The following is a 46,965-nucleotide window of genomic DNA, read 5'->3' as shown; positions in this document are numbered from 1 at the left end:
CCGCTCACACGCGGTGGCCCGGGCCTTCGCGGTGCCGGGCGCGGCGTCCCCGCCCCGGCTTCCGGTGTCCTCGCCGGCGTCCTCGTCAGCGGAGGGGGCGTGAGGCGTGCTGCGCCGCGAGCCGCACCGGGGCGTTCACCGCTCCGTAGCCGCGGTAGCCGTCGTCACGCTGGACGAGTTCGAAGAAGACGCGGCCGACGGTCTCGGTGTAGCAGTGGCGGAATTCCCCCTCCGCGTCGCGGTCGTAGAGGATGCCGAGTTCGCGGTACGCCGCCAGCTCGGCGTCCGGGAACGCGTACCGGGCCGCCAGGTCGTCGTAGTAGTTCGCCGGGATCGGCAGCAGGCGCCCGCCCGCGGCACGGAAGCGGCGGGCGGCGGCCACCACGTCCGCCGTGGCCAGCGCGATGTGCTGGGAGCGGGCGCCGTCGTCGGCGGGGCCGGGGCCCACTCCGAGGGCGATCCGGACACTGCCGTCGGCGTCGGCGACGGCGCGGCTGCGGTGCAGGCCGTAGGGGTCCGCCACGTCGACGCTCTCCTGCGCGGCGAGCCCGAGCACGCTGCGGTGGAAGAGGGCGGCCTCGTCGAACTGGTGCCAGGGCTGGGTGAGCGCCAGGTGGTCGATGCGTTGGACGGGTCCCGGCACGGACTGCTGGGGAGCACTGGACGCCCTGGGCGCACCGGTCGCGCCGAGAGCCCCTGGCCCACCGGTCGCACCGAGAAGGTCCGGCTGCTCGTCCGTACGTGCGAAGTCCTGGGTCCAGCTGGGGAGTTCGGGGCGGTCCGTGGCGCAGAAGAAGAGTTCGGTGCCGTCGGGAGCGGACACGGCGTCGAGCGGCGCGTCCCCGGGGGCGCGGCGGCGGGGCAGCACGGGTGCGAGGAGGGCCTCGGCGCGACGGGCGGCTCCCGCCGGGTCGGGTGACTCCAGGCCGACGGCGGCGAGAGCGGTGCCGTCGCGGCGGACGTGCGGTCCCGTGTTGACCAGGACACGGGCCTCGCCCTGCTCCCAGAGGTCGACAGGCTTGCTGCGATGCCGGGCGGTGCGGGTGAAGCCGAGGGCGCCCAGGACGGCGGAGACGGGTTCGGCGTCGGGGGTGACGAGTTCGGCGAAGGCGACGCCGGTGGGCACGGCGGGGGCCGGCGGCGCGGCGAGACCGGCGGCCTCCTGGAGGACGAGCAGGGAGCGCTGGGCGTCGACGGCGGTCGGTCCGGCCTCCGCCTGGCGGAAGACGTCGTTGAACACCTCCAGGGAGAGCGGACCCCGGTACCCGGCGCGCATCACGTGGCCCAGCAGTCCGGCGAGGTCGAAGCCGCCCTGGCCGGGGAAGCAGCGGTAGTGGCGGCTCCACTGCAGGACGTCCATGGCCATCAGCGGGGCGTCGGCCAGCTGGAGGAAGAAGATCTTCTCGCCGGGGATGTCCTCGATGCCCTTCGGGTCGGACCCGCGGGCGAGGATGTGGAAGCTGTCCAGGCAGGTGCCGAGGGCGGGGTGGCCGGCCGTCTCGACGATGCGCCAGGCGTGGTCGTAGGTGTGCACGTGCCGCCCCCAGGCGAGTGCCTCGTAGGCGACGCGGATGCCGAACTCCCGCGCCACGTCGGCGAGAGCGCTCAGCTGTCCGGCGGCGAGCGCGTCGTCGTCGACGGCCAGCGGGGAGACGCTGGAGCACACCAGGACGGTGTCGGCGCCCAGCCGTTCCATGAGCGCGAACTTGTGCCGGGCCCGGCGCAGATTGCGTTCGAACTCGTCCGCCGGGACCGCCTCGATGTCGCGCATCGGCTGGTAGAGGTCGATGCTCAGACCGAGGTCGGCCGTGCGGGCGCGGATCTCCTCGGGGGTCAGCGGGCTCGCGAGCAGGTCGTTCTCGAAGATCTCCACGCCGTCGAAGCCCGCCCGGGCCGCGGCCGTGAGCTTCTCGGTCAGGGATCCGCTGAGCGAGACGGTGGCGATGGACGTACGCACGGGCTGCTCCTTCGGGGCGGGTGATGCGGTCCGGCGGCAGGGGGCCGGGGCGGTTGCGGGGTTAGGCGGTAATAGGGGCCGGGGCGGAGGTGCGATGCGGCGGTAGGGGCCGGAGCGGGGAAGTGCGATGCGGCGGTCCGGCCGGGGCGTGGGGCGGGCGGTTCACGGCTCGCCGAGCTGTCAGGGCGGTGCGGCATCGGCGAAGCCGTCGCCCTGAGCGGGGGCCAGCCCGGCAGGGGGCCGGGGCGGTGCTTGCGGTGCGGCGGAAGGGGGCCGGGGCGTGGTGCGGTGCGGGCCGGTTCACAGGCCGCCGCGGGGTCACGGCGGTGCCGCATCGGCGAAGCCGTCGCCCTGAGCGGGGGGCCAGCCCGCCAGGCCCCCGGGCGGTGGTGCGGACCCGCGGCAGGGGCCCTGCCCGGGGTCGCCGCCGGGGCGACGGCACCGGGCCCCGCCCGTGAGGTCAGCGCCGCGCCCCCGCCGCGTCCGCCAGTTCGGCGATGTCGGCCAGCATGCGGACGGTGTCGGGTTCTCGTCCGGTGAACAGCCGGAACGCGTCCGCCGCCTGGAAGACGGCCATGCCACCGCCGTCGAGGGTCGCGCAGCCGAGGGCGCGGGCGGCGCGCAGCAGTTCGGTGTCCAGAGGGCGGTAGACCACTTCGGCGACCCACAGTTCGGGACGGAGCAGCTCGGCCGGCAGGGGAAGGCCCGGGTGTGCGGCCATCCCGGTGGGGGTGGCGTGCACGACCCCGTCGGCCCGGGAGAGCAGTGCGGGCAGCGCGTCCGGCGTGGCGGCGCCCGCGCGTCCGGCGCCGAAGTGGCCGTCGAGCCCGGCGGCGAGCCCGGCGGCACGGTCGGGGAGCGCGTCGACGACGCTCACGTGCCCCGCGCCCAGGGTGAGCAGGGCGTGGGCGACGGCCGCGCCCGCGCCTCCGGCCCCGAGCTGCACGACGTGTTCCAGCGGGGCGTCGGGCAGTCCGCGGGCGAACGAGGCGGCGAATCCGGTCACGTCCGTGTTGTGCCCGACCGCGCGGCCGTCCTCGAAGACGACGGTGTTCACCGCGCCGAGCGCCTCGGCCTGCGGGGACAGCGCGTCGAGGTGGGGGATGACGAGCTGCTTGCAGGGATGGGTGATGTTGAGCCCGTCGAAGCCGAGGGCGCGGGCGCCTCGCACGAGGTCGCCCACCGCCTCCGGTCCCCCGTCGAGCCGGTCGATGTCGATGAGCCGGTACAGGTACCGCAGCCCCTGCCGGTCGGCCTCCCTCTCGTGCAGCCCGGGACTGAGGGAGGGTCCGACGCCGGAACCGACGAGGCCGACGAGATACGAGTCCTTGGTCACGGCGACCTCCTGAGCGATGCCACAGCCTAATGTACGAACTAGTACGTTAGTCATAGCAGGATCTCCTGGTCGCCGGAACCCCCCGCCCGCCTCCGTGTGCGGCGCCGGACCCCGACGGCGGGCACGCCCGGGGCACCGGTCGGCGCCCCCCTCGCGGCCCGGCCCCTCGCGAGACCGGCACTTCCGGGGCGGGGGCCTGCTTCTACAATCGCGAGCACTGGCCCCCGCCCGAAGGAACCCGATGACCAGCGTCGAAGAACCGGCACGACCCAACGGCCGCATTCGCGACGCCGCGCGCACCAGGGCCGAGATCCTCGACGTGGCCACCCAGGAGTTCGCGCGCGCCGGCTACACGGGCGCCCGCGTGGACGAGATCGCCGCCCGCACCCGCACCACGAAGCGGATGATCTACTACTACTTCGGTGGCAAGGAGCAGCTCTTCACGGCCGTTCTGGAGCGGGCGTACTCGGTGATCCGCCAGGCCGAACAGGAGCTGGACGTCGAGCACTTGGACCCGGTCGCGGCGATCCGCCGCCTCGCCGAGGTCACGTTCGACCACCACGAGAGGCACCCCGACTTCATCCGCCTGGTGAGCATCGAGAACATCCACGGCGCGGAGCACATCGCCTCGTCCGAGGAACTGGGCAGAATCGGCTCGCCCGCTCTGGACGTGATCCGCCGCATCCTGGAGGCGGGCCGCAGTTCGGGCCTGTTCACGGCCGACGTCGACGCCGTGGACCTGCACGCGATGATCAGCGCCTTCTGCTTCTTCCGGGTCGCCAACCGGCACACCTTCGGCGCCCTGTTCGGCCGCGACCTGGTGGCTGCCGACCGGCGGGAGCACTACCGCACGATGCTCGGCGACATGGTCATCGCGTATCTGACGGCCGACCGTTCCGCGGACTGAGCACACCGGAATCCGGCCACCCACCGCTACCGACAGGGCGCCTGACCTGCGCTTTCACCCCGGGGCGCCCAGGGGAACGCAATCCGCGCGGCGGCAGCGGACGGCCGGCAGACGGCCGGAGATCCCTCGACGCGACCTCTTGACAGGACGGAAACGCGGGCGCAACATCCGTAGCCAATCCGCTACTAACTATCCAGTGGGTTAATTAGCCGGACGCGCATCCGGCACAGCCGACCCGCACACCCCAGGGATCCGGCTCCTCCCCCTCCGCCACTCCCGTCCCCGGAGTTCCCTCGAAGGAGCACGCCGTGTCTGCCCCACCCACACCGCTCGACGCCCCTCCCGGCCAGCCCCGTAAGGCCGCCATGGCCGCCTGGATCGGCAGCGCCCTGGAGTACTACGACTTCTTCATCTACGGCAGCGCCGCCGCGCTGATCTTCCCCAAGGTCTTCTTCGACGAGTCGGACCCCGCCACCGCGACGCTGCTCTCGCTGGCCACGTTCGGCGTCGCCTACGCCGCGCGGCCGGTCGGCGCGCTCTTCCTCGGGCACTTCGGCGACCGCGTCGGCCGCAAGCGCATCATGGTCTTCACGCTGATGCTGATGGGACTGTCCACGTTCCTCATCGGCTGTCTGCCGACCCGGGACCAGGTCGGCGACCTCGCGCCCGTCCTGCTCGTGCTGTGCCGGGTGCTCCAGGGCATCTCCGCGGCCGGCGAGCAGGCCAGCGCCAACTCCATGTCCCTGGAACACGCGCCGGCGGACCGGCGCGGCTTCTTCACCAGCTTCACGCTCAGCGGCACCCAGGGCGGGCAGCTCCTGGCGACCCTGGTCTTCCTGCCGATCGCCGCGCTCCCCGAGGACCAGCTCCTGTCGTGGGGCTGGCGCGTCCCGTTCTGGCTGAGCGTGGCGGTCGCCATCGCCGGCTTCGTCATCCGCCGCACGCTCCAGGAGACCCCGGCCTTCACCCAGCAGGCCGCCACCGAGGGCGTGGTGCGGCTGCCGCTGGCCGTGCTGCTGCGCGACCACCGCGCGGACGTGCTCCGGGTCGTCGCGGGCGCCGTCATCGCCTCCGTCAGCACGATCTTCACGGTGTGGGCGCTGGCGTACGCGACCAGCGACGCGGTCGGCATGTCCCGCTCCGGGATGCTGTGGGTGGGCGCGCTCGCCAACGTCGTCGCTCTCGGCGCCATCCCCCTGTGGGCCAGGCTCTCCGACCGTATCGGCCGGCGTCCGGTCTTCCTCGTCGGGGCCGTCGGCAGCGCGGTCGCCATGTTCGGCTACCTGTGGGCGATCTCGACGGGCTCGTACCCTCTGGTGCTCGTGCTGGGCATCGTCGCCTTCGGCGTCGTCTACAGCGCGGCGAACGGCGTCTGGCCCGCCTTCTACGGCGAGATGTTCTCCACCCGGGTGCGGCTGTCCGGCATGGCCATCGGCACCCAGATCGGCTTCGCCGTGGCCGGGTTCGCCGTCACGTTCGCCGCGCGGATCGCCGGCCCGGACGGCGACGGCTGGTTCGCCGTGGCCCTGTTCACGGCGGCCCTGTGCGTCCCGCCGGTCATCGCCGCCGTCACCGCCCGCGAGACGCACCGGGTGCCGACCGAGGACCTCGGCGTGCGGACGCCCCGCGCGGCCTCGCGGCACGACTCCGTCCCCGCCTGACCGTCCCCGGGGCCACCACGCCGTACGCGGCCAACCGCCCCTTCTCCCCCGGGATGTCTCCAGGCCCTCAACGGCATACGGCAGTCGGGGGCTCGGGCACCAACGGCGTACGGCAGTTGGGGTCTCCGGCACCAACGGCATACGGCGGTCGAGGGCTCGGGCACAACGCTCGTCCTCAACTCCCGCTCTGAGTAAGGTGGTTGAGATCACCCGGCTCCTTTGGCGCCCCCGGTCCTCGTCCGCGTCGCCCGGCGCGAGCCCGCGCCGGGCCGGTCCCGCGGGCCCCGGATCCGTCACACCGGAGCGATCAAGGCACCGTTACGGGCGGACACCGCGCGCCCGGCGACGTAGAGTTCGACCTCGCGCACACCGGCCGGATTCAGGGACGGCCGGTGTGCGCGGAGCGCGCTCGGGCCGGGCAGCCTCGCCGTGACGGCGGGGGCCGGCGCTCGTCACCATGGCGTCCCGGGCCCGACCGGGTAAGGCATCACGGCGCCGCCCGGCCAACCTCACTGCTACGGAAGCCACTTGACAGGGCTCACGCCCCGCGGTCGACACTCGCGTCCAGCAAGGGGCCCAGCTCACGGGTCACGGTCGTGAGGGCGCGTACGTCCTGTTCGGCCCTGGCGATCAGCAACGCGCCCTCCAGCGCGCTGATCATGAGCGTCGCTAGGGGCTCGGCCCGGTCGGCCGGTACACCCAGGTCCGTCAACGCCCCCGCCACCGGCCCGGTCCAGGACGCGAACGCGGCGGCAACGGCAGTGCGGGTGGACTCGGTGGAGTCCGCGCAGTCCGCCGTCGCGGCGGCCACCGGGCAGCCGGACGCGAAACCGAGCGAGCCGTACTCGTCGGTCCACTGCCGCACCATCGCGGCGAACAGCCCGCTCGGCCTCGGTTCGTCCAGTTCCGCGAGGAACCGGGCGACGCGCCGGCCGGCGTAGCGGCCCGCCCAGCCCACCGCCTCGTTGACCAGCTGCTCCTTGCCGCCGGGGAAGTAGTGCTGGAGTGAACCGCGCGGCGCGCCCGCGTGTTCGGCGACCTCCCGCATGCCGGTCGCGGTGACGCCCTGGCGGCGGATGAGCTGGGCCGCGCTGAACACCATCCGCTCGCGCGGCCCCCGCCCGGAATCCTTCATGTCCGACCTCCCGTCGCCCCGCGTCACCCTCGCCCGGCCGGACCGGGCACCCGTGGACACCCTCGGCGCGGGCCGCCGGGCAACCCCGCCATGAACGTCCGCACCCACTATGACAGCTGTCATGAAGCTGGCTACTATGACAGCTGTCATAGCCAGCGAGCGGTGGGCCACGGGGCCGGCCAGAGACGGCGGTGCCTCGTGCGGGTGGGATTCCTCGGCCTCGGGGTCATGGGTCAGCCGATGGCCCTGAATCTGGCCCGGACCGGCACGCCCCTGATCGTGTGGAACCGCACCGCCGCCAGGGCGGAGCCCCTGCGCGCCGCCGGTGCCGAGGTCGCCGACACTCCCGCCGAGGTCCTCGCCCGCGCGGAGGTGACGTTCCTGATGCTGGCCGACGAGACGGCCACCGACGAGGTCCTCGGCCGCGGCACCTCTGCCTTCGCGGCGGGCGTCGAGGGGCGCACCCTCGTGCACATGGGCACGACGTCGCCGGAGTACTCGCGGGAGCTCGGAGCCGAGGTGCGGGCGGCGGGCGGCCGTTACGCGGAGGCGCCCGTGTCGGGCTCCCGGGTGCCTGCCCAGGAAGGGCGGCTCGTGGCGATGCTGGCCGGGGACGACGCGACCGCGGCGGCCGTACGCCCGCTCCTCGCCCCGATGTGCCACGAGACGTTCGACTGCGGTCCCGTGCCGAACGCGCTGCTGATGAAACTGTCGGTGAACCTGTTCCTGATCACGCTCGTGACCGGTCTCGGGGAGGCGTTCCACTTCGCCGAACGGCAGGGCCTGGACCGGCAGTTGTTCCTCGACGTGCTCGACGCCGGTCCGATGGCGAGCGGGGTCTCGCGGATGAAGGCGCCCAAGCTGCTGACCGGGGACTTCACGGTCCAGGCGGCCGTCCAGGACGTCCTGAAGAACAACCGGCTGATCGCCGGGGCCGCCCGCCGGGCAGGGCTCGCCTCGCCCCTCCTCGACGTCTGCCACGCCCTGTTCGGCGAGGCCGTGGCGCTCGGGCACGGGGGCGCGGACATGGTCGCCGTCCTGCGCGCGATCGAGGCCCGGACCGACACCGGCGGGCGTTCCGCCGAGGGCCCGGACGCCTCGTCCGGCTCCGGGTCAGCGGCCCCGCGGGATGCCGTACGCGCGCTGCACGCGCAGCCGTAGGACGAGGCGGCGGTCGCGGACCATGGCGGCGCGGTAGTCGTCCCAGTCCGGGTGCTCGCCGCGGACGTCCCGGTAGAGCCGGATCAGTTCCTCGACGGTCTCGTCGTGCGGGTCCCGCGCCACAGGCGTGAGGTCCGCCGTGCCCTCGGCCACCGTGTACGCCCACCGGTCGTCGCTGGTGACGTGGTACGAGGCCCGCGGGTCCCTGCGCAGGTTGCGGGTCTTGGCACGGTCGTCGGTGAGCGAGACCCGGACGGTCCGCTCCCGCGGATCGTAGGCGTGGTTCACGTTGGACAGCTGGGGCCGGCCGTCGCGCTTGAGGGTGACCAGCACGCCTCCGTCGTGCTCGCCGAGGAGAGCGAGCAGGGCGTCCTGCGCGTCGTCGGGCCGCTCGCCCGCCTCGGCCCGGCCCGTGCTCGTCACGTCGTTCGCGTCGTCGTGCGCTTCGTGGGTCATACCCGGTCAACGCCGCACCGCGGGCGGGGCATTCCGTGCGGGCGGGGGCCGGTCCGGCGGGGCGCCACTCCAGGCGGTTCGGCACCGTACGGCGTCCGCCGACCGGTCACGGGGCGGCCCCCACTGTGACCGACCCGAATGAGTAGACAGTGTCCACTGAATTCGACCGCAGGCGTAGACACTGTCTACTCACCCTGGTAGACAGTGTCCATGCATGAGCCGGAACCGGGGCTGCGGGCCCGTCTGATCCAGGTCGGGGTCGACCTGGTCACCACCGAGGGGGCGCAGGCCCTGTCCCTGCGGGAGATCGCCCGGCGCGCGGGCGTCTCGCACGGCGCCCCGCGGCGCCACTTCCCGACGCACCTCGCCCTCCTGTCGGCGATCGCGCGCCGCGGCTTCGAGGACCTCGGCGCCCGCGCGGCCCAGGCACTCGGCGACGGCGGGACGGATCCGCGCCCCCGCCTGATGGCACTCGGACGCGTCTACCTGGACTTCGCCTTCGCCAACCCGGGCATGTACGAGCTGATGTTCCGTCACGACATCCTGCGGAGCGACTCGTTGGGGCTGCGCGAGACGAGTCTGCCGCTGTTCGGCGTGTGGGCGGACCTGGTCGGGGAGGCGTGCCCGGAGGCCGACGCACCGCTCGTGGCGGGCGCGTTGTGGGCCAACCTGCACGGCATCGCCCAGCTGTGGAGCTGGGGCAGTCTCCAACTTGCCACCGGCGGCGACGACTTCACCCCGCTGCTGCGGGCCGCACTGGACGCGCATCTCGGGACGGGGACCCGGTGACGCCGCACCGCCTGCTCGTCCTCACGAGCAGTGTCGCCGGCGCGGCGATCGTCGCCCTGGACGGCACCGTGCTGACCATCGCGCAGCCCACGCTCCGCCGGGACCTCGGCGCCTCCTTCGCCCAGGTCCAGTGGACCAGCACCGGCTATCTCATCGCGGTGGCCGCGCTGCTGGTGTTCTCCGGACGGCTCGGCGACCGCTACGGCCACCAGCGGGTCTTCGCCACCGGCGTGCTGGGCTTCGGCGCGACATCGGCCGGGATCGGTCTCTCGTCGGGCATCGGCTGGGTGATCGGGCTCCGCGTGGCCCAGGGCGTCTTCGGCGCGCTGCTCCAGCCGGCCACGCTCGGGATGCTGCGGGCGGCGTTCCCGCCGGACCGGCTCGGCATGCCCGTGGCGCTGCGCACCAGCGCCATCGGCGTGGCCGCGGCGGCAGGCCCCCTCGTCGGCGGGGTGCTGGTCACCCACCTGGGCTGGCGGGCGGTCTTCTTCCTCAACGTCGCGCCGGCCCTCGTACTCGGCGTGCTGGCCCTCGTCGTGCGTGACCCCGCCCGGACGCGGGCCCTTTCCGCCCCCGGGGCCACGGAAGACGGCGCCCCTGGCACGGGGACGGACCCCACTCCGCTCGACGTGCCCGGTGCCTGCCTGCTCGCCGCCGCGCTCGCCCTCCTCGTGCACACCCTGGTCGGCGCGTCGACGGGGAGCGGCGCGACGGGCACCGCCCTCGGCCTGCTCGCGGTCCTGGTCCTGGCAGCCGTGTTCGTCCGCCACGAACGGCGCACCGAAGGCCCGCTGCTGCCGGCCGAGATCGTCGGTTCGGCGACCATCGGCGCGGCGCTCGGCATCCTGGTCACCGCGTCGGCGGCGATGGTCGGGGCCCTCTTCGCCGGGACGTACTTCCTCCAGGACGTCCTCGGGCTCGACCCGCTGCAGAGCAGCCTGCGGGCCCTTCCCGGGCCCGTGATGATGATCCTTGGCGCACCCGCCGCCGCGGTCCTGATGCGGCGTGTCGGGGCCCGGCGGACATGCGTCGCCGGGACGGCGCTCCTCACCGCCGGGGTCTTCGCGCTGTCCCGGCTCGGGCCGGGTGCGGCGGCCCCGGAGATCGGCTTCGGCTTCCTGCTGCTCGGCGCCGGCTTCGGAACGGTGATGGTCACGGCGACGGCCGTCGTCGTGCGCCAGGCGTCCGCGGCGTCGGCGGGGGTCGCGGGCGGGCTCCAGCAGACGGCGATGAACGTCGGACCCACGGTCGGGGTGGCCGTGGCGACCACGCTGATGACGCACGCCGGCGTCGAGATGGGCCTCGCGCTGACCGTCCTCGCCGCGGTCTCCGCCCTGGGACTCCCGCTCGCCCGCGCCCTGCCGGGACGGCCCGCCGCGACCCCCGCGACAGCGCCGCCGGCCGCCCCGGAGGCCCGACCGGAACCACAGGCGGGGAAAGGCCCGTAGGACCCGGTGATCTCTGGGTACAGGACCATCAAGGTGAGTCAGTCCACGAGCCGCAGCCCGGAGGAGTGCCATGGGAGCCCTGCAGCAGGAGGTCGAGCCCGGCGAGGCCGGACTCGATCCCAAGGCGCTCGTCCGGCTGGACGAGCACTTCGCCCACCTCGTCGACACGGGCCGGCTGCCCGGGTACCTGGTCTCCGTGTCCCGGCACGGCCGCGTCGCGCACCTGACGGCGTACGGCCACCGCGACGTCGCGGCGGGCCTGCCGGTCACCACCGACACGCTGTGGCGGATCTACTCGATGACCAAGCCCGTCACCTCGGTGGCCGCGCTGATGCTGCTGGAGGAGGGACGCATAGGTCTGGACGACCCGGTCGGCCGCCACCTCCCCGCCTTCGCCGACCCGCGGGTCCACGTGGCGGGCGAGGGCGCCGAGGTCAGGACCCGTCCGGCCGCCCGGCCCCCGCTGGTCCGGCATCTCATGACGCACACCGCCGGGCTGACCTTCGGCTTCTACCGCACGCACCCCGTCGACGCGCTCTACCGGGCGGCCGGAGTGCAGACGTCGGTGGTCGAGGGCACGGACCTCGCCGCGACCTGCGACGTCTACGCGAGCCTGCCGCTGCAGTTCGAGCCGGGCACCCGGTGGAACTACTCCGTCGCGACGAACGTCCTCGGCCACCTGGTCGAGGTGGTCTCGGGGCAGCCCCTCGACGTGTTCCTCGCCGAGCGGGTCTTCGGCCCGCTCGGGATGACCGACACCGGGTTCCACGTGGACAAGGAGCAGTCCGGACGGCTCGCCGAGCTGTACGGGGAGGACGGCGAGGGCGGCATCACGCCGATCCCGGGGCTGCCCGTGCACGGCCGGCCGCGGCTGCTGTCCGGCAGCGGCGGCCTGGTGGCCACCGCTCACGACTACCACCGCTTCATGGAGTTCCTGCGCCGGCGCGGCGAACTCGACGGCGTCCGGCTGCTGACTCCGGCGACCGTGGACCTGATGACCTCCAACCACCTCCCGGGCGGCGTCGACATCCGCACCCACGGCAGCCCCGGCCACGACGAGCCCGGCAACGCGGGCCTCGGCTTCGGCCTCGGTGTCTCGGTCGTCATCGACCCCGCCGTCACCGCGGCCCCCGCGGGCCCGGGCACGTACGGCTGGAACGGCGTGGCCAGTACGACGTTCCTGGTCGACCCGGGCCGAGACCTGACCGCGCAGTTCATGACCCAGCTGCGTCCCTCCGGGTCGCACACGGTCTTCCCAGACGTCAGGCGCCTGGTGCACGAGGCGGTCGTCGACTGAGGACGCCCTCCCCGTCCGGGACACGAAGCCGGGGTGCGGGACGCGGTACGGGTCGGGGTGCGGGACCCGTACGGGGCGGTGCGGGGCGCCCGCCGTCACTCCTCGGCGGCGCCCGCCTTCGCCGAACCGCAGAAGACGGCCTCCTGCCGGGCACCGTCGAGATGGGGCAGGTAGTGGTCGAGGCGCTCGCGCTTGGTGAGCAGGTAGGCGAGGTTCTCCTCACAGGGCGGGATCAGCAGCGGGACCTGCTCGGTGACCTTGATGCCGTGCCGCAGCAGGGCCTCGCGCTTGCGCGGGTTGTTCGACAGCAGCCGCACCGACCGCACACCCAGGTCGTGCAGCATGTCCGCCGCCACCCGGTAGTCGCGGGCGTCCACCGGAAGGCCGAGGGCGAGATTGGCCTCGACGGTGTCCAGCCCCTCCGCCTGGAGCTTCATCGCCCGCAGCTTGCCGAGCAGACCTATCCCCCGGCCCTCGTGGCCCCGCAGGTAGACGAGGACCCCGCGGCCCTCCGCGACGATCTCCCGCAGCGCCGTGACGAGTTGGGGACCGCATTCGCAGTGGGTGGAGCCGAACGCGTCCCCGGTGAGGCACTCGGAATGCAGCCGGGTGAGGACCTGCTCCTCCCCGATGTCCCCGTACACCAGGACCATCTGTTCCTCGCCGCGGTGGTGGTCCAGATAACCGACCGCCTGGAAATCCCCGTACACCGTGGGCAAGGGCGCGGTCACGACTCGGGTGACACCCGTGGAGTGGGCATTTCCGCCGAGCACGCCGACGTTCTCTGTCATGATCTGTTTCCTATCTGCCGAGCGCGAGCGCGGGCGGTACGAGACGAAAGGCCGGGACAACATGAGCACTTCGGGCATCGAGCCGACGGAGGCCGGGACGGTACCGACGGGCATTTCCGCGCCGCCCGCCGGGAATCAGTCTTTCCCGGGTCGGGATATTCCGGAACCCGCGCCCAACTCCTTGTTCACGTCGGACACTTCGGAAGACGTACGCATTCGCCGGGACGGTGTGCGCCGGCAGGTCGCCGTCCTGCCGGTCGGGAGCTTCGAGCAGCACGGCGCCCATCTGCCGCTCGCGACCGACACGTTGGTGGCCTGCGCGATCGCCCGTGAGATAGCCGCCGCCCATCCCGTCCATCTCCTCCCTCCGGTGACCATCTCCTGCTCCCACGAGCACGCCGGCTGGCCGGGGACCGTCAGCATCTCCTCCGTCACCCTGCACGCGGTGGTACGGGACATCGCCCAATCCCTGCGCCGGTCCGGGGTCGACGTCCTGGTCCTGGTCAACGGCCACGGCGGAAATTACGTGCTGGGCAACGTCGTTCAGGAATCCGTGGGCAGCGGGACGCGTATGGCGCTTTTCCCCGCCGCCGAGGACTGGGAGGCGGCGCGCGTCGCGGCCGGTGTCCGGACCTCCCTGCTCAGCGATATGCACGCCGGGGAAATAGAGACCTCCATCCTTCTGCACACTCATCCCGAGTCGGTACGGCCCGGTTACGAGACCACCGATTTCCTCGCCGACGACCGGCGGCATCTCCTCACCGTCGGGATGTCGGCCTATACCGAGTCCGGTGTCGTCGGGCGGCCCTCACTGGCGTCCGCCGAAAAGGGAAAGGCGCTGCTGGCGGAGCTGGCCGCTTCCTTCGACGCGTATTTCTCCCTGCTCACCTCGGACGCGGTGCTCCCCGGGGACGCGGCCGACGGCCGTCGCCGGCCGTGACGCGCCGCCGGCTTCGGCCGGGCGGGAGGTGAGCGGGGGAAGGGCGCGGGAGACACGGGGTGGCTGCGGAGCTGCCCGGCACCGGGCGCGGCCACCGGGGCGGCGGCGCGGACGGCGGTGCCGGGGGCGGCCACCGGCGTACGCGGTGGGAGGGGCCCCTCGTACGCCGGGACGGGCCGCGCCGGTCCGGTGACCGGGACGGGGCGGACCGCCGTCCCACCGGGCCCCACGTCCCCGACGCCGGGCGGGACAGCGCTCGCGAGGCGCCACGGGCCGGATTCCCGGACGGCGCGCGCCCCGGCGGTGACCGGCTCACCCACCGGGTGGGCGCTCATCCCGGCGAGCGGCGGAGCCGACTCCGGGCCGGTGCTCGTCCCGTTGACCGCCGGGGACGGACGCGGCACAAAGGCGGACGGCTCCGCGAGCGGCCCGGCGGGGACCTCGGCGACCGTCCGCGTGGGGGCGGAGTGCCCGTCGGTGCGCCGGACCCCGGCGTACCAGCGGACGACCAGCACGAGGACGCCCGGCAGGGCCGCCACGAAACTCAGCACGCCGTACACGACGGCGACGGTCAGTCCGGTGCTCGCCCCCAGTCCCGCCGCGCCGAAGGCCCAGGCGGTGACGCCCTCCCTGGGACCCCAGCCGCCGATGTTCAGCGGCAGGCCCATGGCGAGCAGCGCCAGCAGCGCGAGGGGCAGCAACTCGGCGGCCGACGCGGCCGATCCGGCGACCCGGGCGGCGAGCAGGAACATGGCGAGATGGCCGGCCAGCACCACCGCCGAGGACACCAGGACGCCGAGCCGGCTGCCGCGGCCGAGGAGTGCCTGCCGTGCCTCGGCGAGGGCGGCGCGTACCGCGCGACGCCGGGGCGAGGAGCCGGGGGGCCGGCCCATCCGGACGGCGGCCAGCACCGCCACGGCGCCGAGCGCGGCCGGCACGAGCAGCCCGGTGACGTGCCGGGCCTGCTCCAGCACCGGCGAGGGCCGGGTGAGCAGGACCGCCGCGCCGAAGACGACCAGGACCGCCTGGCCCGCCGTCCGTTCGAGGACCACCGCGCGGACGCCGCGGCCGACGTCGCCGGCGCTCTGCCCGTGCCGTACCGCGCGGTGGACGTCGCCGAGGACGCCGCCGGGCAGTGCCGCGTTCAGGAACAGAGCCCGGTAGTAGTCCGCGACGGCCGCGCCGAGCGGAAGCCCGATGCCCAGGCCGCGGGCGACCAGGCGCCAGCGCCAGGCGCTGAACACCGTGGTGAGCAGGCCGAGTCCGAGCCCCAGGAGGAGCGCCGGCCCGTCGACGCGCCGCAGGCCGTCCAGGAAGACTCCGGTGCCGAGCCGCCACAGCAGCACGGCGAGGATGGCGGTTCCGGCGACCGTGCCGAGGTGGGCCCGCAGGACCCGGAGACCGACCCGCGGGCGGCCGGCCGGCGCACCGGTCCGGCCCCGCGGCGCCCGCGCGTCCGGACCGGCCCCGGCGTCGGGCACGCCCGCACCTGCCGAGCGGTCCTGTCGCCGCGCCCTCACGAGCCGGCCGACCGCGGGCCGATGCCCGGCCCCGGTCGAAGGGGCGTCGGAGTCCACCGGACCGAGCGAGCAGGCAGCACCCGCCGACGACCGGAATGTCGCGTCCGTGTCCGGCCGACCGACCGAGCCAGGCGCGTCCGTCGGTGGCCGGAGCGTCGCGGCCGCATCCACCACGCCGACGGAGCCGGACGCGCCCGCCGACGGCCGGAGCGCCGACGCCTCATCCGCCACGCCGACGGAGCCAGCCGCGTCCGCCGACGGCCGCAGCGCCGACGCCGTGCCCGGCGCCCCCGTGCCCGCTTCCGTCCGTGCCCCCCGGGCGTTCATGAGTGGCCGCCCGCCGGTTCCGGCAGGGCCAGGAGGTCGGTGTGCTGGACCTCCACGCGCAGCTCGCCGGCCTCGCAGGCGGCGAGACGGCGGCGCAGAAACTCTTCGGCGGCGTCGGCCAGCCCGGGCCGCTGTTCGACGGCCGCCGCCACCCAGCCGCGCAGCCACTCGGCGGTCAGCGCGGCGTGCGCGGCGCCGAGCCGCCAGGGGCTCGGTTGCACGCGCACCGTCGCCCCGTGCCGGGTGAAGATCTCGCGGGCCGCGGTGACGGCGTCGGGTCCGAGGAGTCCGCCGCGCCGCTGGTGTTCGTTGAAGGCGTCCGCGATCTCGTCGTCCAGCGGGTCGGCCGGGGTGAGCCGGACACGGCCGGCGACGGAGAGCGTGAGCAGCGCCGGGCAGCCCGCGTCGGCGCAGGCCGCGGCGAGCACCTCGACCTCGTCACGGGTGAGCACGTCCAGCAGGGCGGACGCCGTCACCAGCGAGGCGCCGGCCAGCCCGTCCGCGGTCAGCCGTCCGATGTCCCCGCGCTGCGTGGTCACGGTGACCGGGCCGCCGTCGGCGGAGGCGCGGGGCGCCCGCACGCCGGCGAAGTGCAGGAGGTAGGGGTCGCGGTCGTAGAGGACCCAGTGCTGGGGACCGTCGAGCAGCGGCGCGAGCCAGCGGCCCATGGAGCCGGTTCCGCAGCCGAGGTCGTGGACGACCAGGCCGTTGCCTCGGGGCGGCAGGCCGGCGAGGTGTGTCCGCAGGGGTTCGAGCAGGGCGTGCGCCCGGGCGTTGGCGTCGGCGCCCTCGCGCAACTCCAGCCAGCGAGGGGCGAATCGGGGCACCTCGACGGCTTCCTCGCTCGCGGGGCCGGTGGCGTCGGCCGCCCGTGTCCGTTCCGGTGACCCTGACGGGCTCGTCACGTTCATGCGGCCCTCCGGGGTTCCTGCCCGAGGTGTCCGAGGACGCCCGCGAGGCTCCGTGCGGTCGCCGCCCAGCCGCCGAGGGCGGCCCGGCGTCCCCGTGCGGCCGACTTCAGCCGGCGGCGCACGTCGGCCTCGCCGAACCAGCCGCGCAGTTCGGCGGCCAGGGCGGCGGGGTCCTCGGGCGGTACGAGGATGCCGGGCACCCCGCCGTCCGGGGCGCGGCCCACCGCTTCCGGGACTCCGCCGACGTCCGTCGCCAGCACGGGGATTCCGCGGGCGAGGGCCTCGGTCACCGCCATGCCGTAGGTCTCGGCGTAGGAGGTGAGGACCATGAGGTCGGCGGCGGCGTAGCTCGCGTCGAGTTCCGCGCCGGCCTGGGGTCCCGCGAGGCGCAGCCGGTCCTCCAGTCCGAACCCGGCGATGAGGGCGCGGAGCCGGGTGACGTACTCCGGGTCGTGGCCGAGGGGGCCGACGCAGACGCAGTTCCAGGGCAGGTCGGTGACGGTCGCGAGGGCCTCGACCAGCCGGTGCTGGCCCTTGCGGGGGGTCACCGCGGCGACGCACAGCAGTTGGGAGACGCCGTCGGTGCCCGCGGCGAGGGGGGCGATGTCGGCACCGGGGACGGCGGCGTGGACGCGCTCGGGGGCGAGTCCGTGGTGGGCGACGAGCCGGCGGACGGCCCAGTCGCTGGTGGCCACGACCGCGGACACGGCGCGCAGGGTGGTGCGTTCCAGCGCGTCCAGCTCCGCGGCGACGGCGGGGGCGAGGCCCCGTTCGTCGCCGAGCGGCAGATGCACGAGGACCGCCAGCCGCAGTCGGGCGGCCTCGGGCACGACCACCTCGGGGACGCCGCAGGCGACGAGGCCGTCCAGCAGGACGACGGAGCCGTCGGGCAACTCCGCGAGGGTGCGGGCCAGTTCGGCACGGGCCGCGGGTTCCGGCCGGGGCCAGGCGCCCGCGACGGCGTGCCGGCGGACCTGCCAGCCGAAGCCGGGCAGGTCGAGACAGACCCGCCGGTCGTAGGCGTTGCCGCCGCTCGGCGCGGTGGGGTCGTCGACGCCGCCGGGCATGACGAAGTGCACGAGGCTGAGGGACATGGGGATGATCTCGGCGTTCTTGAGGGCCGCGTGCTGCACGGGCACGTAGTCCAGGCGGCCTTCGGCGGCCTGTTCCAGGGTCACGTCGGTCACAGGCCACGCTCGTAACTCGCCCAGGCGATGTGCGACTCGTGCAGCGTGACGGTGATGCCGGCGAGGCCGCGGGCGCCTTCGCCGAGCGCTCCGGCGTGCACGCGGTCGGCGAGGCGGTCGGCGATCACCTTGGCCAGGAACTCCGTCGAGGTGTTGGTGCCGGCGAAGACGGGCTCGTTGTCGAGGTTGCGGTAGTTCAGCTCGCTCACCACGGCGCCGAGCTCCTGTGTGGCCAGTCCGATGTCGACGACGATGTTGTCGTCGTCCAGCTCGGCACGCCGGAAGGTGGCGTCCACGAGGAACGTCGCACCGTGCAGGCGCTGGGCGGGTCCGAAGACCTCGCCCTGGAAGCTGTGGGCGATCATGAGGTGATCGCGGACGGTGATACTGAACAACGGACGACCCTCCAGGTGCGGTGCGTCTGATCCCCTGCCGGGGGCCATGCCGTGTAGTACGGCTGACCCGTTCGCGTTGTTCAGCCGCCCGTTCTCCTTCTTTCCGGGGCCCTCGCGGGGTTTCCCCTGAGGTCAGGCGGCCGTGCGGGGAATCAGCCGGCTGGGTAGCGGACTCGGTGGCACAGCCCCGGGATCTCGCCGGAGGCGAGCCGGGGCAGGACGTCGGGCAGCTCCTCGAAGGCGCACTCGCCGGTGATCAGCGCGTCGAAGGCGGGATCGGCCAGGAGTTCGAGGGCGAGGGCGAGCCGGTCGGCGTAACCGCGGCTGCCGCGCCGGGCCGGGGAGACGGACCCCACCTGGCTGCTGCGCAGGACGAGCCGGCGGGAGTGGAATGCCTCGCCGAGCGGCACGGCGACGCGGCGGTCGCCGTACCAGCTCAGTTCGAGCACGGTGCCCTCGGTGGCGGCGAGTTCGAGCGACCGGGCCAGGCCGGCGTCGGTGGCGCTGGCGTGGACGACGAGGTCGAGGTCGCCCGCCGCGTCCTCGGGCAGGGCGAAGTCGGCCCCGATCGCGCGGGCGACCTCCGCGCGCGCCGGGTTCGCGTCGACGAGCTGGAGGCGTACACCGGGGAACCGCGCGAGCAGCGCCGCGACGGAGGAGCCGACCATGCCGGCGCCGACCACGGCGACGCGGTCGCCGATGAGCGGCGCCGCGTCCCAGAGGGCGTTCACGGCGGTCTCGACGGTCCCGGCCAGGATCGCCCTGCCGGGCGGGACGTCGTCCGGGACGACGGTGACGGAGCTCGCGGGGACGACGTAGCGGGTCTGGTGTGGGGCGAGGCAGAAGACGGTCCTGCCGAGCAGACCGGCCGGACCCTCCTCCACCTCTCCGACACTCAGGTAGCCGTATTTCACGGGGCCGGGGAAGTCGCCTTCCTGGAACGGCGCCCGCATGGCGCCGTACTGGCTCTCCGGCACCCCGCCGCGGAAGACGAGGGTCTCCGTGCCCCGGCTGACGCCGGAGTACAGCGACCGCACGAGGACCTCCTCGCCGGTGGGCGCGGACAGGGCCGACTCCCTGATCTCGCCGTGTCCCGGGGACCTGAGCCAGAAGGCGCGGGCCGTGGGTTGCATGGGCGTCCTCCTGAACGATCGGCCGACTCCCCACGTACGCAGCTATGAGAAGTCGCGGACAACGTACGCGGCGTTGATCGAATCTGTCACTCGGCCGGAGGGTGAGCGGTGGCCCTGAACAACACGTACGACGCAAGGCTCGCGCAGCAGGAGACGGCGGTGGGAGCGGGCGCGCAGCTGCTGCTCCTCGCGCTCCTGGGGGCGGCGATCGGGCTGGGGCCCGCGGGCTGGCTCACGGGGCTGGCCTTCGGGATCGCCACCTGGGCCGTCCTGAACCGGGCCCTGCGCCGTTCGCAGCCCCTGCCCTTCGGGCCGGCGAACCGTGTCACCCTCGGCCGGGCGATCCTGGTCGGTGGTGTCACCGCGCTGGTCGCCGACTCCTTCGAGAGTTCGCCGCCGCTGACGCTGTTCGTCGGTCTGACGGCGGTGGCGCTGATCCTGGACGGCGTGGACGGCAAGGTGGCCCGCCGCACGGGCACCTCGTCCGCGCTGGGCGCGCGCTTCGACATGGAGGTCGACGCGTTCCTGATCCTGGTGCTGAGCGTGTACGTCGCCATGTCGCTGGGGCCGTGGGTGCTGCTGATCGGCACGATGCGGTACGTGTTCGTGGCGGCGGCCCGGGTGCTGCCGTGGCTGAACGGGGCGCTGCCGCCGAGCATGGCGCGCAAGACGGTGGCGGCGCTCCAGGGTGTCGTGCTGCTGGTCGCGGCGGCGGGTGTGCTGGGCCGCTCGCTGACGTTCGCACTGGTTCTGCTGGCGCTGGCCCTGCTGAGCTGGTCCTTCGGGCGGGACGTCGCGTGGCTGTGGCGGACGGCGGCGGGCCGGGCCCGCGGTGCCGCGTACGGCGCCCCGATGCCGTCTCCGGTCCGTGCGGCCGAGGTCAGCGCTGCCGGGCGAGGAAGGTCTTGACCCGCTTCCACACGTCCGGCTGCTGGGTGAGGATGCCGTTCCCGTGGGCGGCCCCCGACACCAGCCGGAGTTCCCCGCCCCGGGACTTCTTCGCCAGCCCGTGCAGCTCCTCGGCGTCCTCGGCGAACTGCCCGTCGCCGCGCGCCGCCACCAGGTAGAGGGGCATGGTCAGCCGGGGCACCGCCTCGGTCGCGTCGAGAGCGTGGTAGAAGCCGGGTCCGGAGAGGGAGACGACCGCGGCGACCTCGGGCTTGATCTCCGCGGCGGCGACGAGCGAGGCGGTGCCGCCCTTGGAGGCGCCCATCAGGATGATCTTCTTCGCCCCCTCGTGCCGCAGCCGGGCGGCGGCGGCCACCAGTTCGGGCACCTCGGACCCGCTGCTGTCGACGGCGAGCACCCGGTACCCGTCCCCGGCCAGCTCGTCCGCGGCCGGGACCCAGGAGCAGACGTTGTCGTCCGACTGGTGGGAGAGGACGACTCCGGTGGCACCGCCGCCCGCGGCGTAGCCGCCGACCTCGTTGCCCTCGGTGTCCTCGAAGGTCACCGATCTCTTGAGCTGTTTGCCCGTCAGGCACCCGAAGTCGTCGGCCGCGTCCTTGCCCGTGGTCGCCGTCGCCGTCGCCGGTTTCCGGTCGGCGCGGTCGTCGGTGCCCCCTTCGCCGTCGTCGCAGCCCGACAGCGCGAGCGCCGTGGCGCAGAGCGCCGTGACGGCGGCCAGGACCGGTCGCTTCATGTCTCTCCCCCCGCAGGAAACTCGCCGCAAGCTAACTGCCGGGCCGGGCCGCGTCAACGGAGCGGACGGACCCGCCCACGCGAAACGGGCGGCTCTTTCATGTGAGGGGTGCGCCCGGAGGGGGACTCGATGCCCATGAGTGACGCACGTTCGAATCCAGATCCCGATCCGCGCACCACCACAGGTCTCGGACCCGGCGGCGACGTGCCACCGGGCGAGACGCCGCCCGCCGAGAGCAGCATGCCGGGAGCGGGTCCGCGGGAGACGCACAATCCGACCACCGGCTGGGCGAAGGCGCCGCTGGCCGTCATCCTGATCCTCGCCGTGCTGTGCGCCGCCTTCTTCCTGGCGTACGCCAGCCTCCTGTAGCTCGCCATCCGCTCACCCGGCGGCGGCAGGGCGCACGGCCGGCCGTGGGGCCGGTCACGTCCGTCACTGATCCCTCACTGGTCGCGTACTTGTCTCAGGTCACATACATCCCTTTTGTGGGTCGGGGTACTCCGGTGCCACTCACACGTGCCGCTCCGTAGCGGCCGACCCACAGGGAGGCAACCAGTGAAGACCCTCGTGGATCCCACGCCGGCGACGCTGCGGACGGTGCGGCGGGAGCGCCGGGTCCGCGTCGCGTCCGTACCGGCCGGGCACGTGTACGTGGCGCACCTCCTGTCGCCCGACGGGAACGGTGTGGTGGATCTGCTGACGGACCCGCGCCCCAACGGCGCCCCGAGCACCTCCCAGCGCTGGTGGCCGCCCGTCATGCTCGACCCGGCCTGGGCCGAGGCGCACCACGAGGACTTCGACGTCTACCACCTGCACTTCGGCTTCGACGCGCAGTCGCCGGACCGGTTGCGGGCGCTGGTGGCGGCGCTGCGCCGGCACGGCAAGCCGTTCGTGCAGACGGTGCACGACCTGCGCAACCCGCACCAGCCCGACCCGCGTCCGCACCGGGCCGCGCTGGACGTCCTGATCCCGGCGGCCGACCGGCTGATCACGCTCACCCAGGGCGCCGCCGACCAGATCGAACGGCACTGGGGGCGCACCGCCCGGGTGATCCCCCACCCCCACGTGGTCGAGGAGCCGGAACTGTCGGCGCCTCGCCCCTCGCACCCCGGCTTCGTGATCGGCGTGCACGCCAAGAGCATCCGCCCGAACATGCGCCCGCTGCCAGTGATCCGCGCGCTCGCCGACCTGCTGCCGGACCTGCCCGGGGCGAGACTGCGGGTCGACATCCACACGGAGACCGCCGACCCCGGCGCCCACGCCTACGCGCCCGAGACCCTGGCCGCCCTGCGTTCCCTGGCCGACGCGGGCCGCGTCGACCTGCACGTCCACGACTACTTCGACGACGCGGAGCTGTACCGCTATCTGCGCTCGCTTGACCTGTCGGTGCTGCCCTACGCGTTCGGCACGCACTCGGGATGGCTGGAAGCCTGCCACGACCTGGGGACGGCCGTCGCGGTCTCCGACTGCGGCCACTACGCGGAGCAGCGCCCGTGCCACACGTACCGCATGACGGACGAGGGGCCCGACGCCGCCTCCCTGCGCGCCGCGGTGGAGGCCGCGTACCGCGGGCGTCCCGCTCCCCGGGCCGATCCCGCCGCCCGCCGGGCGGAACGGCGTGCCGTGGCCGCCGCGCACCGGGCGCTCTACGAGGACCTGCTGCGATGAGCGCGCGCCTGAAGGTCGCGCTGATCGCCTCCGCGCGCTACCCCATCCGCGAGCCGTTCGCCGGCGGTCTGGAGGCCCACACGTGGGCGCTGGCCCGGGAGCTCGGCCGGCGCGGGCACCATGTCACCCTGTTCGCCGGAGCGGGCTCGGACCCGGCCCTCGGCGTCCACGAACTGCCGGTCCACCGCGCCGTGTTCAGCGACGCCGCGCGGGCGGACCTGTCCATGACGGACCCCTCGTCGCTCGCCGAGCACCACGCCTATCTGCGGCTGATGGTCGATCTGTGCCAGGACGGCGGCTCCCCCTACGACGTCATCCACAACAACAGCCTCCACTACCTGCCCGTGGCCATGGCGCCGGCGCTGCGCACCCCGGTGGTGACCACGCTGCACACCCCGCCCACGCCGTGGCTGGAGTCGGCCGTCCAGACGAGCCCCGGGTACCGCGGGCACTTCACGGCGGTGAGCGACCACACGGCACGGTCCTGGGCGCCCCTCGTCCCGTCCGCGCACGTCATCCACAACGGCGTCGACACCGAGCGCTGGCGTCCGGGGCCCGGCGGCACGGACCTGGTGTGGTTCGGGCGGCTGGTGCCCGAGAAGGGCCCGCACCTGGCGATCGAGGCGGCGCGCGAGGCCGGGCTGCCGCTGCGGCTGGCCGGCCCGACGCCGGACCGCGACTACTTCGACCGCCGTATCGCCCCCCGTCTGGGCGACGGCGTCTCCTACGAGGGGCACCTCACGCGGGACGAGCTGGCGGCCTTGGTCGGCCGGGCCGGGGCGGTCCTGGCCACGCCCTGCTGGGACGAGCCGTACGGACTGGTGGTGGCGGAGGCCCTGGCCTGCGGCACCCCGGTGTGCGGTTTCGACCGGGGCGCGCTGAAGGAGATCCTGACCCCCGACTGCGGCCGGCTCGTGCCCTGGCCCGACACGTCGGCGCTGGCCGGGGCGATCGGGGAGACTCTGGCGCTCGACCGGGCGGCCTGCCGGGAACGCGCCGTGCGGCACTGCTCGCTGGAGGCCATGACCGACCGGTACGAGCAGCTGTACGAGGAGCTGAGGGCGGCATGATCGGCTACTACGTCCACCACCAGGGGCGCGGTCATCTGCACCGGGCCGTCTGCGTCGCCCGGCACACCGCGCAGCCGGTGACGGGGCTGTCCAGCCTGCCCCGTCCGGCGGACTGGCGGGGGCCCTGGGTGCGGTTGCCGCTCGACACCGGCGGCACGCTGCGTGACGTCGAGGCCAACGGCCGGCTGCACTGGGCGCCCGTGGGCCACGACGGCTACCGCCGCCGGATGGGCCTGGTCGCCGAATGGATCACCCGCGAGCGGCCCTCGCTGCTGGTCAGCGACGTGTCCGTGGAGATCGCCGGGCTCGGCAGGCTCATGGGCGTGCCCGTCGTCGTCGCGGCGATGCGCGGCGAGCGCCTGGACCCCGCCCACCGGCTCGCGTACGACCTGGCCCGCGGACTGCTCGCCCCCTGGCCGGCCGAGCTCCCCGAACCGGGCTGGCCCGGGCACTGGTACGCCAAGACCCTGTACGCCGGGGCCTTCTCCCGCGAGGACGGCCGGCCCCGGCTCACCGGGGCGCCCCGCTCCGACGGGCGGCGCCGGGTGCTGGTCATGCTGGGCGCCGGCGGCGACGACGTCGACCAGGCCCGGCTGGCGGAGGCCCGGCGCTCGACACCGGGCTGGGAGTGGACCGTCCTCGGCGGAAGCGCCGGCTGGTCCGCGGACCCCTGGCCCCTGCTCTGCGCGGCGGACGTCGTCGTCACCCACGCCGGCCAGAACGCGCTGGCCGAGTGCGCGGCGGCGCGCCGGCCGGCCGTGGTGATCCCGCAGGACCGGCCCTTCGGCGAGCAGCGGGCCTCCGGCCGCGCGCTGGCCGAGGGCGGTGTCGCGCTCGTCCGGCCGGACTGGCCCGCCGGCCCGCAGTGGCCGGGCGTCCTGTCCGAGGCGGTCCGGCTCGGCGGCGACGGCTGGGCCCGCTGGTCGTACGGGGACGGCGCCCGGCGCGCCGCCTCCTTCCTGGACCGGCTGGCCGGTCCGGTCCTGGAGGAGGCGTCGTGGGTCGCGTAGCCGTGATCACCCCGGTGTCCGGGCGGCACGAGCACCTGCTGCTCCAGCAGCGGGCGCTGGCCGCCGGCAGCCGGCGCCCGGACCACTACGTCGTGGTCACCATGGACGACCCCGCCGCGGGACGGCTGGTGGCCCGCGGGGAACCGCCCGGTGACCCCGTCGCGGTGGAGCGGCCGCCGGGCGCGCGGGGGCTGCCGCTCGCCGCGGCTCGCAACGCCGGCGCCCGGCGGGCGCTGGAGCGGGGCGCCGACTGCCTCGTCTTCCTCGACGTGGACTGCGTGCCCGGCCCGGAGACCGTCGCCCGCTACGCCGAGGCCGCCCGCGACGGCAGCATCCTGTGCGGCACCGTCAGCTACCTCCCCCCGCCGCCGCCCGGCGGCTACCGGCTCGGCGACCTGCACTCCCTGGCCGAGCCGCACCCCGCCCGCCCGGTGCCCGGCCCGGACGAGGTCGTCCACGAGGCGGACCCGGCCCTCTTCTGGTCGCTCTCCTTCGCCGTGACGGCGACGGCCTGGGAGCGCATCGGCGGCTTCTGCGAGGAGTACACCGGGTACGGCGGCGAGGACACGGACTTCGCGCTGCTGGCCGCCGAGGCGGGCGTCGGCATCGCGTGGCTCGGCGGCGCCCCGGCCTACCACCAGCACCACGCGGTGAGCCGTCCTCCCGTCGAGCACCTGGACGACATCCTGCGCAACGGCGCCCTGTTCAACCGGCGCTGGGGCCACTGGCCGATGCGGGGGTGGCTGGAGGAATTCGCCCGGCTGGGTCTCGTGCGGCACGACCCGCGCAGCGACGGCTGGGTCAGGACGGCGGAGGCGCCGCGGCGGTCCGACCCGGTGGCCGGACGGTGACCCCGTGCGCGCGGTACGGGGGCGCCCGGGGCCCGCGGGAGGCCGCCGTGTCGAAACGGACGAGCCGGGTACCGGGAGGGGTACCCAAGTGTCCGAACCGGTCCCGGGACACGGAAACGGAGCAGCAATGACGCGGAACGCGGACGACGCCGCTCTCGACCAGCGGCAGATCTCTCCTGAACTGCGACTGGCGGCGGTGCGCCCCGAGGAGGCCGGCCGGCTGCTCGACCCGCACGAACTGGACCTGCCCCGCGACCGCAACCAGGCGATTCTGGAGGCGGCCAAGCAGGTCGGCGCGATCCTGAAGCGGAACGAGTACGAGTTCGCCCTGGCCGGCAGTGTCGCCGTGTACGCGCACGGCGGTACGGGCAATCTCCAGCACGACGCGGACTTCTGCATCAGGCCCGAGGACGCCGGGCCGGTCGCGGACACGCTGCGCGCGTCCGGTCTGGAGGTCTACGCGCCCCCGGAGGACTGGCTGCTGAAGGCCAAGTGCCTCGGGCAGGACATCGACCTGATCTTCGAGCTGGCGCACCAGCCGGTGGACAGCGATCTGCTGGGCCGGGCCGACATGCTGTCGGTCGACTCGGTGCAGATGCCGGTACTGGCACCGACCGACCTGATGCGGAGTCTGCTGGCCGCCTTCTCCGAGCACCACTGCAACTTCGGCGCGGTGCTGCCCATCGCGCGGGCGCTGCGCGAGAAGGTCGACTGGGAGCAGGTGCGCGAGACCTGCGGGAGCGCGCCGATGCCGGACGCCTTCCTCTATCTGCTGGAACGCATGGAAGTCATCGCACCGCAGAAGGAGGGACGATGAGCGAGCACACAGCGGACCCCGCGGCGCCGGGCGGCGCCGCCGGGCAGAACGTCGAGTACCGGGTCGCGCACCTGCGCGACCGGCTGGCGGCCGACGACCTGGGTGAACTGGGCGTACGGGCCGAGGTGCGCTCCGGGGCGGTCATGCTCACGGGCACCGTCCCCTCGGCGCACTGCCGGGGCGAGATCCTGCGGATCGCCCAGGACGAGCTGGCGGGTCTGACGGTGCACTGCGACATCGTGGTGGCCGAGACCACCGCCCCCGACCACACGGAGGAACTGGCATGATCCGGGTCGCAGCCGTCGGGGACATCCACATGGGGCCCGACAGTCGGGGCCTGCTCCGGCCGGCCTTCGACACCCTGCCCGAGTGCGCGGACATCCTGCTGCTCGCCGGTGACCTCACCCGGCACGGCACACCCGACGAGGCGCGGGTGGTGGCCGACGAGGTCCGGGGTCTCGGCGTGCCCGTGGTGGCCGTCCTCGGCAACCACGACCACCACGACGAGCGGCCGGACGAGGTCACCGCGATTCTCAAGGACGCGGGCGTCCAGGTTCTGGAGGGCGACGCGAGCGTCGTGGACACCGCCTCCGGGCGCGTCGGCGTCGCCGGTACCAAGGGGTTCGGCGGCGGCTTCGTCGGCCGCAACGCCGGGGAGTTCGGCGAGCCGCTGATGAAGGAGTTCGTCCGGTACACCCGCCGCTGCGCGGACGGCCTGCGGACCTCGCTGGAGTCGCTGGCCCGGGAGGACTGCGACGTGCGGATCGCGCTGACGCACTTCTCCCCCGTGCCGGACACGCTGGCGGGCGAGCCGCTGGAGATCTACCCCTTCCTCGGCAGCTACCTGCTGGCCGAGGCCGTCGACACGGCCGGCGCGGACCTCGCCGTGCACGGGCACGCGCACGCCGGCACCGAGCACGGGATGACCACCGGCGGGGTCCGGGTGCGCAACGTGGCGCAGCCGGTCATCCGGCGCGCCTTCAGCGTGTACGAACTGCACGCCCACAGCCGGGCCGGGGAGGGTGTCCCGACCGGGACGTCCGTCTGAGCTCGGCTCCCGCACGTACCACGGCGTCCGCCGCCGGGACCCCCGAGAGGGTTTCGGCGGCGGACGCCGTCGTGCGGGGCGCCTGGTCAGCCGCGCACGGCCGGTGCCGGGGCCGCCCCGGTGGCCGCCGGGGCGTCGCCCCGGGGCGTGCCGGTGACGCGGCGGGCGCGCCGGGCCGGGACGAGCAGCGCGGCGAGGGCCGCGGCGAGGCAGAGCAGGGCGAGCAGGGCGAACGCGTGCGTGTAGCCGGAGGCGTAGGGAAGGCCCGAGGGCTGGAGCCGGCCGGTCACCAGCACGCTGGTGACGGCGGCGCCGATCGATCCGCCGATGGTCCTGATGTTGGCGTTCATGCCGGTCGCGGCGCCGGTCTGGGCGGCCGGGACGCTGCCGACGACGAGGTTGGCCATGGAGGCGAAGGCCAGTCCGATGCCGAGGCCGAACACGCCCGCGGCGAACGCGGCCTGCCACGGCCGGTCGTGCCACAGGGCGAGGAAGGCGCAGGCCACCGCGCCGAGCGCGGCCCCGGCGACCAGCAGTTTCTTCGCCCCGAGCACGGGCTCCAGGCGTCCGCTGAGCACGCCGGAGCAGAACATGGCGACCAGCATCGGCAGCATGAGCAGTCCGGCCGTGGTGACGCTCGCACCGAAGCCGTAGCCCGCGGAGCGGGGGGTCTGCACGAAGGCGGGCAGGAAGGACCAGATCGCGTACATGCCCGCGCCGAACAGCAGGGCGGCGGTGTTGGTGGTCCACACGGCCGGCAGCCGCATGACGCGCAGGTCGATCAGCGGGCTGCGCGAGCGGGCCTCGGCGAGGAGCCACAGGGCGAAGAGCAGGACGGCGGCGGCGAGGAGACCGACGACGCGGGCCGATCCCCAGCCCCAGCGGGTCGCCTGGCTGAGCGGCAGCAGCAGGGCGACCAGCCATCCGGACAGCAGGGCGGCGCCGAGCCAGTTGACGCGTCCCTCGGCCCGGCCGGGCGACTCGGGGACGTAGCGCAGGGCGATCAGGGTGGTGACCGCGACGACGCCGACGGGCAGCCAGAACAGCCAGCGGTAGTCGAGCGCGGTGACGATGGGGCCCGCGGCCACGATGCCCACGCCGCCGCCCGCGGCGATCACGGCCGACAGGTTGCTGATGGCGGGGCTCACCTCGGCGGCGGCGAACTCGTCCCGGATGATGCCGAAGGACAGCGGGAACAGCGCGCCCCCGATGCCCTGGACGACGCGGGCGACGATCAGGACGCCGATGGTCGGGGCGAGGGCGGCCAGCAGACAGCCGGCGGTGACGGTCACGAGGACGGCGACGAGGGTGCGTTTGCGGCCGACGAGGTCGCCGACGCGGCCGAGGATCGGGGTGAAGACCGAGGCGGACAGCAGATAGGCCGTCATCACCCAGGTCGCGGTGGACTGCGAGGTGTGCAGGGCGTGCTGGACGGTCGGCAGGGCCGGCGCGATCAGCGACTGGAGCATGGAGAAGACGCCCGCACCGGTCGCGAGGACGGCGAAGGTGAGGCGGGTGGACTTGCGGGGCATGAAGGAGCCTCTCCGAACAGGGTGCGGCCGGGAAACAAGCGGCCGCGGTCGTACGGACGGGACGGGCTGCGGGCAGCCCGGAGAGCGGCGCCGGGGACCGCGAGGGGCGGTCGCACGGGGCGCCGGGGGTGCGGCCACGCCGCGTTACGGGAGGTGCGGCCGCGGGGTCGCGCGGGAGTCGGGAAGCGGGGCGGTGCGCCCGGTACGCGGCTGTCGACGGGCCGTCGTACGAGCGGGGCCGGCGGTGCGTACGGCCGTACGCAGCGACGGGGAACCCACCCCGGCTGTTAAAGTGGAGGTACGCCTCCACTGTAGCGGAGGCACCCCTCCGCTTCAACCTCGTCCCGGCCTGGAGGCAGCAGTGACGGCACAGCGGTTCCCGGTCGGCGAGATCGTCGCGTCGCAGCGTCCACACCGCAAGGACGCCGCCCGCAACTACGACGCCCTGCTGGCCGCCGCACGCGAGGCGTTCGCCGAGAACGGCGCGGAGGCCTCGCTGGAGGACATCGCCCGCCGCGCGGGCGTCGGCATCGGCACGCTGTACCGGAACTTCCCGACCCGCCGCCACCTCTTCGAAAGTGTCTACGCCGACGAGGTGAACGAGCTGTGCCGGACGGCACTGGAGGTCGCCGCGCTGGAGCCCTGGGAGGCGCTGGCCGCCTGGCTGCGCCGCTTCGTGGACTACACCGTGACCAAGCGGGCCGTCCGCGAGGCCCTCAGCAGCGAGTCGGACGTCTCCCTCGCCTGCCGCGACTCCATGTACCAGGCGGGCGGCCCGCTCTTCACCCGCGCCCAGCAGGCCGGCGAGGCCCGCACGGACATCGACTTCGACGACCTGCTGCGGATGGTCGCCGGGATCACCGCGACCAACTTCCTCGACGACGCCCAGCGCGACCGCGTCCTCGCCGTCGCCCTCGACGGCGTCCGCACCCCTCGCTGATCCGCCGGGGTCGCGCGGTTCGGAGGGGGCGGACGAGACCGGCCCACGGGCGCCGGAGCCGCCGGGGGCCGCCCGCGCCCCGAGCACCCCGGTCACCGCAACGGCCGCACACCGCCCGGCAGTTGCGCGACCGGCGCCGGACGCCGGTGACCCGGCCGGGCCGCCGGTCGCGCGCCCCCGCCCCCGCACCGGGTGCGCGGCCCCGCGAACAGCACGTTGACCACTTTCCGTTGCGGCTCATGTACGTTGCGTATATGAGTGCCCCAACTACACCGTCTCCCCCCGGTCCTGGCGCCGCCGCGGTCCTGACCGGCGTGGGCTCCTGGCTGCCGCCCCGCCGGGTCACCAACGAGGAGCTGTGCACGCGGCTGGACAGCAGCGACGAGTGGATCCGGGAGCGGATCGGCATCCACGAGCGCCGTCGCGCGGACGAGGCCGTGTCCACCGGCGACCTGGCGGTGGAGGCCGGGCGCCGGGCGATGCGGTCGGCCGGGGCGGACACCGTCGACGCCGTGGTCCTCGCCACCACCACCCCCGACCACCACTGCCCGGCCACCGCGCCCGCCGTGGCGCACCGGCTGGGGCTGTCCGGCGCGGTCGCCTTCGACATCACCGCCGGCTGCGCCGGGTTCGTGCACGCCGCGGCCGTCGCCTCCGGGCTGATCGCGGCCGGCACCGCCCGCCGGGTCCTCGTCGTCGGCGCCGAGACGATGTCGGCCATCATCGACCCCGAGGACCGCGCCACCGCGCCCCTGTTCGGCGACGGGGCGGGAGCCGTGGTCCTGGAGGCCGGCACCCCCGGCGGCGAAGGCGCCCTCGGAACGTTCGTCTGGGGCAGCGACGGTTCGCTCGGCGACGCCATCGTGATCCCGGCCGGCGGCGCCCGCGAGCGGCACCGGCGTCACTCCGCCGCCCCGGCCGACTTCTTCGTTCACATGCGCGGGAACGAGGTCTTCCGGCACGCCGTGCGCCGGATGAGCCAGGCCGCCCGGGACGCGGTGGCGGCGGCCGGCTGGACCCTCGACGAGGTGGACCGGCTCATCGTCCACCAGGCCAACGGACGCATCAGCGCCTGCGTCGCCGACGCGCTCGGCATCCCCGCCGAGCGCACCCCGTCCAACATCGACCGGGTCGGCAACACCGCGGCCGCCTCGGTGCCGCTGCTGCTCGCCCACGCCGCGGACGAGGGACAGCTGAAGCCGGGGCACCGCGTGCTCCTGGTCGCCTTCGGCAGCGGTCTGGCCTGGGCCGCCACGACGCTGGTCTGGCCCGCGGGGATCACCGCGGAGCTGTGAAGGTCCGTCCGCTCGGTACACAAGGAGACGCACACGTTGCTGGAAGAACTCAAGAGCATCCTGACCACGCAGGCGGGTCTGCCCGCCGCCCCGATCACCCCGGACGCGACGCTGGCCGGCGCGGGCATCGACTCCATGGCGGTCACCGTGCTGTCCATGCATCTGGAGGACCGGATGGGTCTGGTCATCCCGGAGAAGGAACTCGCCCGGGTCCCCACCGTCGGCGCCCTGGCGGACCTCATCTCGGGGCGGGTCGCGGAGAATTCGTGATGCCCTCCACCACCACCGCCCCCTGGACCGCACCGCCGTGGATCCCCCCGGAACACACGCGCGAGGAGGTCGTACGGCTGGACTGGCGCGGCCTGCGCTACACCTGCCGCGTCGTCACCTCCGACACGGCGCCGGTCACCGAGCCCCTGGTGCTGCTCGGCGGCGCGCTCCAGGACATGTACGCCTGGCCGCGGCTGGAGCGCAGGCTCACCGGGCACACCTCGCTGGTGCTGGTCGACCTGCCCGGCACCGGCACGGCGGACGACCTGCCCGCCGACGAGGGCTTCGACGTCCTCGCCGACGCCGCGCTGCACCTCGCGGACCGCCTCGGCCACGACCGGGTCAACCTCCTCGGCGCCTCCTACGGCGCGCCCATCGCCTACCGCGCGGCGCTCCGCGCGCCCGACCGCGTCGCACGCCTGGTGCTGGTCGGCGCGGCGCGCGGGATGAACCCCCGGCTGCGGGCGCTGTGCGAGGACATGCGGGGCGTCGGGGCCGTCCTGGGACGGGACGACGCCGAGGCGGAGGCCGCGGCGGACCGGGCGGTCGCGGGGCTGCTCAACCCGGCCCGCGCCGACCGGGTGGCGCAGGCGCCGGCCGTGGCGCGGCTCCTGCGGCGCCAGTTCGCGGCGATCACCCCCGCCGAGGCGCGGCGTCACGCCGTCTGCCACGAGCGGCTCGTCGCGGCGGACCCCATCCCGAGCGAGCGCATCGACTCGGTACCGGCCCTGGTGTTCACCGGCGAGCACGACCACACCAGCACACCCGAGGAGAACCGCGCCGTGGCCGCCTCGATCACCGGCTCGACCTTCCTCCTCGTGCGGGACGCCGACCACATGGTGCACCTCGAACGGGAGGCGGAGTACGCCGACTTGCTGCTCCGGTTCCTGACGGACCGTCCCCTCGACGGCCTGCCCTACGGCACGGCGCCGGAACACCCGGGAGCGCCGGACCCCGCGGGCTGAGGCGTCCCTCCCCCTGTCTAGGTCCCCTCCGCACACCTTCCCCGTACGCCAGAAGACTGTATTCTGTATACGACCTCAGTCCGGAGAGCCCCTGCGCGGAGGAACCATGGAAGAGCTGAGTCCCGAGGTGGTGCTGGGCATGGCGGCCCACGCACCCGACGGCATAGTGATCATCGACCATGAAGGACTGATCCGGTACTGGAACCGGGGCGCGGAGCGCATCTTCGGCTTCCCCGCGGCCGACGTCGCGGGCCGCAGCCTGGACGTCATCATCCCCGAGCGGCACCGGCGGCGGCACTGGGACGGCTTCCACACGGCGATGGCGAACGGCGCCACCAGGTACGGCGAGAGCGACCTGCTGTCGGTGCCCGCCGTGGACGCGGACGGCGCGACCCTGTCCATCGAGTTCAGCGTGGTGCTGCTGGCCGATCCCGGCGGCGGCCCCGGCCACGTGGGCGCCGTGATCCGGGACGTCACCGCGCGGCGCGCCCGCGAGCGGGAGGCGACGCGCCGGCGCCAGGAGCGGGCGGCGGACAGCGCCCCGGTCTGAGGGCGCGGACCCGGACCGACGGCCGGCGTACTCCTCACGGGAGACGCCGGCCGGGTCGTGTGCGCCCACCGGCGGTTGCGCGCACGCCGGTGCCCCGCGCGCACGGCCTACGCGCGGGGCACCCGGAGCGGTACGGGTCAGGCGACGACCCGGCTGTCGTGCAGCTTGCGGATGTCGTCCGCGTCGTAGCCGAGGTCCGCCAGCACCTCGTCGGTGTGCTCGCCGAGGAGCGGCGCCCCGAGGATCTCCGGTGTGAAGTCGGAGAACTTGATCGGGCTGCCCACCGTCAGGTAGGTGCCGCGCTCCTTCTGCTCGACCTCGACGATCGTGCCGCTCTTGCGCATGTCGGGGTCCTCGGCGAGCTCCTTCATGCTGAGCACGGGGGCGCAGGGCACCTCGAACGTACGCAGGATGTCGACCGCCTCGTACTTGGTCTTGTCGGCCAGCCACTTCTCGATCTCGGCGAAGATGTCCATGATGTGCGGCTGGCGCGCCAGGGCGGTGCTGTACTCCGGGTCCTGCGCCCACTCGGGCCTGCCGACGGCCTCGCAGGTGCGCGCCCAGTTCTGCTCCTGGACCGTGAAGTAGATGTAGGCGTTGGGATCGGTCTCCCAGCCCTTGCACTTGAGGATCCAGCCCGGCTGACCGCCGCCGCCGGCGTTGCCGCCGCGCGGCACCGCGTCGCCGAACTCGCCGTTCGGGTACTGCGGGTACTCCTCCAGGTGGCCGACCTTCTCCAGGCGCTGCTGGTCGCGCAGCTTGACCCGGGTCAGGTTGAGGACGGCGTCCTGCATGGACACGGAGACCTTCTGGCCGAGGCCCGTCGCGTTGCGCTGGATGATCGCGGTCAGCAGCCCGATCATCAGGTGCATACCGCTGTTGCTGTCACCGAGGGCCGAGCCGCTGATGGTGGGCGGCCCGTCCCAGAAGCCGGTGGTGGACGCGGCGCCGCCGGCGGCCTGGGCGACGTTCTCGTAGACCTTGAGGTCGTTCCACTTCGAGTCGTCGTTGAAGCCCTTGACGGAGCCGAAGACGAGCCGCGGGTTCAGCTCGTGGATGCGGTCCCAGCCGAGCCCCATGCGGTCCATGGCGCCCGGCGCGAAGTTCTCCACCAGGACGTCCGCCTCGCGGATCAGCTTCTCCATGACCTCCTTGCCCTCGGGGGACTTGGTGTTGATGGCCAGCGAGCGCTTGTTGCTGTTCAGCATCGTGAAGTAGAGGGCGTCCAGGTCGGGGATGTCGCGCAGCTGACGGCGCGTCACATCGCCGCCGTCGATGCGTTCGACCTTGATGACGTCGGCGCCGAACCAGGCGAGCATCTGGGTGCATGCGGGACCGGCCTGGACCCCGGTGAAGTCGATCACCTTGATTCCGGCGAGCGGCTTTTCACTCATCGTGGCTTCCTTCTCGTGGAGGTCTCGTGCGAGGGCGTGCGGTGCGGGAAGGGCTGCGAGGGGTCCTGGGCGCTCACTTCTTCGGCGGCATGATGGTGCCGACGGTGATGCCCTTCGGGTTGAGGTGCGAGATGTGTCCGCTCTCGGTGCCGGCCGAGGGGTCGATGACGCAGTCGATGAGGGCCGGGCCGCCCGAGGCCAGCGCCTCGGTGAGGGCCGCGGTGACCTCGGCGGGCGTGGTGGCGCGGTACCCCTTGCCGCCGAACGCCTCGATCATCAGGTCGTGGCGTGCGGCGGCCATCAGGGTCGTGGGCGAGGGGGCGTCGCCGCGGGGGTTCACGTCGTCGCCGCGGTAGACGCCGCCGTTGTTCATGACGACCGTCACGACCGGCAGTCCGTAGCGGCAGACGGTCTCCAGCTCCATGCCGCTGAAGCCGAAGGCGCTGTCGCCCTCCACGGCGACGACCGGCGCGCCGCTCTCGACGGCGGCGGCGATCGCGTAGCCCATGCCGATGCCCATGACGCCCCAGGTGCCGCTGTCGAGGCGGTGGCGCGGTACGTGCATGTCGATGACGTTGCGCGCGATGTCCAGCGCGTTGGCGCCCTCGTTGACGAGGTAGGTCTCCGGCCGCTCGTGGAGGACGTCGCGGACCGCCTTCAGCGCGCCCATGAACTGCATCGGGCTGGGGTCGGCCGCCAGGCGCTTCGCCATCTTGGCGACGTTCTGCGCCGAGCGGGCCGCCAGCTCCTCCCGCCAGGCCGCCGGGGCCGCGATCCGGCCGGGCTTGGTGCGTTCGGCGAGCGCGTCGAAGACCGACTCGATGTCGCCGACGAGCGGGGCGGCGATGGGCTGGTTGCTGTCCATCTCCCGGGGTTCGATGTCCACCTGGATGAACCGGGCGTCCGGGTTCCACTGCGGTGCCTCGCCGTGGGCGAGCAGCCAGTTGAGGCGGGCGCCGACGAGCATCACGACGTCGGCCTTCTTCAGCGCCAGCGAACGGGCGGTGGCCGCCGACTGCGGGTGGTCGTCGGGCAGCAGTCCCTTGGCCATCGACATCGGCACGTAGGGCACGCCCGTGGACTCGACGAACTCGCGGATCCGGTCGTCCGCCCGGGCGTACGCGGCGCCCTTGCCGAGCACGATCAGCGGCCGCTCGGCGCCGGCCAGCAGCTCGATCGCGCGGTCCACCGCCTCGGGCGCGGGCAGTTGGCGGGGGGCGGGGTCGACGAGCCGGCTCAGCGTTTTCGCGCCCGCCTCCGCGTCCATGACGGAACCCAGCACCGCGGCCGGGATGTCCAGGTAGACGCCGCCGGGGCGGCCCGATATCGCGGTGCGCAGGGCACGCGCGATCCCGCGGCCGATGTCCTCCACCCGGCTGATCCGGTACGCGGCCTTGACGAACGGCTGCGCGGCGGCGAGCTGGTCCATCTCCTCGTAGTCGCCCTGCCTCAGGTCCACCAGGTGCCGTTCGCTGGAGCCGGAGATCTGCACCATCGGGAAGCAGTTGGTGGTGGCGTTGGCCAGCGCCACCAGGCCGTTGAGGAAGCCCGGCGCGGACACCGTCAGCGCCACCCCGGGCTTCTTGGTGAGGAAGCCGGCCGCCGCCGCCGCGTGTCCCGCGTTGCTCTCGTGGCGGAAGCCGATGTAGCGGATGCCCTGGGCCTGGGCGAGGCGGGCCAGGTCGGTGATCGGGATGCCGACCACCCCGTAGACGGTGTCGACGTCGTTCATCCTGAGCGCGTCGACGACCAGGTGGTACCCGTCGGTGAGCTCGGTCGGAACGTCGGCTGCTGCCGCGGTCTCCATGGACGAGGGGGCGGTCATGATCGGAGGTCCTCCTTGGGCAGGTCCTGCCGGTGCGGCTACTCCTCTCACCTTCGTGAGCGCGCGCGCCCGCGTCCAAGACCCATCGGCGACCAGCCGATAAACAGCGTCTATCGACGGCAGGCGGCGCGGCCGGGCCGGGGCCCGCGACTCCCTTGATAGACGCCCGCTATCGGCCGTTCGCCAGTGGGTATTGGACGCGCGCCGCGCACCGCCGCAGGCTCGCAGAGGACTGCTTCACCGAGCGCGGGGAGATGGGGTCATGGCCGTTCCGGCAGCGGCTTCCGAGCGGGGCGCCGACCGGTACCGGCCGCCGGCCGTCACCGGGCTCACCGACCTCCTCGACCGGCACGTGCGCGAGCGCCCGCACGCCGGGGCGCTTGTCGTCACCGGGGAGCGGGTGCGTCTGTCGTACCGCACCCTCGCCGCCCTCGCCGACGAGGTGGCGGCGCGGCTGGGCGGCACGGAGCTGCGGCGCGGCGACGCGGTCGGCCTGGTCTGCGCCAACACGGCGGAGTTCGTCGTCGCGCTGCTGGGCGCCGCGCGGGCCGGTCTCGTGGCCGCGCCGGTCGACCCCGCGCTGCCCGGACCGCGGCTGTCCGCCCGTCTGGAGGCGCTCGGGGCGCGGGCCGCCCTGGTGGGACCGCCGCCGGCGGGCACGCCCGCGGTGGCGCCGGCCGGGGTCGCGCGCTGGCCGCTGCGGGTGGACGTCGCCCGGGGCGGGACGGCGACGGTCGCGCTCGACACCGGTGCGCGCCCGCTGCCGCACGCCGGGGGCGCGGCGCACGAGCTGGCCGAGGGGGACGCCCTGGTCCTGTTCACCGCGGGCACCACCGACCGGGCCAGGATGGTCCCGCTGACCCACGCGAACGTGGCGGCTTCGGTGCGCACCATCTGCGCGGCGTACGCGCTGGGCCCGGCCGACGCGACGGTCGCGGTCATGCCGTTCTTCCACGGGCACGGGCTGTTCGCCGCGCTCGTGTCGTCGCTGGCCGCCGGGGGCTGCGTGCTGCTGCCCGAGCGGGGCCGGTTCTCGGCGCGGACGTTCTGGGACGACGTACGGGCGGCGGGCGCCACCTGGTTCACGGCGGTCCCGACCGTCCACGAGATCCTGCTGGAGCGTTCCGCGGACGGGGCCCCGGTCCCGCAGGCGCCGCCCATGCGGTTCGTCCGCAGTTGCAGCGCGCCCCTGAACGCGGCCACGCAGCGGGCGCTGGAGCGGACGCTCGGGGCGCCGCTGCTGTCCGCGTACGGGATGACGGAGTCCACGCACCAGGCGACGAGCGAACCGCTGCCCCAGCACGGGTCGTTGCGGCAGGGCTCGGTGGGCCGGCCCACCGGCGTGGACGTCCGGGTCGTCGCCCCCGACGGACGGAGCCGCCGGGCCGGCACCGAGGGCGAGGTGTGGGTGCGGGGACCCACCGTCGCCCGCGGCTACCTCGGCGACCCGGCGGAGACCGCGCGGTGCTTCACGGACGGCTGGTTCCGCACGGGCGACCTGGGCCTGCTGGACGAGGACGGCTGCCTGACCCTGACCGGGCGCATCAAGAACCTCATCGTGCGCGGGGGCGAGAAGGTCTCCCCCGAGTACGTGGAGGACGTCCTCGCCGGATGCCCGGGGGTCGTGGAGGCGGCCGTGTTCGCCGTGCCCGACGCGACGTACGGGCAGCGGGTGGGCGCCGCCGTGGTCGTGCGCGAGGGCGAGTGCCTGGAGTCCGACCACGTCCTGGAGTACGCGCGCGGCCGGCTGGCGGCCTTCGAGGTGCCGGAGCGGCTGCACGTGGTCTCGGGGCTGCCGCACACCGCGAAGGGCGCCCTGGACCGGGGGGCGGTGGCGGCCCGGTACGGGAGGTGAGGCCGGGCCGTCACCGGACGGGGTGCCCGGGCGGCAGCGGCTGGTCGAAGAAGTCGTCCAGCGACAGGCCCGTCGCCGCGTTCACGAAGGCGCGGGCGGCGACCGATCCGGGGGTCGCCGCGTGGATGGCCACCGAGACCTGGGCGCCCGCGGCCGGTTCGACCAGCCGCAGGGCTCTCGTCCTGCCGACCACCGGCATCGCCCGCAGCCATGTGTGGGGCACGATGCTCGCCCAGTCGCCGACGCCCACGTGCGCGTAGAGGGAGGCGATGGAGTCCGTCTCGACCTGCGGGGTCACCACGAACCCCTGGGCCGCGAAGACCCCGTCGATGACCTGCCGGATGCGCATGTCGGGGGTGAGCAGCGCCAGTGGCAGCTGCGCCGCCTCCGCCCACGTCATCACCGAGGCGTGGGACGTCAGCTGGTCGCCGGAGACCAGCAGCGTGTACTTCTCCTCGTACAGGGGGACGACCTGGAGGCCCTCCTGGTCGCCGGGGTCGAACTGGGCGATGGCCACGTCCAGTTCGTAGTCGCGCAGCTGGCGGTGCAGCTCCTTGGTCGACAGCCGGGAGCGGACCTGCACCTTGGCCAGCGGGTGCGCGGCGCAGAACGCGGCGACGGGGAGCGCGAGGGTGGTGGAGGCGGTGGGGTCGGTGCCCAGCCGCAGCGTCCCGGTGATGCCGGACTGGACGGCGGCCACCTCGGCCTTGAACGCGTCCTGTTCGGCGAGGATCCGCTTGGCCCACACGACGAGCCGCTCGCCCTCCGGAGTGAGGCCCTGGTAGTTGTGGCCGCGGTTGATCAGCGTGACGTTGAGTTCCCGCTCCAGCTTGGCTATCGCCGCCGAGAGCGCGGGCTGCGACACGTAGCAGGCCTCCGCCGCCCTGGCGAAGTGCCTCTCCCTGGCCACCGCCACGAAGTACTCCAGCTGGCGGAACAGCATGCGCGACTCCTCTCCCCCGGGGCCGGCCCAGCCTACCCAGCGCGAGCCCCGGCCCCCGGCCCTCGCGCACCGCGGGCCGGGGGCCTCCCGTCAGGGCCGCAGGAGCCCGGCCGCCTCGACCACGAGGGGGTCGAGACCGTCGGCCCCGGCGTCGACGCACGCGTGGAGCCGGGCGCGCATGCGCGGGTCCCAGAACCGGTCGATGTGCCCGGCGACCGCCTTCGCGGCCTCCTCCCCCGGCAGGTGCCGGAGGTTCGCCGCGATGTCGTTGGCCATCCGGCGCTCCGGCGGCACGCCCGCGGTCACCGGTCCACCGCCGCGGCCGGCACGCCGGGCTCCGCGCCGCGGGGCGCGAGGCCCACCTGCACCGCGGTCACCTTGTACTCCGGGCAGTTGGTCGCCCAGTCGGAGTTCTCGGTGGTCACCACGTTGGCCCCGGTCACCGGGTGGTGGAACGTGGTGTAGACGACGCCGGTGGGCATCCGGTCGGAGATCTCCGCGCGCAGCGTCGTGCGTCCGACGCGACTGGCGAGGGTCACCATGTCGCCGTCGCCGATGCCGCGCACCTCGGCGTCGTGCGGGTGCAGTTCCAGGACGTCCTCGGGATGCCAGGCGACGTTGGCGGTCCGGCGGGTCTGGGCGCCCACGTTGTACTGGCTGAGGATGCGGCCGGTGGTCAGGACCAGCGGGAAGCGCCGGGTGCTGCGCTCGTTCGTCGGGACGAAGGAGGTGACGACGAACCGGCCCTTGCCGCGTACGAACTCGTCCACGTGCATGACGGGAGTGCCCTCGGGCGCCGACTCGTTGCACGGCCACTGCACGCTGCCGAGCTTGTCGAGCACCTCGAAGGAGACGCCGGTGAAGGTGGGCGTGACCGAGGCGATCTCGTCCATGATCTGGCCGGGGTGGTCGTAGGCCATGGGATGGCCCATCGCCGTGGCGATCTCGCTGACGATCTGCCACTCGTGCTTGCCGGTCTTCGGTTTCATCACCGCGCGCACCCGGTTGATCCGGCGCTCGGCGTTGGTGAACGTGCCGTCCTTCTCCAGGAACGAGGCGCCGGGCAGGAAGACGTGCGCGAACTTGGCGGTCTCGTTGAGGAACAGGTCCTGCACGACGACCAGTTCCATCGCCCGCAGCGCGGCGGTGACGTGCTGGAGGTTCGGGTCGGACTGGGCGATGTCCTCGCCGTGCACGAAGAGGCCCCGGAAGGTCCCGTCGATCGCCGCGTCGAACATGTTGGGGATGCGCAGGCCCGGTTCGGACAGGATCGTGCCGCCCCACAGGTTCTCGAAGACGGTGCGTACGGCGTCGTCGGACACGTGGCGGTAGCCGGGCAGTTCGTGCGGGAACGAGCCCATGTCGCACGAGCCCTGCACGTTGTTCTGGCCGCGCAGCGGGTTCACGCCGACGCCGTCGCGGCCGATGTTGCCGCACGCCATCGCGAGGTTGGCCATTCCCATGACCATGGTGGAGCCCTGGCTGTGCTCGGTGACGCCGAGGCCGTAGTAGATCGCCCCGTTGGGTGCCTCGGCGTACAGCCGTGCGGCGGCCCGCAGTTCACCGGCCGGGACACCGGTGACCGGCTCCACGGCCTCCGGACTGTTCTCCGGCAGCGCGATGAACTCGGCCCACTCGTCGAAGCCTTCGCACCTGCGGTCCACGAAGTCCCGGTCGACCAGGCCCTCGGTCACCACCACGTGCGCCATGGCGTTCACCACGGCGACGTTGGTGCTCGGCCGCAGCTGGAGGTGGTGCCGCGCCTCGATGTGCGGCGAGCGCACCAGGTCGATGCGGCGCGGGTCGACGACGATCAGCTCCGCGCCGTCGCGCAGGCGCCGCTTCATCCGCGAGGCGAACACCGGGTGCCCGTCCGTGGGGTTGGCGCCGATCACCATGATCACGTCGGCCTGGGCCACCGAACGGAAGTCCTGGGTGCCCGCGGACTCGCCGAAGGTCTGCTTGAGCCCGTAGCCCGTCGGCGAGTGGCAGACGCGGGCGCAGGTGTCCACGTTGTTGTTGCCGAAGGCCGCGCGGACCATCTTCTGGACGACGTAGACCTCCTCGTTGGTGCACCGCGAGGAGGTGATGGCGCCGACCGAGTTCGGCCCGTACGCCGCCTGGAGTTCGCGCATCCTGCGGGCGACCGTGCCGATCGCCTCGTCCCACTCGACCTCGCGCCAGGGGTCGGTGATGCGCTCCCGGACCATGGGTTTGACCACCCGGTCGGGGTGTGTGGCGTAGCCGAACGCGAAGCGCCCCTTCACGCAGGAGTGGCCCTCGTTGGCGCCGCCGTCCTTGTGCGGGACCATGCGCACGAGTTCGTCGCCGCGCAGCTCGGCCTTGAACGAGCAGCCGACCCCGCAGTAGGCGCAGGTGGTCACGACGGACCTGGTCGGCATGCCGAGTTCGACGACCGACTTCTCCTGGAGGGTGGACGTCGGGCAGGCCTGGACGCAGGCCCCGCAGGAGACGCACTCGGAGTCCATGAAGCTCTCGCCGGCGCCCGCCGCCACCTTGGACTCGAAGCCGCGCCCCTCGATGGTCAGCGCGAACGTGCCCTGCACCTCGCCGCAGGCGCGCACGCAGCGGGAGCAGGAGATGCACTTGGCCGGGTCGAAGTCGAAGTAGGGGTTGGAGGTGTCCTTCTCGGCGTCGAGGTGGTTCTCGCCCTCGTAGCCGTACCTGACCTGCCGCAGGCCGACCACGCCCGCCATGTCCTGCAGTTCGCAGTCGCCGTTGGCGGGGCAGGTGAGGCAGTCCAGCGGGTGGTCGGAGATGTACAGCTCCATGACGCCCTGGCGGAGCTTCTCCACCTTGGGCGTCTGCGTGCTGACCCGCATGCCGTCCGCGACCGGCGTGGTGCAGGACGCCGGGGTGCCGCGCCGGCCGTCGATCTCCACCACGCACAGCCGGCAGGAACCGAAGGGCTCCAGGCTGTCGGTGGCGCACAGCTTGGGTATGTCGATGCCGGCGAGCGCCGCGGCGCGCATCACCGAGGTGCCCTCGGGGACGGTGACGGGCAGGCCGTCCACCTCCACCGACACCGTGGCCGCCCCGGGCTTCTCCGGGGTGCCGAAGTCGGGTTCCTTGAGCAGTGTCATGCCGTGCCCTCCGTCCTGACGCCGGTCGTGTGCGTGGGTCGGATCTCCAGGACTCGGCGGCGAGCGAGGAAATCGTCGGGGAAGTGCGTGAGGGCGCTGCGCACGGGCATCGGCGTCAGTCCGCCCATCGCGCACAGCGAGCCGTCGGTCATCAGGTCGCAGAGGTCCTCCAGCAGTGCCAGGTTCTCCTCCCGGTGCTGCCCGGCCACGATCTTGTCGATCACCTCGACGCCGCGGACCGAACCGACCCGGCAGGGCGTGCACTTGCCGCAGGACTCCTCGGCGCAGAACTCCATCGCGAACCGCGCCTGCGCCGCCATGTCGACGGAGTCGTCGAACACCACGATGCCGCCGTGGCCGACCATGGCACCGGCGGCGGCGAACGCCTCGTAGTCCATCGGGAGGTCGAACATCGACGTCGGCAGGTACGCGCCGAGCGGTCCGCCGACCTGCACCGTGCGCACGGGGCGCCCGGAGAAGGTGCCGCCGCCGTAGTCCTCGACGAGTTCGCGCAGGGTGACGCCGAACGCCGTCTCGACGATGCCGCCGTGCGCGATGTTGCCGCCGAGCTGGAAGACCTGGGTGCCGCGGGAGCGTTCGACGCCGAGGTCCTGGTAGGCCTCGGCGCCCTCGGCGAGGACGACGGGCACGGTGGCGAGGGTGAGCACGTTGTTCACGACGGTCGGTTTGCCGAACAGCCCCTCGATGGCCGGGATCGGCGGTTTCGCGCGGACGGTGCCGCGCTTGCCCTCCAGGCTCTCCAGCATGGAGGTCTCCTCGCCGCAGATGTACGCCCCGGCGCCGACGCGGACGTGCAGGTCGAAGTCGAGCGCGGAGCCGAGGATGCCCCTGCCGAGCCAGCCGTGCTCACGCGCGACGCCGATCGCGGCGCGCATCGTGGCCACGGCGTCGGGATACTCGGAACGGATGTAGAGGTAGCCCTCGCTCGCGCCGACCGCGTGGGCGGCGATGGTCATGCCCTCGATGAGCATGAAGGGGTCGCCCTCCATGACCATGCGGTCGGCGAAGGTGCCGCTGTCCCCCTCGTCGGCGTTGCAGCAGACGAACTTCAGCTCGTCCGCGCACTCCAGCACGGTCTTCCACTTGATCCCGGCCGGGAAGCCCGCGCCGCCCCGGCCGCGCAGTCCGGAGCGGGTCACCTCGGCGACGACGTCGGCGGGGGCGCGTTCCAGCGCCGCGCGCAGTCCGGCGAGGCCGCCGTGCGCCAGGTAGTCCCGGGTGGACAGCGGGTCGGTCACGCCGACCCGGGCGAAGGTGACCCGCGTCTGGCGTGCCAGCCAGGGCAATTCGTCCACGACACCGAGCCGCAGCGGATGGTCGGCACCGTCCAGCAGCCCGGCGGCCAGCAGGTCCGCCACGTCCTCGGGGGCCACCGGCCCGTAGCCGACCCGGCCGTCCGGTGTCGCCACCTCGACGAGGGGCTCCAGCCAGAGCATGCCGCGTGATCCGTTGCGTACGACGTCGATGTCCGGCCCGCCGTCCGGGACCGCCCGCCGGAGGGCGTCGGCGACCTCGTCCGCGCCGACGGACCTGGCCGCCGAGTCGCGGGGGACGTAGACCGTCACGGCCGCGCGCCGGCCGCCGTGCGCGACGGGGTCCGGGGTGGCGGTCTCCGCCGAGCCCGTCGTCCCGCCGCCCGATGAGTCCTTCATGATGAGACCGCCCCCTTGAGGATCGAGCCGAGCCGGGCCGTGTCCACGCGGCCGTGCAGCCGTCCGTCGACCTCCACTGCGGGCCCCAGCGCGCAGTTGCCGAGGCAGAAGACCTGCTCGACGGTGACCGAACCGTCCGCGGCGGTCTCCCCGAGGGCCAGCCCGGCCTCGCGGACGTAGCCCACCAGGCGGTCGGCGCCCAGGGCCTGGCACGCCTCGGCGCGGCAGATGCGCACCGTCGTGCGCCCGGCCGGCTCGCGGCGGAAGTCGTGGTAGAAGGTCACCACCCCGTGGACGTCCGCCCGGGAGAGGTTGAGTTCCTGTGCGAGCACGGGGATCGCCTCCTGCGGCACGTGCCCCAACTCGGCCTGCACGGCGTGCAGTACGGGCAGCAGTGAGCCGCGTTGATCCCGGTGACCGGCCACGAGTCTGCGGACCACGCTCTCGACCGTCACATCACTCCCGCTGGTCGTCATGATCGCTTCGCCTTCCGTCTCCTGCGGATCCGCGGGGTCCGTGACCGACGAACAGAGCCGCTCTTCCCAGCGATGCTGGCGGGACAGGGCGACCATACCCCATACAGACTTCTGTATACAGAAGCCCGACGAAGAAGGCCGACTCGGACGTCTGGGCCCGTGCGGCCGCACCTCGCCCTTGAGTGCCGCTCAAGGGCGCCGCCATGTTGCATACGAAAACCTGTATGCTCGCCCTGCCCGCCGACCGTGAGCGCACGGGCGGCCACCTCTGGCAGAGCCGCCGGCCCACCGGCCGTCGGCGGAACGGGGAACCATGCGCGAGGCTCTGTCGGCTGCGGCGTCCCGCCGCGTCGCCCGCCCGGCACCGCTGCGCCAGGCCGTCTACGACGCCCTGACCGAGCTGATCGTCAACGGCTCCCTCAAGCCCGGCCAGCACCTGGTCGAGGCCGAGCTGGCCGAGCACCTGGGTGTCAGCCGCCAGCCGGTGCGCGAGGCGCTGCAACGGCTCCAGACCAACGGCTGGGTCGATCTGCGCCCCTCCCAGGGCGCCTTCGTCCACTCCCCCACCGAGGAGGAGGCGGCCCAGCTCCTGGGCGTGCGCGCCGTGCTGGAGACGTACTCGGCCCGGCTCGCCGCCGAGAACGCGAAGCCCGAGGACGTCGAGCGCCTTCAGGAACTCCAGCAGGAGGGCGTCGACGCCCTCGCCGCCGGGGACGTCGACCGGCTGGTCGCCGCGAACACCGCGCTGCACGCCTGCCTCACCGCGGTCGCCGACAACGCCGTGCTGGCCGACCTGATCTCCCAGGTGGGGCAGAAGGTGCGCTGGTACTACACGCCCATCGCACGGCCCCGCGGCAAGGAGGCCTGGAACGAGCACGCCCAGCTCATCAAGGCCGTCGCCAAGGGCGACGCGGACCGGGCGGGCGAGATCATGCGCAGGCACACCCAGCGCACCACCGACTTCTACCGCAAGCAGATCGCCGCGGGCCCGGAGCAGGACTGACCGCGCGCCCTCAGGACGGCGCGAGGGTGCCGACGGCCGGGGTCAGGGTGTCCGACACCGTGTGGCCCTCGGCCCCGGCACCGGCGGCGGCGCGCAGTTCGAGCAGCCAGGGCGTGACGGTGCCGACCACGATGTCCAGTCCCCCGCCGTCCGGTCCGAGCATCGCGTCGGCGGGGACGAGGACCGGATCGGCGCACACGCTGGAGGTGGCGCTGCCGCGGGGCCCCGGTCCGCCCGGCCGGGCGGGGACGAACAGGTCGGGGGCGTGGGCCGGGACGGTCCACAGGGTCAGGCCGTCCGGCGCGGCCAGCGGCAGGGACGACCACACGTAGCTGTCGGCCTCGCCCGCCGCGACCACCCGCCGCTTGTGCGCGCGCAGGGCGACGACCTCCCCCGTGCGGTCGGCCGTGGAGCGACCGGTCGGCAACTCGCCCTGCACGCCGGGCTGTTCGTCCGCGACCTCCGCCAGGGCGAGGCTGCCGAGGTGACGCCCGGCGGCGATCTCGCGGCGGAGCCACGGGCTGCCGTACGCCTCGATGACGGCGACGGCGGCGTAGTGGGAGCGCAGCACGGCGGCGGTGGCCGGGCAGACGCGCGCGACCTCGGCCACCACCTCGGCGGCGTCCGGCAGCCCGCGCCCGCCGCCGCCCGACTCGGCGGAGACGGTGAGTCCGAGCAGCCCGGCCCGCCCCAGTTCCGTCACGGCGGTGCGGGGGAACCTCCCCTCGGCTCCGGTCCGGGCGGCACCGGGCGCGATGACGGTGCCGATGACATGGGTGAGCGTGGTGCGGTAGGACACGGGGCGACCCCCTCGGGAGTGGTGGGCGGGTCCGCCGCCGGACGGCGGCCGGTCGGGCGGAGGGTCAGACCCGTGGGTCGACCTCCCCCAGCAGGCCCGTCCTCACGTCGAAGACGAAGCCGCGTACGTCGTCGGTGTGCGGCAGGAACGGCGAGGTGCGCACCCGCTGCATGGACTGCCGTACGTCCTGCTCGACGTCGGCGAAGGCTTCCACCGCCCAGGCGGGACGCTGGCCGACCTCCATCTCCAGGTCGTGCCGGAACTCCTCGGTGAGCGATTCCAGGCCGCAGCCGGTGTGGTGGATGAGGACGACCGCCCGGGTGCCGAGGGCGCGTTGGCTGATGGTGAGGGAGCGGATCACGTCGTCGGTGACCACGCCGCCCGCGTTGCGGATGGTGTGGCAGTCGCCCAGTTCCAGGCCGAGTGCCGCGTGCAGGTCGAGCCGGGCGTCCATGCACGCCACCACGGCCACGCCCAGCACCGGCCGGGCACCCATGCCGGGGTCGGCGAAGCCAGCGGCATAGGCCCTGTTGGACTCCACGAGCCGCTCGGTGACCGGCGCGTGGTCCACGGCGGCGCCGGTGGCCGAGGGGCGGTGCGCTGATGTCGGCATGGCGGGTTACCTCACTCGGGTCGGATCGGAATCGCGTCGCCGGCCAGGCGGGAGCAAAGTGCATACAGTATGGAGTAGTCAGTATTCTGGAACGGGCGGGCGGCGTTGTCCAGGGCCGGTGCGGTGGTTTCCACGGCCGGAACGGCCGGCAGGACACGCCGGGCCGCCCCCTGCGATGAGGCGGCCATTGATCGCGACCGGCGCGGGGCGGTACCGGACCACCGGTCGCCTCCGCACCCCCGGCCGCCGGGAAGGCCGCCCGGACGGGCGG

The 46,965-nt window shown here is 73.9% G+C and carries 43 protein-coding genes and 1 pseudogene; 23 read left to right on the top strand and 21 right to left on the bottom strand.

The features are described from left to right. Positions 1–85 precede the first annotated feature (85 nt). Entirely contained in the window at positions 86–1,957 is a 1,872-nt protein-coding gene (locus ACWGIS_RS31995; RefSeq protein ID WP_453365988.1) for a bifunctional sugar phosphate isomerase/epimerase/4-hydroxyphenylpyruvate dioxygenase family protein, read from the bottom strand. Positions 1,958–2,417: 460 nt separating this feature from the next. Further along, positions 2,418–3,293 carry a shikimate dehydrogenase gene (locus tag ACWGIS_RS31990; protein WP_453365987.1) on the bottom strand — a complete coding sequence of 292 codons (876 nt, stop codon included), beginning with the start codon at positions 3,291–3,293 and terminating at the stop codon, positions 2,418–2,420. 241 nt (positions 3,294–3,534) lie between these two features. On the opposite strand from ACWGIS_RS31990, the gene ACWGIS_RS31985 reads away from it, so the two are divergent. Beyond that, positions 3,535–4,200 carry a TetR/AcrR family transcriptional regulator gene (locus tag ACWGIS_RS31985; RefSeq protein WP_453365986.1) on the top strand — a complete coding sequence of 222 codons (666 nt, stop codon included), beginning with the start codon at positions 3,535–3,537 and terminating at the stop codon, positions 4,198–4,200. Positions 4,201–4,565: 365 nt separating this feature from the next. After that, positions 4,566–5,861, top strand: coding sequence for an MFS transporter (locus ACWGIS_RS31980; RefSeq protein ID WP_453365990.1), 1,296 nt, complete (start codon positions 4,566–4,568; stop codon positions 5,859–5,861). A gap of 538 nt (positions 5,862–6,399) precedes the next feature. Here ACWGIS_RS31980 and ACWGIS_RS31975 read toward each other — a convergent pair. Next, positions 6,400–6,996: a TetR/AcrR family transcriptional regulator gene (locus ACWGIS_RS31975; protein ID WP_453365985.1), complete on the bottom strand. Its 597-nt coding sequence runs from the start codon at positions 6,994–6,996 to the stop codon at positions 6,400–6,402. A gap of 198 nt (positions 6,997–7,194) precedes the next feature. On the opposite strand from ACWGIS_RS31975, the gene ACWGIS_RS31970 reads away from it, so the two are divergent. Beyond that, on the top strand, positions 7,195–8,157 hold the full coding sequence (locus tag ACWGIS_RS31970) for an NAD(P)-dependent oxidoreductase (protein ID WP_453365984.1): 963 nt from the start codon (positions 7,195–7,197) through the stop codon (positions 8,155–8,157). Here the strand turns inward: ACWGIS_RS31970 and ACWGIS_RS31965 are convergent. Then, positions 8,110–8,613: a TIGR03618 family F420-dependent PPOX class oxidoreductase gene (locus ACWGIS_RS31965; protein WP_453365983.1), complete on the bottom strand. Its 504-nt coding sequence runs from the start codon at positions 8,611–8,613 to the stop codon at positions 8,110–8,112. The genes ACWGIS_RS31970 and ACWGIS_RS31965 overlap by 48 nt on opposite strands. A gap of 210 nt (positions 8,614–8,823) precedes the next feature. Here ACWGIS_RS31965 and ACWGIS_RS31960 point away from each other — a divergent pair, with 210 nt between their 5' ends. From ACWGIS_RS31960 to ACWGIS_RS31950, 3 genes are all read left to right on the top strand, one after another. Further along, positions 8,824–9,402, top strand: a complete 579-nt coding sequence (locus ACWGIS_RS31960) for a TetR/AcrR family transcriptional regulator (RefSeq protein WP_453365982.1) — start codon at positions 8,824–8,826, stop codon at positions 9,400–9,402. Then, positions 9,399–10,850, top strand: a complete 1,452-nt coding sequence (locus tag ACWGIS_RS31955; protein ID WP_453365981.1) for an MFS transporter — start codon at positions 9,399–9,401, stop codon at positions 10,848–10,850. Before ACWGIS_RS31960 ends, ACWGIS_RS31955 begins: the two co-directional genes overlap by 4 nt. A gap of 70 nt (positions 10,851–10,920) precedes the next feature. Next, positions 10,921–12,147 (top strand): serine hydrolase domain-containing protein, encoded by a 1,227-nt coding sequence (locus ACWGIS_RS31950; RefSeq protein ID WP_453365980.1) that lies wholly within the window; start codon positions 10,921–10,923, stop codon positions 12,145–12,147. A 95-nt stretch (positions 12,148–12,242) separates the two neighbouring features. Here ACWGIS_RS31950 and ribA read toward each other — a convergent pair whose 3' ends face one another. Beyond that, the gene (gene ribA, locus ACWGIS_RS31945; protein WP_453365979.1) at positions 12,243–12,938 is read right to left on the bottom strand and encodes a GTP cyclohydrolase II; all 696 of its coding nucleotides are present in this window, start codon (positions 12,936–12,938) and stop codon (positions 12,243–12,245) included. 61 nt (positions 12,939–12,999) lie between these two features. Between ribA and ACWGIS_RS31940 the strand changes: the two genes are divergently transcribed. After that, on the top strand, positions 13,000–13,878 hold the full coding sequence (locus tag ACWGIS_RS31940) for a creatininase family protein (protein WP_453365989.1): 879 nt from the start codon (positions 13,000–13,002) through the stop codon (positions 13,876–13,878). 308 nt (positions 13,879–14,186) lie between these two features. On the opposite strand, the pseudogene ACWGIS_RS31935 reads toward ACWGIS_RS31940, so the two are convergent. From ACWGIS_RS31935 to ACWGIS_RS31915, 5 genes and pseudogenes are all read right to left on the bottom strand, one after another. After that, a pseudogene (locus tag ACWGIS_RS31935) lies at positions 14,187–15,398 on the bottom strand (lysylphosphatidylglycerol synthase transmembrane domain-containing protein); the annotation flags it as partial. 323 nt (positions 15,399–15,721) lie between these two features. Beyond that, the gene (locus ACWGIS_RS31930) at positions 15,722–16,636 is read right to left on the bottom strand and encodes a class I SAM-dependent methyltransferase (protein WP_453365978.1); all 915 of its coding nucleotides are present in this window, start codon (positions 16,634–16,636) and stop codon (positions 15,722–15,724) included. Continuing rightward, positions 16,633–17,823 (bottom strand): glycosyltransferase family 4 protein, encoded by a 1,191-nt coding sequence (locus ACWGIS_RS31925; protein ID WP_453365977.1) that lies wholly within the window; start codon positions 17,821–17,823, stop codon positions 16,633–16,635. The genes ACWGIS_RS31930 and ACWGIS_RS31925 overlap by 4 nt, the downstream gene beginning before the upstream one ends. Next, positions 17,820–18,218: a 6-pyruvoyl trahydropterin synthase family protein gene (locus tag ACWGIS_RS31920; protein ID WP_453365976.1), complete on the bottom strand. Its 399-nt coding sequence runs from the start codon at positions 18,216–18,218 to the stop codon at positions 17,820–17,822. Before ACWGIS_RS31920 ends, ACWGIS_RS31925 begins: the two co-directional genes overlap by 4 nt. Positions 18,219–18,370: 152 nt before the next feature. Next, positions 18,371–19,351, bottom strand: a complete 981-nt coding sequence (locus ACWGIS_RS31915; RefSeq protein ID WP_453365975.1) for a zinc-dependent alcohol dehydrogenase — start codon at positions 19,349–19,351, stop codon at positions 18,371–18,373. Between the two features lie 108 nt (positions 19,352–19,459). Here ACWGIS_RS31915 and ACWGIS_RS31910 point away from each other — a divergent pair, with 108 nt between their 5' ends. Then, a complete protein-coding gene (locus ACWGIS_RS31910) occupies positions 19,460–20,260 on the top strand; it encodes a CDP-alcohol phosphatidyltransferase family protein (protein WP_453365974.1) in 801 nt (266 codons plus the stop codon). Here ACWGIS_RS31910 and ACWGIS_RS31905 read toward each other — a convergent pair. Further along, the gene (locus tag ACWGIS_RS31905; RefSeq protein WP_453365973.1) at positions 20,232–20,993 is read right to left on the bottom strand and encodes an alpha/beta hydrolase family protein; all 762 of its coding nucleotides are present in this window, start codon (positions 20,991–20,993) and stop codon (positions 20,232–20,234) included. The two genes, ACWGIS_RS31910 and ACWGIS_RS31905, sit on opposite strands and share 29 nt — an antisense overlap. A 135-nt stretch (positions 20,994–21,128) precedes the next feature. On the opposite strand from ACWGIS_RS31905, the gene ACWGIS_RS31900 reads away from it, so the two are divergent. The 8 genes from ACWGIS_RS31900 (at position 21,129) to ACWGIS_RS31865 (ending at position 27,457) form a co-directional block, all read left to right on the top strand. Further along, complete coding sequence (locus ACWGIS_RS31900; protein ID WP_453365972.1) at positions 21,129–21,362, top strand: DUF6480 family protein; 234 nt, start codon at positions 21,129–21,131, stop codon at positions 21,360–21,362. Positions 21,363–21,548: 186 nt separating this feature from the next. Beyond that, positions 21,549–22,661: a glycosyltransferase gene (locus tag ACWGIS_RS31895; protein ID WP_453365971.1), complete on the top strand. Its 1,113-nt coding sequence runs from the start codon at positions 21,549–21,551 to the stop codon at positions 22,659–22,661. Then, positions 22,658–23,731 (top strand): glycosyltransferase family 4 protein, encoded by a 1,074-nt coding sequence (locus ACWGIS_RS31890; RefSeq protein ID WP_453365970.1) that lies wholly within the window; start codon positions 22,658–22,660, stop codon positions 23,729–23,731. The genes ACWGIS_RS31895 and ACWGIS_RS31890 overlap by 4 nt, the downstream gene beginning before the upstream one ends. Continuing rightward, complete coding sequence (locus tag ACWGIS_RS31885; protein WP_453365969.1) at positions 23,728–24,741, top strand: glycosyltransferase; 1,014 nt, start codon at positions 23,728–23,730, stop codon at positions 24,739–24,741. The genes ACWGIS_RS31890 and ACWGIS_RS31885 overlap by 4 nt, the downstream gene beginning before the upstream one ends. Next, positions 24,729–25,592 (top strand): glycosyltransferase family 2 protein, encoded by an 864-nt coding sequence (locus tag ACWGIS_RS31880; RefSeq protein WP_453365968.1) that lies wholly within the window; start codon positions 24,729–24,731, stop codon positions 25,590–25,592. The genes ACWGIS_RS31885 and ACWGIS_RS31880 overlap by 13 nt, the downstream gene beginning before the upstream one ends. 127 nt (positions 25,593–25,719) lie before the next feature. Continuing rightward, positions 25,720–26,409 (top strand): hypothetical protein, encoded by a 690-nt coding sequence (locus ACWGIS_RS31875; protein ID WP_453365967.1) that lies wholly within the window; start codon positions 25,720–25,722, stop codon positions 26,407–26,409. Then, on the top strand, positions 26,406–26,696 hold the full coding sequence (locus ACWGIS_RS31870; RefSeq protein ID WP_453365966.1) for a BON domain-containing protein: 291 nt from the start codon (positions 26,406–26,408) through the stop codon (positions 26,694–26,696). Before ACWGIS_RS31875 ends, ACWGIS_RS31870 begins: the two co-directional genes overlap by 4 nt. Next, entirely contained in the window at positions 26,693–27,457 is a 765-nt protein-coding gene (locus ACWGIS_RS31865; RefSeq protein ID WP_453365965.1) for a metallophosphoesterase family protein, read from the top strand. Before ACWGIS_RS31870 ends, ACWGIS_RS31865 begins: the two co-directional genes overlap by 4 nt. Before the next feature lie 86 nt (positions 27,458–27,543). On the opposite strand, the gene ACWGIS_RS31860 is transcribed toward ACWGIS_RS31865, so the two are convergent. Continuing rightward, complete coding sequence (locus tag ACWGIS_RS31860; RefSeq protein WP_453365964.1) at positions 27,544–28,989, bottom strand: MFS transporter; 1,446 nt, start codon at positions 28,987–28,989, stop codon at positions 27,544–27,546. Positions 28,990–29,350: 361 nt separating this feature from the next. Here ACWGIS_RS31860 and ACWGIS_RS31855 point away from each other — a divergent pair, with 361 nt between their 5' ends. The 5 genes from ACWGIS_RS31855 (at position 29,351) to ACWGIS_RS31835 (ending at position 33,009) form a co-directional block, all read left to right on the top strand. After that, positions 29,351–29,929: a TetR/AcrR family transcriptional regulator gene (locus ACWGIS_RS31855; RefSeq protein ID WP_453365963.1), complete on the top strand. Its 579-nt coding sequence runs from the start codon at positions 29,351–29,353 to the stop codon at positions 29,927–29,929. Positions 29,930–30,183: 254 nt separating this feature from the next. After that, positions 30,184–31,224 (top strand): beta-ketoacyl-ACP synthase III, encoded by a 1,041-nt coding sequence (locus ACWGIS_RS31850; protein WP_453365962.1) that lies wholly within the window; start codon positions 30,184–30,186, stop codon positions 31,222–31,224. Positions 31,225–31,260: 36 nt separating this feature from the next. After that, positions 31,261–31,494, top strand: coding sequence for an acyl carrier protein (locus ACWGIS_RS31845; protein WP_453365961.1), 234 nt, complete (start codon positions 31,261–31,263; stop codon positions 31,492–31,494). Next, positions 31,494–32,459: an alpha/beta fold hydrolase gene (locus ACWGIS_RS31840; protein WP_453365960.1), complete on the top strand. Its 966-nt coding sequence runs from the start codon at positions 31,494–31,496 to the stop codon at positions 32,457–32,459. The genes ACWGIS_RS31845 and ACWGIS_RS31840 overlap by 1 nt, the downstream gene beginning before the upstream one ends. Before the next feature lie 106 nt (positions 32,460–32,565). After that, the gene (locus ACWGIS_RS31835; RefSeq protein WP_453365959.1) at positions 32,566–33,009 is read left to right on the top strand and encodes a PAS domain-containing protein; all 444 of its coding nucleotides are present in this window, start codon (positions 32,566–32,568) and stop codon (positions 33,007–33,009) included. Positions 33,010–33,146: 137 nt separating this feature from the next. Here ACWGIS_RS31835 and frc read toward each other — a convergent pair whose 3' ends face one another. Together frc and oxc are read right to left on the bottom strand one after the other, a co-directional pair. Further along, positions 33,147–34,403 (bottom strand): formyl-CoA transferase, encoded by a 1,257-nt coding sequence (gene frc / locus ACWGIS_RS31830; RefSeq protein ID WP_453365958.1) that lies wholly within the window; start codon positions 34,401–34,403, stop codon positions 33,147–33,149. A 73-nt stretch (positions 34,404–34,476) separates the two neighbouring features. Beyond that, positions 34,477–36,228: an oxalyl-CoA decarboxylase gene (gene oxc, locus ACWGIS_RS31825; protein ID WP_453365957.1), complete on the bottom strand. Its 1,752-nt coding sequence runs from the start codon at positions 36,226–36,228 to the stop codon at positions 34,477–34,479. A 262-nt stretch (positions 36,229–36,490) separates the two neighbouring features. Here oxc and ACWGIS_RS31820 point away from each other — a divergent pair, with 262 nt between their 5' ends. Beyond that, positions 36,491–38,083 carry a FadD7 family fatty acid--CoA ligase gene (locus ACWGIS_RS31820; RefSeq protein ID WP_453365956.1) on the top strand — a complete coding sequence of 531 codons (1,593 nt, stop codon included), beginning with the start codon at positions 36,491–36,493 and terminating at the stop codon, positions 38,081–38,083. Between the two features lie 10 nt (positions 38,084–38,093). Here the strand turns inward: ACWGIS_RS31820 and ACWGIS_RS31815 are convergent, their stop codons facing one another. The 5 genes from ACWGIS_RS31815 to ACWGIS_RS31795 all read right to left on the bottom strand — a co-directional run bounded on the left by ACWGIS_RS31815 (position 38,094) and on the right by ACWGIS_RS31795 (position 44,279). Beyond that, the gene (locus ACWGIS_RS31815) at positions 38,094–39,026 is read right to left on the bottom strand and encodes a LysR family transcriptional regulator (RefSeq protein ID WP_453365955.1); all 933 of its coding nucleotides are present in this window, start codon (positions 39,024–39,026) and stop codon (positions 38,094–38,096) included. A gap of 90 nt (positions 39,027–39,116) precedes the next feature. Then, a complete protein-coding gene (locus ACWGIS_RS31810; protein ID WP_453365954.1) occupies positions 39,117–39,302 on the bottom strand; it encodes a formate dehydrogenase subunit delta in 186 nt (61 codons plus the stop codon). Between the two features lie 26 nt (positions 39,303–39,328). Beyond that, complete coding sequence (gene fdhF, locus ACWGIS_RS31805; protein ID WP_453365953.1) at positions 39,329–42,130, bottom strand: formate dehydrogenase subunit alpha; 2,802 nt, start codon at positions 42,128–42,130, stop codon at positions 39,329–39,331. Continuing rightward, complete coding sequence (locus ACWGIS_RS31800) at positions 42,127–43,803, bottom strand: formate dehydrogenase beta subunit (RefSeq protein WP_453365952.1); 1,677 nt, start codon at positions 43,801–43,803, stop codon at positions 42,127–42,129. The genes fdhF and ACWGIS_RS31800 overlap by 4 nt, the downstream gene beginning before the upstream one ends. Next, positions 43,800–44,279, bottom strand: a complete 480-nt coding sequence (locus tag ACWGIS_RS31795) for a formate dehydrogenase subunit gamma (RefSeq protein WP_453365951.1) — start codon at positions 44,277–44,279, stop codon at positions 43,800–43,802. The genes ACWGIS_RS31800 and ACWGIS_RS31795 overlap by 4 nt, the downstream gene beginning before the upstream one ends. A gap of 313 nt (positions 44,280–44,592) precedes the next feature. Between ACWGIS_RS31795 and ACWGIS_RS31790 the strand changes: the two genes are divergently transcribed. Then, positions 44,593–45,282 carry a GntR family transcriptional regulator gene (locus ACWGIS_RS31790; protein ID WP_453365950.1) on the top strand — a complete coding sequence of 230 codons (690 nt, stop codon included), beginning with the start codon at positions 44,593–44,595 and terminating at the stop codon, positions 45,280–45,282. A 10-nt stretch (positions 45,283–45,292) separates the two neighbouring features. On the opposite strand, the gene ACWGIS_RS31785 is transcribed toward ACWGIS_RS31790, so the two are convergent. Beyond that, positions 45,293–46,081 (bottom strand): acyl-CoA dehydrogenase family protein, encoded by a 789-nt coding sequence (locus ACWGIS_RS31785; RefSeq protein WP_453365949.1) that lies wholly within the window; start codon positions 46,079–46,081, stop codon positions 45,293–45,295. 64 nt (positions 46,082–46,145) lie between these two features. Continuing rightward, on the bottom strand, positions 46,146–46,694 hold the full coding sequence (locus ACWGIS_RS31780; RefSeq protein ID WP_453365948.1) for a beta-class carbonic anhydrase: 549 nt from the start codon (positions 46,692–46,694) through the stop codon (positions 46,146–46,148). Between the last annotated feature and the right edge of the window lie 271 nt (positions 46,695–46,965).

The sequence above is a fragment of the Streptomyces sp. NPDC054842 genome, from assembly GCF_053611025.1.
The sequence above is the reverse complement of the archived record's forward strand: the minus strand, read 5'-3'. Positions and strand labels throughout refer to the sequence as shown.

Coding starts and splice junctions, on each gene's coding strand:
- ACWGIS_RS31950 (WP_453365980.1), top strand. CDS start 10,921: ATGGGAGCCCTGCAGCAGGAGGTCGAGCCCGGCGAGGCCGGACTCGAT.
- ACWGIS_RS31780 (WP_453365948.1), bottom strand. CDS start 46,694: ATGCCGACATCAGCGCACCGCCCCTCGGCCACCGGCGCCGCCGTGGAC.
- ACWGIS_RS31905 (WP_453365973.1), bottom strand. CDS start 20,993: ATGAAGCGACCGGTCCTGGCCGCCGTCACGGCGCTCTGCGCCACGGCG.
- ACWGIS_RS31790 (WP_453365950.1), top strand. CDS start 44,593: ATGCGCGAGGCTCTGTCGGCTGCGGCGTCCCGCCGCGTCGCCCGCCCG.
- ACWGIS_RS31930 (WP_453365978.1), bottom strand. CDS start 16,636: ATGAACGTGACGAGCCCGTCAGGGTCACCGGAACGGACACGGGCGGCC.
- ACWGIS_RS31975 (WP_453365985.1), bottom strand. CDS start 6,996: ATGAAGGATTCCGGGCGGGGGCCGCGCGAGCGGATGGTGTTCAGCGCG.
- ACWGIS_RS31890 (WP_453365970.1), top strand. CDS start 22,658: ATGAGCGCGCGCCTGAAGGTCGCGCTGATCGCCTCCGCGCGCTACCCC.
- ACWGIS_RS31800 (WP_453365952.1), bottom strand. CDS start 43,803: ATGAAGGACTCATCGGGCGGCGGGACGACGGGCTCGGCGGAGACCGCC.
- ACWGIS_RS31900 (WP_453365972.1), top strand. CDS start 21,129: ATGAGTGACGCACGTTCGAATCCAGATCCCGATCCGCGCACCACCACA.
- fdhF (WP_453365953.1), bottom strand. CDS start 42,130: ATGACACTGCTCAAGGAACCCGACTTCGGCACCCCGGAGAAGCCCGGG.
- ACWGIS_RS31860 (WP_453365964.1), bottom strand. CDS start 28,989: ATGCCCCGCAAGTCCACCCGCCTCACCTTCGCCGTCCTCGCGACCGGT.
- ACWGIS_RS31870 (WP_453365966.1), top strand. CDS start 26,406: ATGAGCGAGCACACAGCGGACCCCGCGGCGCCGGGCGGCGCCGCCGGG.
- ACWGIS_RS31865 (WP_453365965.1), top strand. CDS start 26,693: ATGATCCGGGTCGCAGCCGTCGGGGACATCCACATGGGGCCCGACAGT.
- ACWGIS_RS31980 (WP_453365990.1), top strand. CDS start 4,566: ATGGCCGCCTGGATCGGCAGCGCCCTGGAGTACTACGACTTCTTCATC.
- ACWGIS_RS31835 (WP_453365959.1), top strand. CDS start 32,566: ATGGAAGAGCTGAGTCCCGAGGTGGTGCTGGGCATGGCGGCCCACGCA.
- ACWGIS_RS31985 (WP_453365986.1), top strand. CDS start 3,535: ATGACCAGCGTCGAAGAACCGGCACGACCCAACGGCCGCATTCGCGAC.
- ribA (WP_453365979.1), bottom strand. CDS start 12,938: ATGACAGAGAACGTCGGCGTGCTCGGCGGAAATGCCCACTCCACGGGT.
- ACWGIS_RS31840 (WP_453365960.1), top strand. CDS start 31,494: ATGCCCTCCACCACCACCGCCCCCTGGACCGCACCGCCGTGGATCCCC.
- ACWGIS_RS31850 (WP_453365962.1), top strand. CDS start 30,184: ATGAGTGCCCCAACTACACCGTCTCCCCCCGGTCCTGGCGCCGCCGCG.
- ACWGIS_RS31795 (WP_453365951.1), bottom strand. CDS start 44,279: ATGACGACCAGCGGGAGTGATGTGACGGTCGAGAGCGTGGTCCGCAGA.
- oxc (WP_453365957.1), bottom strand. CDS start 36,228: ATGACCGCCCCCTCGTCCATGGAGACCGCGGCAGCAGCCGACGTTCCG.
- ACWGIS_RS31820 (WP_453365956.1), top strand. CDS start 36,491: ATGGCCGTTCCGGCAGCGGCTTCCGAGCGGGGCGCCGACCGGTACCGG.
- ACWGIS_RS31960 (WP_453365982.1), top strand. CDS start 8,824: ATGCATGAGCCGGAACCGGGGCTGCGGGCCCGTCTGATCCAGGTCGGG.
- ACWGIS_RS31915 (WP_453365975.1), bottom strand. CDS start 19,351: ATGCAACCCACGGCCCGCGCCTTCTGGCTCAGGTCCCCGGGACACGGC.
- ACWGIS_RS31885 (WP_453365969.1), top strand. CDS start 23,728: ATGATCGGCTACTACGTCCACCACCAGGGGCGCGGTCATCTGCACCGG.
- ACWGIS_RS31965 (WP_453365983.1), bottom strand. CDS start 8,613: ATGACCCACGAAGCGCACGACGACGCGAACGACGTGACGAGCACGGGC.
- frc (WP_453365958.1), bottom strand. CDS start 34,403: ATGAGTGAAAAGCCGCTCGCCGGAATCAAGGTGATCGACTTCACCGGG.
- ACWGIS_RS31810 (WP_453365954.1), bottom strand. CDS start 39,302: ATGGCCAACGACATCGCGGCGAACCTCCGGCACCTGCCGGGGGAGGAG.
- ACWGIS_RS31940 (WP_453365989.1), top strand. CDS start 13,000: ATGAGCACTTCGGGCATCGAGCCGACGGAGGCCGGGACGGTACCGACG.
- ACWGIS_RS31875 (WP_453365967.1), top strand. CDS start 25,720: ATGACGCGGAACGCGGACGACGCCGCTCTCGACCAGCGGCAGATCTCT.
- ACWGIS_RS31815 (WP_453365955.1), bottom strand. CDS start 39,026: ATGCTGTTCCGCCAGCTGGAGTACTTCGTGGCGGTGGCCAGGGAGAGG.